This window comes from Pontibacter indicus, from assembly GCF_900156345.1.
GTDB classification, from domain to species: Bacteria; Bacteroidota; Bacteroidia; order Cytophagales; family Hymenobacteraceae; genus Pontibacter; species Pontibacter indicus.
The window spans coordinates 114,927-172,597 of sequence record NZ_FTPP01000005.1 but is presented as its reverse complement, the minus strand read 5'-3'; the positions used below and the strand labels follow the sequence as shown (position 1 = coordinate 172,597).

General features: G+C 52.3%; 46 protein-coding genes (2 of these 46 cut by a window edge). 32 read left to right on the top strand and 14 right to left on the bottom strand.

The genetic code is table 11. The annotated features are described in order from the left end of the window. Together B0B12_RS19655 and B0B12_RS19650 are read right to left on the bottom strand one after the other, a co-directional pair. Positions 1–1,450, bottom strand: partial view of a M28 family metallopeptidase gene (locus B0B12_RS19655; protein WP_076672422.1) — the 5' portion only. It extends 281 nt beyond the left edge of the window; only the first 1,450 of its 1,731 coding nucleotides appear in the window; its start codon is at positions 1,448–1,450; its stop codon lies beyond the left edge, outside the window. Between the two features lie 77 nt (positions 1,451–1,527). Beyond that, positions 1,528–2,007, bottom strand: a complete 480-nt coding sequence (locus B0B12_RS19650; protein ID WP_076672421.1) for a very short patch repair endonuclease — start codon at positions 2,005–2,007, stop codon at positions 1,528–1,530. A 278-nt stretch (positions 2,008–2,285) separates the two neighbouring features. On the opposite strand from B0B12_RS19650, the gene B0B12_RS19645 reads away from it, so the two are divergent. From B0B12_RS19645 to B0B12_RS19625, 5 genes are all read left to right on the top strand, one after another. Continuing rightward, positions 2,286–5,039, top strand: coding sequence for a 2-oxoglutarate dehydrogenase E1 component (locus tag B0B12_RS19645; protein ID WP_076672420.1), 2,754 nt, complete (start codon positions 2,286–2,288; stop codon positions 5,037–5,039). Between the two features lie 149 nt (positions 5,040–5,188). After that, complete coding sequence (gene odhB, locus B0B12_RS19640; RefSeq protein WP_076672419.1) at positions 5,189–6,775, top strand: 2-oxoglutarate dehydrogenase complex dihydrolipoyllysine-residue succinyltransferase; 1,587 nt, start codon at positions 5,189–5,191, stop codon at positions 6,773–6,775. Positions 6,776–7,026: 251 nt separating this feature from the next. Continuing rightward, a complete protein-coding gene (lpdA, locus tag B0B12_RS19635) occupies positions 7,027–8,430 on the top strand; it encodes a dihydrolipoyl dehydrogenase (RefSeq protein ID WP_076672418.1) in 1,404 nt (467 codons plus the stop codon). Positions 8,431–8,570: 140 nt separating this feature from the next. After that, complete coding sequence (locus B0B12_RS19630; protein ID WP_076672415.1) at positions 8,571–8,780, top strand: hypothetical protein; 210 nt, start codon at positions 8,571–8,573, stop codon at positions 8,778–8,780. An 85-nt stretch (positions 8,781–8,865) separates the two neighbouring features. Continuing rightward, entirely contained in the window at positions 8,866–9,645 is a 780-nt protein-coding gene (locus tag B0B12_RS19625; RefSeq protein ID WP_076672414.1) for a pentapeptide repeat-containing protein, read from the top strand. Position 9,646: 1 nt separating this feature from the next. Here the strand turns inward: B0B12_RS19625 and B0B12_RS19620 are convergent, their stop codons facing one another. Continuing rightward, the gene (locus B0B12_RS19620) at positions 9,647–10,258 is read right to left on the bottom strand and encodes a PH domain-containing protein (RefSeq protein ID WP_244554784.1); all 612 of its coding nucleotides are present in this window, start codon (positions 10,256–10,258) and stop codon (positions 9,647–9,649) included. Positions 10,259–10,522: 264 nt separating this feature from the next. On the opposite strand from B0B12_RS19620, the gene B0B12_RS19615 reads away from it, so the two are divergent. The 4 genes from B0B12_RS19615 to B0B12_RS19600 all read left to right on the top strand — a co-directional run bounded on the left by B0B12_RS19615 (position 10,523) and on the right by B0B12_RS19600 (position 15,232). Beyond that, complete coding sequence (locus B0B12_RS19615) at positions 10,523–11,242, top strand: ABC transporter ATP-binding protein (RefSeq protein ID WP_076672410.1); 720 nt, start codon at positions 10,523–10,525, stop codon at positions 11,240–11,242. A 48-nt stretch (positions 11,243–11,290) separates the two neighbouring features. After that, positions 11,291–12,535 carry an ABC transporter permease gene (locus tag B0B12_RS19610; protein ID WP_076672408.1) on the top strand — a complete coding sequence of 415 codons (1,245 nt, stop codon included), beginning with the start codon at positions 11,291–11,293 and terminating at the stop codon, positions 12,533–12,535. A 309-nt stretch (positions 12,536–12,844) separates the two neighbouring features. Next, a complete protein-coding gene (locus tag B0B12_RS19605; RefSeq protein ID WP_076672407.1) occupies positions 12,845–14,095 on the top strand; it encodes an ABC transporter permease in 1,251 nt (416 codons plus the stop codon). A gap of 39 nt (positions 14,096–14,134) precedes the next feature. Further along, positions 14,135–15,232, top strand: coding sequence for an efflux RND transporter periplasmic adaptor subunit (locus B0B12_RS19600; RefSeq protein WP_076672406.1), 1,098 nt, complete (start codon positions 14,135–14,137; stop codon positions 15,230–15,232). 81 nt (positions 15,233–15,313) lie between these two features. Here the strand turns inward: B0B12_RS19600 and B0B12_RS20155 are convergent, their stop codons facing one another. Both B0B12_RS20155 and B0B12_RS19595 read right to left on the bottom strand, forming a co-directional pair. Next, a complete protein-coding gene (locus B0B12_RS20155) occupies positions 15,314–15,517 on the bottom strand; it encodes a hypothetical protein (protein ID WP_139337847.1) in 204 nt (67 codons plus the stop codon). 397 nt (positions 15,518–15,914) lie between these two features. Further along, positions 15,915–16,505, bottom strand: a complete 591-nt coding sequence (locus B0B12_RS19595) for a membrane-associated protein (protein WP_076672405.1) — start codon at positions 16,503–16,505, stop codon at positions 15,915–15,917. A gap of 132 nt (positions 16,506–16,637) precedes the next feature. On the opposite strand from B0B12_RS19595, the gene B0B12_RS19590 reads away from it, so the two are divergent. After that, positions 16,638–17,111, top strand: coding sequence for a GNAT family N-acetyltransferase (locus tag B0B12_RS19590; protein ID WP_076672403.1), 474 nt, complete (start codon positions 16,638–16,640; stop codon positions 17,109–17,111). Positions 17,112–17,138: 27 nt separating this feature from the next. Here the strand turns inward: B0B12_RS19590 and B0B12_RS19585 are convergent, their stop codons facing one another. Further along, the gene (locus B0B12_RS19585; RefSeq protein WP_083704325.1) at positions 17,139–17,699 is read right to left on the bottom strand and encodes a DUF4864 domain-containing protein; all 561 of its coding nucleotides are present in this window, start codon (positions 17,697–17,699) and stop codon (positions 17,139–17,141) included. Positions 17,700–17,838: 139 nt separating this feature from the next. Between B0B12_RS19585 and B0B12_RS19580 the strand changes: the two genes are divergently transcribed. The 4 genes from B0B12_RS19580 (at position 17,839) to B0B12_RS19565 (ending at position 21,487) form a co-directional block, all read left to right on the top strand. Further along, positions 17,839–18,630: a phosphatase PAP2 family protein gene (locus tag B0B12_RS19580; RefSeq protein WP_076672402.1), complete on the top strand. Its 792-nt coding sequence runs from the start codon at positions 17,839–17,841 to the stop codon at positions 18,628–18,630. A 65-nt stretch (positions 18,631–18,695) separates the two neighbouring features. Next, on the top strand, positions 18,696–19,955 hold the full coding sequence (locus tag B0B12_RS19575; RefSeq protein ID WP_076672400.1) for a zinc dependent phospholipase C family protein: 1,260 nt from the start codon (positions 18,696–18,698) through the stop codon (positions 19,953–19,955). Positions 19,956–20,437: 482 nt separating this feature from the next. Next, positions 20,438–20,902: a hypothetical protein gene (locus tag B0B12_RS19570; RefSeq protein WP_139337846.1), complete on the top strand. Its 465-nt coding sequence runs from the start codon at positions 20,438–20,440 to the stop codon at positions 20,900–20,902. A gap of 138 nt (positions 20,903–21,040) precedes the next feature. After that, positions 21,041–21,487: a hypothetical protein gene (locus tag B0B12_RS19565; protein ID WP_076672397.1), complete on the top strand. Its 447-nt coding sequence runs from the start codon at positions 21,041–21,043 to the stop codon at positions 21,485–21,487. 49 nt (positions 21,488–21,536) lie between these two features. Here B0B12_RS19565 and B0B12_RS19560 read toward each other — a convergent pair whose 3' ends face one another. The 5 genes from B0B12_RS19560 to B0B12_RS19540 form a co-directional block, all read right to left on the bottom strand. Continuing rightward, complete coding sequence (locus B0B12_RS19560; RefSeq protein ID WP_076672395.1) at positions 21,537–23,051, bottom strand: HTTM domain-containing protein; 1,515 nt, start codon at positions 23,049–23,051, stop codon at positions 21,537–21,539. Positions 23,052–23,142: 91 nt separating this feature from the next. Beyond that, positions 23,143–23,631: a hypothetical protein gene (locus tag B0B12_RS19555; protein ID WP_212564625.1), complete on the bottom strand. Its 489-nt coding sequence runs from the start codon at positions 23,629–23,631 to the stop codon at positions 23,143–23,145. 174 nt (positions 23,632–23,805) lie between these two features. Then, complete coding sequence (locus B0B12_RS19550; protein ID WP_076672394.1) at positions 23,806–25,170, bottom strand: lysophospholipid acyltransferase family protein; 1,365 nt, start codon at positions 25,168–25,170, stop codon at positions 23,806–23,808. 138 nt (positions 25,171–25,308) lie between these two features. After that, positions 25,309–25,707 (bottom strand): hypothetical protein, encoded by a 399-nt coding sequence (locus B0B12_RS19545; protein ID WP_076672393.1) that lies wholly within the window; start codon positions 25,705–25,707, stop codon positions 25,309–25,311. 262 nt (positions 25,708–25,969) lie between these two features. Further along, entirely contained in the window at positions 25,970–26,191 is a 222-nt protein-coding gene (locus B0B12_RS19540; RefSeq protein WP_076672392.1) for a hypothetical protein, read from the bottom strand. A 312-nt stretch (positions 26,192–26,503) separates the two neighbouring features. Between B0B12_RS19540 and B0B12_RS19535 the strand changes: the two genes are divergently transcribed. The 7 genes from B0B12_RS19535 (at position 26,504) to B0B12_RS19505 (ending at position 34,925) form a co-directional block, all read left to right on the top strand. Next, positions 26,504–26,977: a hypothetical protein gene (locus B0B12_RS19535; RefSeq protein WP_076672391.1), complete on the top strand. Its 474-nt coding sequence runs from the start codon at positions 26,504–26,506 to the stop codon at positions 26,975–26,977. Further along, positions 26,967–27,167: a helix-turn-helix transcriptional regulator gene (locus B0B12_RS19530; protein ID WP_076672390.1), complete on the top strand. Its 201-nt coding sequence runs from the start codon at positions 26,967–26,969 to the stop codon at positions 27,165–27,167. The genes B0B12_RS19535 and B0B12_RS19530 overlap by 11 nt, the downstream gene beginning before the upstream one ends. 132 nt (positions 27,168–27,299) lie before the next feature. Continuing rightward, positions 27,300–30,113: a carbamoyl-phosphate synthase large subunit gene (carB, locus tag B0B12_RS19525; RefSeq protein WP_076672389.1), complete on the top strand. Its 2,814-nt coding sequence runs from the start codon at positions 27,300–27,302 to the stop codon at positions 30,111–30,113. 408 nt (positions 30,114–30,521) lie between these two features. Beyond that, on the top strand, positions 30,522–30,791 hold the full coding sequence (locus B0B12_RS19520; RefSeq protein ID WP_076672388.1) for a DUF4834 family protein: 270 nt from the start codon (positions 30,522–30,524) through the stop codon (positions 30,789–30,791). A 42-nt stretch (positions 30,792–30,833) separates the two neighbouring features. Further along, on the top strand, positions 30,834–33,278 hold the full coding sequence (locus B0B12_RS19515; RefSeq protein ID WP_076672387.1) for a YfhO family protein: 2,445 nt from the start codon (positions 30,834–30,836) through the stop codon (positions 33,276–33,278). Positions 33,279–33,323: 45 nt separating this feature from the next. After that, on the top strand, positions 33,324–34,223 hold the full coding sequence (locus tag B0B12_RS19510; RefSeq protein WP_076672386.1) for a 1-aminocyclopropane-1-carboxylate deaminase/D-cysteine desulfhydrase: 900 nt from the start codon (positions 33,324–33,326) through the stop codon (positions 34,221–34,223). Positions 34,224–34,292: 69 nt separating this feature from the next. Further along, on the top strand, positions 34,293–34,925 hold the full coding sequence (locus B0B12_RS19505; protein ID WP_076672435.1) for a DUF4230 domain-containing protein: 633 nt from the start codon (positions 34,293–34,295) through the stop codon (positions 34,923–34,925). A 116-nt stretch (positions 34,926–35,041) separates the two neighbouring features. Here the strand turns inward: B0B12_RS19505 and B0B12_RS19500 are convergent, their stop codons facing one another. Together B0B12_RS19500 and B0B12_RS19495 are read right to left on the bottom strand one after the other, a co-directional pair. After that, positions 35,042–35,200, bottom strand: coding sequence for a PLD nuclease N-terminal domain-containing protein (locus tag B0B12_RS19500; RefSeq protein WP_244554786.1), 159 nt, complete (start codon positions 35,198–35,200; stop codon positions 35,042–35,044). Positions 35,201–35,438: 238 nt separating this feature from the next. Then, positions 35,439–35,918 (bottom strand): regulatory protein RecX, encoded by a 480-nt coding sequence (locus B0B12_RS19495; RefSeq protein ID WP_076672384.1) that lies wholly within the window; start codon positions 35,916–35,918, stop codon positions 35,439–35,441. Positions 35,919–36,078: 160 nt separating this feature from the next. On the opposite strand from B0B12_RS19495, the gene B0B12_RS19490 reads away from it, so the two are divergent. The 3 genes from B0B12_RS19490 to B0B12_RS19480 all read left to right on the top strand — a co-directional run bounded on the left by B0B12_RS19490 (position 36,079) and on the right by B0B12_RS19480 (position 40,132). Continuing rightward, positions 36,079–36,960: a DMT family transporter gene (locus B0B12_RS19490; RefSeq protein ID WP_076672383.1), complete on the top strand. Its 882-nt coding sequence runs from the start codon at positions 36,079–36,081 to the stop codon at positions 36,958–36,960. A gap of 74 nt (positions 36,961–37,034) precedes the next feature. Next, positions 37,035–39,656, top strand: coding sequence for a DUF5686 and carboxypeptidase regulatory-like domain-containing protein (locus B0B12_RS19485; protein WP_244554783.1), 2,622 nt, complete (start codon positions 37,035–37,037; stop codon positions 39,654–39,656). Positions 39,657–39,769: 113 nt separating this feature from the next. Beyond that, positions 39,770–40,132: a hypothetical protein gene (locus B0B12_RS19480; RefSeq protein WP_076672434.1), complete on the top strand. Its 363-nt coding sequence runs from the start codon at positions 39,770–39,772 to the stop codon at positions 40,130–40,132. Positions 40,133–40,204: 72 nt separating this feature from the next. Here the strand turns inward: B0B12_RS19480 and B0B12_RS19475 are convergent, their stop codons facing one another. Next, positions 40,205–41,155, bottom strand: a complete 951-nt coding sequence (locus B0B12_RS19475) for an EamA family transporter (protein ID WP_076672381.1) — start codon at positions 41,153–41,155, stop codon at positions 40,205–40,207. A gap of 267 nt (positions 41,156–41,422) precedes the next feature. Between B0B12_RS19475 and B0B12_RS19470 the strand changes: the two genes are divergently transcribed. From B0B12_RS19470 to B0B12_RS19435, 8 genes are all read left to right on the top strand, one after another. Further along, positions 41,423–43,873, top strand: a complete 2,451-nt coding sequence (locus B0B12_RS19470; protein WP_076672380.1) for a bifunctional UDP-N-acetylmuramoyl-tripeptide:D-alanyl-D-alanine ligase/alanine racemase — start codon at positions 41,423–41,425, stop codon at positions 43,871–43,873. Positions 43,874–44,168: 295 nt separating this feature from the next. Further along, a complete protein-coding gene (locus B0B12_RS19465; protein ID WP_076672379.1) occupies positions 44,169–44,417 on the top strand; it encodes a FeoA family protein in 249 nt (82 codons plus the stop codon). A 12-nt stretch (positions 44,418–44,429) separates the two neighbouring features. Next, positions 44,430–46,583, top strand: coding sequence for a ferrous iron transport protein B (feoB, locus tag B0B12_RS19460; protein ID WP_076672378.1), 2,154 nt, complete (start codon positions 44,430–44,432; stop codon positions 46,581–46,583). A 554-nt stretch (positions 46,584–47,137) separates the two neighbouring features. Then, positions 47,138–50,347 (top strand): SusC/RagA family TonB-linked outer membrane protein, encoded by a 3,210-nt coding sequence (locus tag B0B12_RS19455; protein ID WP_076672377.1) that lies wholly within the window; start codon positions 47,138–47,140, stop codon positions 50,345–50,347. Positions 50,348–50,358: 11 nt separating this feature from the next. After that, entirely contained in the window at positions 50,359–51,780 is a 1,422-nt protein-coding gene (locus B0B12_RS19450; RefSeq protein WP_076672376.1) for a SusD/RagB family nutrient-binding outer membrane lipoprotein, read from the top strand. Positions 51,781–52,702: 922 nt separating this feature from the next. Continuing rightward, the gene (locus B0B12_RS19445; RefSeq protein WP_076672375.1) at positions 52,703–55,915 is read left to right on the top strand and encodes a SusC/RagA family TonB-linked outer membrane protein; all 3,213 of its coding nucleotides are present in this window, start codon (positions 52,703–52,705) and stop codon (positions 55,913–55,915) included. Positions 55,916–55,926: 11 nt separating this feature from the next. After that, positions 55,927–57,366, top strand: coding sequence for a SusD/RagB family nutrient-binding outer membrane lipoprotein (locus tag B0B12_RS19440; protein ID WP_076672374.1), 1,440 nt, complete (start codon positions 55,927–55,929; stop codon positions 57,364–57,366). Between the two features lie 247 nt (positions 57,367–57,613). Next, positions 57,614–57,671, top strand: partial view of a TonB-dependent receptor gene (locus tag B0B12_RS19435; RefSeq protein WP_244554782.1) — the 5' end (the start) only. 2,264 nt of this gene lie beyond the right edge of the window; only the first 58 of its 2,322 coding nucleotides appear in the window; it begins with the start codon at positions 57,614–57,616; its stop codon lies beyond the right edge, outside the window.

The window sequence follows — 57,671 nt, the reverse complement described above, 5'->3', positions numbered from 1 at the left end:
TGGCAAACTCAAAATGATCGGAACGATAGAAGGAGCCTTTCTCAGGAGATGCCTCCGGCACGATCCGGCGGTTCTGCGTGCGGGCCTCTTCTGCCAGTATGTCCTCCAGGTCAGAGTTGCCATACCCGATTACAATCACATCCTCAGTCGGGTGATAAGGGTTGAGCACATCCATGTTGATGTTCGCCAGCGTTTTGGTGAGTGGGTATAGCGGATTGGAAGCGTAGTATTTAGAGCCCAGCAAGCCTTTCTCTTCAGCAGTTACAGCCAGAAACAAAATAGAGCGCTTCGGCTTCTCGGGTAGCTGGGTAAAGGCTTTTGCCAGTTCGATGAGCCCGGCCGTGCCGCTGGCATTGTCCATGGCGCCGTTGTAGATCTGGTCGCCCTGCAGTTTATCATCCTTGCCCAGGTGGTCCCAATGGGCCGTGTACACCACGTACTCGTTCTTTAACTGCGGGTCGGTGCCTTCCAGCTTGGCAATTATATTCCGCGATTCCACCTCCCGCAGCTGGTTTTTGATCTTGAAGTTTGCCTTCGCATTCAGTGGCACAGGCTTGAAGCCCTTTTGGGCAGCAGCGTCCTTTAGCTTTGCGAAGTCATTGCCGGAGGCTGTAAACAGTTCGCGGGCTTTGTCTTCCGTTATCCAGGATTCCACTGCCAGACGGTCCATGTTCTTGCCTGGGTTGCTAATGTCAAAGTTCTCGCGGCTCCAACTTCCGGATATTACTTCGTAAGGGTAGCCTGCCGGGTCCGTTTCGTGGATGATAATGGCCGCCGCAGCGCCCTTCTCAGCGGCAATCTCATACTTATAGGTCCAACGTCCATAGTAAGTCATGGCCTTGCCGCCGAATATGGTGCTATCTAACTGGGCCGGGTTGTTCGGGCTAGGTATAGGCGGATCGTTGATGAGCATCACGATCGTTTTGCCTTTCACGTCCACTCCTTTATAGTCGTCCCAGCCATACTCGGGTGCCACGATGCCATAGCCCACAAATACCAGGTCGGAATTGTTCACGTTCACATCCTGCACAAAGCGACGCGATACGGCCACGTAATCATCCGGAAAGGAAAGGTTGATGGTTTTGCCACCTGCTGAAAAGTTAGCCTGTGGTTGTGCCGTGAAACCGAACATCGGTACCTTCTGCACAAAGGTGCCGTCCGGGTTGCCAGGCTGTAAGCCCAGCTTCTTAAACTCGCGGGTTAGGTAGTTCACGGTAGAATCTTCGCCGGCTGTGCCGGGGGCGCGGCCTCCAAATTCGTCGGAGGCGAGCACCTGGATGTGCTGCAGCAGGTCGTTGGCATTGATGCTCTGTTGGGCAGCCAGTAGGCCGGTTGTGTCGCTGGCCACTGCGGTGTGGTCCTCTTCGCTGTCTGCTACCTCCCGGGCGTTCTCGTTACAGCCGTAGGCCAGCAGGCTCAGCAGAGCCAGACCGATCATATCTTTTTTCATAGGGGTATGTGGGTATGTTAAAGTACTGAAGATAATACTTTTATTCATACCGATGGTTACGGCCTACCGGATTTTGATCAGGCGGCTATTTCCCAGCTGGCAGGAACGCCCTGGTGCAGTGTTTTAATAAGAACGAGGCAGGATGTGGGGTTCTGGTAGAGCTGGCACTCCCATATCACGACCCGTTGCCAGCCCGCTTCCCGGTACAGTACCTTGTTGTGCTCGTCACGCAATTGGTTTTTGGTAAACTTTTCCTCCCAGAATCGTAGGTTGGACTTGGGCAATGCCGGTTGGCAGTAAGGACAGCGGTGCCAGAAACAGCCATGCACAAATATAGCCAGTCGCCGGGAAGGGAAACAGATGTCGGGCTTGCCGGGCGCTTTGCGCCAGTGCACCCGGTAGCCGCGCAAACCGTTATGCCAGAGCGTGCGCCGGAGCAGGAGTTCAGGTTGCGTGTCACGGCTTTTGTTGCCGCGCATATACCTGCTGACCTTCTCACGGGCAGTGAGCGGGGCAGGCTTCGCTTTGTATTTTCTGGCTTTCTTTCTGGCTGTCAATTCAAGAGGAGGGGCTATATACAGGTTGAAACAAACTCCTGCTTATGAAAGTGCCGGATAGTGGCAGGATTCAATTTCAAGAGTTTGCTAAAGCTTCAAATAAAATCAAATCGGGTAGTCTGGGTGAGAGCCCCGCTACGATCCAACACTATATATAAATAATATATGTAGTGGTATTGTGTTGATAAAGAGGAATATTTGCTTATGCGAATGTATAAAGTTTGATTTGTGATAAATACTCTTAACTTTGCCTTTACACAAAGCCGTAAACATTAGTTATGGATAAATATACCTATATCGCAAATGCGCACGGAGCCTACATCGATGAGCTGTACAAAGCTTATCAGCAGGATCCGGAGTCAGTGGACTTTGGATGGCGCAAATTCTTCGAGGGTTTCGATTTTTCAACAGCCTACAACGAAAATGGCCACGAGGTGGAAGGCGCTCCAGCAGCTGCCCCGGCCAAAGCTGCCTCTGCTGGCGAATCAGACAAGGAGGTAGCTGTTCGCAACTTTATATACGGTTACCGCAGCCGCGGCCACCTGCGCTCCAAAACCAACCCGGTGCGCGAGCGCAAAGACCGCAAAGCCCTGCTCGACCTGAAAGACTTCGGCCTTTCAGAAGCTGACCTGGACACGGTGTTCCAGGTAGGCGAAGTGATCGGCATTGGCCCTGCCAAGCTGCGCGACATCGTGGCGGCAGTACAGAAAATTTACGAGGGGCCGATCGGTTACGAGTACATGTACATCCGCAACCCGGAAGTGCTGAACTGGCTGCAGAACAAGATCGAGAAGGAGTCTCTTACCTTTAACCCAGGTATAGAGTACAAGAAGCGCATTCTTTCCAAGCTGAACGAAGCGGTTGTATTCGAGAACTTCCTGCACACAAAATTCCTCGGTCAGAAGCGTTTCTCGCTGGAAGGTGGCGAAACCACTATACCTGCCCTGGATGCCATCATCGACAAGGCCTCTGATCTGGGCGCCAAAGAAGTGGTGATTGGTATGGCACACCGCGGTCGTCTGAACGTGCTAGCCAACATCATGGGCAAGACCTATGAGCAGATCTTCTCTGAATTTGAGGGCACGGCCACACCGGACCTGACCATGGGGGATGGTGACGTGAAATACCACATGGGCTTCTCTTCTGAAGTAGATACGCCATCCGGCAACAAAGTGAATCTGAAGCTGGCACCAAACCCATCGCACCTGGAGGCGGTGAACCCGGTAGTAGAAGGCTTCGTGCGCGCCAAGATCGACTGCATGTATGAACGCGATCCAAAGCAGATCGTGCCTATCTTGATACATGGGGACGCTGCACTGGCTGGTCAGGGCATTGTGTACGAGGTGACGCAAATGGCCAAGCTGAAAGGCTACCAGACAGGCGGTACCATCCACTTTGTGATCAACAACCAGGTAGGCTTTACGACCGACTTCGAAGATGCCCGTTCTTCTATCTACTGCACAGATGTGGCGAAAATCATCGACGCGCCAGTGCTGCACGTGAACGGCGATGATCCGGAGGCAGTAGTGTTTGCGGTGCGCCTAGCGACAGAGTACCGTCAGAAGTTCGGCAACGACATCTTCATCGACATGGTGTGCTACCGTCGTCATGGGCATAACGAGGCCGACGAGCCGAAATTCACGCAGCCACAGCTTTACAACATCATCTCCAAGCATCCGAACCCGCGCGAGGTATACAACAAAGAACTGATCAGCCGCGGCGATATCAATGCGGAACTGGCGCAGTCCATGGACAAGGAGTTCCGCCAGATGCTGCAGGACCGCCTGGATATGGTGAAGCAGAAACCTTTGCCTTACAACTACCAGACGCTAGAGAAGGAATGGCAGTCGCTGCGTCGCTCTAAGCCGGAAGACTTTAACCAGTCACCTGAAACAGGTATAGCGCCTGAAGTAGTAGAGCGCGTAGGCAAGGCACTCTCAACGGTGCCACAAGGCTTCAAACCACTGAAGCAAATCGAGAAGCTCCTGAAAGAGCGCAAAGAGATGTTCTTTGAGAGCCGTCAATTGAACTGGGCTGCTGCCGAGTTGCTGGCCTATGGTTCATTGCTGGCAGAAGGCAAGATTGTGCGCCTGAGCGGACAGGATGTGCAGCGCGGTACGTTCTCGCACCGTCATGCCGTACTCCGCGACGCCAACACAAGCGCTCCTTATAACAGCCTGAACTACATTCAGGACGAGCAGCGCCATCTGGAAATCTACAATTCCTTGCTGTCAGAGTATGGCGTGCTGGGCTTCGAGTTCGGCTACGCGATGGCTAACCCGAATGCACTCGTTATCTGGGAAGCGCAGTTTGGTGACTTCGCCAACGGTGCCCAGGTAATGATCGACCAGTTTGTGGCCGCCACCGAGTCGAAGTGGCAGCGCATGAACGGTGTGGTGATGTTGTTGCCGCACGGTTACGAAGGACAGGGACCGGAGCACTCCAATGCCCGTCCGGAGCGCTTCCTGCAACTGGCCGCTGAGTACAACATGTTTGTGACCAACATCACAACGCCAGCCAACTTCTTCCACTTCCTGCGCCGTCAGCTAGCCCTGCCGTTCCGCAAGCCGGCCATCAACATGGCGCCGAAGTCTTTGCTGCGTCACCCGAACGTGGTGTCTCCTGTAGAGGAGTTCACGAAGGGAGGCTTCAGAGAAGTGATCGGAGACAACTACGCTTCTGCGAAATCAGTGAAGAAAGTGTTGCTGTGTACTGGCAAGGTATACTTCGACTTGCTGGAAGAGCAGCAGAAGAGCAAGCGCAAAGATGTGGCCATCATCCGCATGGAGCAGCTGGCGCCGTTCCCGAAAGTGCAGTTGGAAGCCGAGCTGAGCAAGTACAAGAACGCCAAGGCATACTGGGTACAGGAAGAGCCGGAAAACATGGGCGGCTGGATGTATGTGCTGCGTACGATGCGCAACAGCGTGGAAGACGTAATAGCCCGTAAGCCAAGTGCTTCGCCTGCAACAGGCTATAACAAAATACATGGTAAAGAACAGGCGGAACTGATTGAACGCGCCTTTGCTATTTAATTAGTAATGAAATAATGACGAGTGAATAATGAGTAATCAATAGTGAGTAATGAGTAGACATGCAGTAATTATTCATTTATCATTACTAATTAGTCATTCGGCATTATTCACTCGTAATTCAAAACTGTAATTCATAATCGATAGAACATATGAGCTTAGAAGTTAAAGTGCCTGCCGTAGGTGAGTCAATCACTGAGGTAACCATAGCCCAATGGCTAAAGAAAGATGGCGACCGGGTAGAGATGGATGAGGTGATTGCGGAGCTGGAATCTGACAAAGCCACATTCGAACTGCCCGCAGAAGCCGCAGGCATTTTACGCATCGTTGCGCAGGAAGGCGATACCATTGAGGTGGGCGCCACGATCTGCCGCATCGAGCAGAACGGCGAGGCCGGTGGCGCTCCTGCTGCCCCTGCCGCTAAACAAGAAGCCGCTGCCCCAACTGCGGCTGCTGCTCCGGCTGCACAGGAGTCTGCTCCTGCCGCTGCACAGGGATCCGGTGAAACAAAAGAAATGCGCGTGCCAACCGTGGGCGAGTCTATCACAGAGGTGACGATTGCCAGCTGGTTGAAAAACGACGGCGACCACGTGGAAATGGACGAGGTGATTGCTGAACTGGAGTCGGACAAAGCGACGTTTGAGTTGCCAGCCGAGGCCGCAGGTACGCTTCAGATCGTAGCCCAGCAAGGTGACACGGTAGAGATCGGCGGTCTGCTTTGCCGCATCGTACAGGGTGCTGGTGCAGGCGCTGCCAAACCGGCCGCTCAGCCAAGAGCTCCTGCTGCACAAGCCGCTCAGCCAGCTGCAGCCGCTCCGTCCGGCGCGCAGACTTATGCTTCCGGCACACCATCGCCAGCTGCCGGAAAGATCCTTTCTGAGAAAGGCATCAACGCTGCCGACGTGCAGGGCACAGGCCGTGACGGTCGCATTACGAAAGAAGACGCGATGGGCGCTCAAAAGGCAGCTCCGAAGCCAGCCGCAGCAGCTCCGGCTGCCAAGCAGGAAACTGCCGCCGCTGCCCCAGCCGCTACTGGTGAGCGCAACCAGCGCCGTGAAAAAATGAGCTCACTGCGTAAGACAGTTGCCCGCCGCCTGGTACAGGTGAAGAATGAAACGGCCATGCTTACTACCTTCAATGAGGTGGACATGAAGCCAATCATGGACATCCGCGCCAAGTACAAAGACAAGTTCAAGGAGAAGCACGAGGTAGGCCTAGGTTTCATGTCTTTCTTCACGAAAGCTTGTACCGTAGCCCTGCAGGAATGGCCAGCCGTGAACGCCATGATCGACGGCAACGACATTGTGTTCAATGACTTCTGCGACGTGTCGATTGCCGTTTCCTCACCGAAAGGCCTGGTAGTGCCGATTATCCGCAACGCCGAGAGCCTGACGCTGGATGGTATCGAGAAAGAAGTGATCCGCCTGGCGAAAAAAGCCCGTGACGGGAAACTTTCAATCGAGGAGATGTCGGGCGGCACCTTCACCATCACCAACGGTGGCGTGTTCGGTTCGATGATGTCTACACCGATCATCAATGCTCCACAGTCGGCCATCCTGGGTATGCACAACATCGTGCAGCGCCCGGTTGCCGTGAACGGACAGGTTGAGATCCGTCCGATGATGTACCTGGCCCTTTCCTACGACCACCGCATCATCGACGGCCGTGAGTCGGTTAGCTTCCTGGTTCGCGTGAAAGAACTGTTGGAGGATCCGATGAGACTGCTGTTAGGCGTATAATTTATTGAGATTAGGAAGGAGGGGTAAGCGAAAGAGTTTGCTCCTCCTTTTTATTGCGATTATAGGAGAAAGTGTCCCCTTGAGGGGACTATAGGGGTGTTTACCTGCAAAGTGTAAAACATCCCCCTACTCCCTTCAAAGTGGGACCTCCCTGCTGCTGATTCCCCTCCTTGGAGGGGCAGGGGTGGGTAAACATTAGCAGAGAAATCAAAACAAAAACGAGGGCATTGCTCTCCTAAAAATACAGACAGATGAAATACGATGTAACCGTAATCGGTTCTGGTCCTGGCGGCTACGTAGCGGCTATACGCTGTGCACAGCTGGGTCTGAAAACCGCTATTATAGAAAAGTACAACGTGCTGGGTGGTACCTGCCTGAACGTGGGCTGTATACCTTCCAAAGCTTTGCTCGATTCCTCGGAGCATTACCACAACGCAGCGCATACCTTTAAGGAGCACGGCATCGAGCTGAACGACCTGCAGGTGAACATCGAGCAGATGATCAACCGCAAGGCGGGTGTGGTGAAGTCAAATAACGACGGCATCGCCTTCCTGATGAAGAAAAACAAGATCGACACCTACTATGGTCTGGGCTCGTTTGTGAACAAGAACACGATCAAGATTACTGGTACAGACGGTCAGGAGCAGCAGATCGAGACAGATAAGACCATCATCGCGACGGGCTCTAAACCTGTTGCGTTGCCTTTCCTGCCGATCGATAAAAAGCGCATCATCACGTCTACTGAGGCTTTGGAGCTGAAGGAGGTACCAAAGAAAATGATCGTGATCGGTGGCGGTGTAATTGGTCTGGAACTGGGCTCTGTGTACGCCCGCCTGGGTACCAAAGTGCAGGTGGTGGAGTACATGGATGCCATCATCCCGACGATGGACCGCGCGCTGGGCAAAGAGCTGCAGCGCGTGCTCAAGAAAACACTGGGCTTCGAGTTCTTCTTCAACCACAAAGTAACAGGCGCTACGAACGAGGGCGAAATCGTGAAAGTAACGGCCGAGAACCCGAAAGGTGAGACGGTAACCTTTGATGGCGACTACGTGCTCGTATCAGTGGGCCGCAAGCCGTATACCGAGGGTCTTGGTCTGGAGAACGCGGGTGTGCAGATGGGCGAGCGCGGTATGATTGCCGTGAACGACCACCTGGAAACCAACGTGCCAGGCATCTACGCCATTGGTGACGTGGTGCGTGGCGCCATGCTGGCCCATAAGGCCGAAGAAGAAGGCGTGTTCGTGGCAGAGACCATTGTTGGTCAGAAGCCGCACATCAACTACAATCTGATCCCGGGTGTGGTGTATACCTGGCCGGAAGTGGCAGGCGTGGGCTATACCGAAGAGCAGTTGAAAGAGCAGGGCCGTGCTTACAAGACTGGTTCGTTCCCGTTCAAAGCATCAGGCCGTGCCAAAGCGTCAATGGATACGGATGGTTTTGTGAAGGTGCTGGCTGACAAGGAAACAGACGAGATTCTGGGCATGCACATGATTGGTCCGCGTATAGCCGACCTGATTGCAGAGGCAGTAGTGGCGATGGAATTCCGGGCTTCGGCAGAGGATATCTCCCGCATGAGCCACGCGCACCCAACGTATACAGAAGCCATCAAAGAAGCTTGCCTGGCAGCAACAGAGAACCGCGCTCTGCATATTTAATCGAAATTGATTTATAATTCTGAAACAGCATCACCCCAAAAAGGGTGATGCTGTTTTGTTTTATCACTATATAGAGATGATAACTCTTTTGTGATGTTTTGCGTTGTATTATAACATGAAGCACTAAGCCAGGTATAGCCATGAACGAGCCACAGACATCCATCGACAAAGCACTGAAAATCATGATAGGGCTCGGCATTCTGTTGCCATTTCTGATCGCCAGCTATACCTGCCAGGTCATCAGCTCCGGGTTGCTGGAGAAGTTCCTGCTGTTCGGCCCCGTTTTCATTTTAGCCTTCCTCATTTATTGGATCGTAGTGCGTACCATTGTGCAGTTCCTGGAAGAATAAAATATCATAGCCAGGCAACCTTTCCCACACTTGCTTCATCTAGGGGTATAAGCTGATATTCCATTCAAACCTTATACCTCAAACCATGAAAAAAACATTCCTATTCCTATTGCTGCTGGCCGTTCCCTTCCTGACCTGGGCGCAAACGCGCGTGAACGCCTCTGAAATCATCGCTAAAATAAATCGTGGCGAGGCTGTGACCTACAAAAATGCTGAGATTGTGGGCGTGCTGGACCTAACGCGCCTGGACAACATGCAACTGGAGAAAAAGGCAGATAACAAGAACAGTACGAATGAGTATATCAGCACCGTGAAAGCTCCCCTGACCTTTGTCAACTGCACGTTCAAGGACGATGTATTGGCTTATTTCAACCCGGACAACCAGGACGTCAAGCTCTTTAACCGGAAAAACGAAGTGTATAACACCAATTTCGACAAGGCGGTGCGCTTCGAAAACTGCGTGTTTGAAGGCTACAGTGCTTTCAAATACTCTAAGTTCAGAGATGAGGTGTCGTTTGCAGGCAGCAGTTTTCAGCACGAAGCGCTGTTCAAGTATAGCAAGTTCTCCAAGTCGGCCAACTTCACCAATGCCCGATTCACCGAAGAAGCCAACTTTAAATATGTAACCTTCCCTGCGGAGGCAAACTTCGAAAACGCCACTTTCAGGAGAGAAGCCAACTTCAAGTACGCCAAGTTTAGCAGAGACGCAGACTTCAGGGCGGCCAATTTCAACGGGCTGGCCAACTTCAAGTATACCAAAGTAGCCAACAACATGCACCTGCAGAAAGCCATGTTCAGAGGCGATGAAGACTTTAAGTACACCCAAGTAAGCAACCGGATGATCTTCAGCCGGACTGAGAACTGATTTACTTACTGCCCAACAGAGAAGTCAATCTTAAAAGCGTATCACTTGTTAAGATAGCAGGTATAGGCGCTAGCCCCAGCCATTGTCTGCGTACCTGGTTCACCAACCACAGGTCAGGCTCGGCTATACCTGTACGCTTCATGGCCAATGATACGGCGATGGCAGTTTTCAATAGATTTGCCTTCACTCGGATGGTGTACTGGCTATACCTGGCTGGGTGCAGATGCACATATCTTCCTTCCACAACGCCCCAACGCAGCACCCACCCGCTCCCGTCAGACAGTGTGATCAAGCCATAGCCCGCTCCGCCAGTTGTCAGGTATAGCCGGTAGGGTTCCGGCTGCAGGCACTGGTACTTCTGCAGGTATAGGATGGTCTCCTCGGCTATTTGATGGATCGACAAATCACCCAGGTATAAGTCCAGCTGTGAACTGCCGATGGTCTTGAGTTGGGCAACCAGAAAGTCATCTGAAGCGTTTGCCTGCGCCTGAATGAACTCCCGGATGTAGCCCAGGTGGTGCTTGAGCGGATGGAAAAGGACAGGCTGTGGAAGATCCGGGTAGCGCATGGCCTTTCTACGAAGCGCGGGTATGGCAAGTGAATTATTTCGCATCGGTCAGGCAACCTTTAGCCCCGCTTTCTCATCTTTATCTTGAACTTCGGAAAATAGGCAGGTATTTAGTTTCGTTTTAACTTAAATAAGGGTTTGCGTGCTGAAAATGACTTTGTCGTGAGCTAAGTGATTGATAGACAAATATTGCCCGTCGATCGAAACAAAACTCCTGCAGGTATAGAATGCAGGAAATTTAGCGCCATTGTTAGCACCTTGTACAGCAAATACCTGTAAATTATTTGCCATCATTTTTGTCGGCCGCCTATGATACAGCTGGAAAATATACACAAATACTACGCGGTGGGGCACAACAAACTGCACGTGCTCAAAGGCATCGACATGCTCATAGAGGAAGGCGAGCTGGTCTCGATCATGGGCTCCTCCGGCTCCGGCAAGTCCACTTTGCTTAACATTCTCGGCATTCTCGACGACTACGACAGTGGCAGCTATACATTAGCCGGCACACCTATCCGAAATCTGTCGGCGGCGAAGGCGGCCTATTATCGCAATAAGTTTCTGGGCTTTGTGTTCCAGTCTTTCAACCTGCTCTCTTTCAAAAACGCGATGGAGAATGTGGCCCTGCCACTCTACTACCAGAACGTGGGCCGCAAGCAGCGCAACAAACTAGCCCTCGAATACCTCGACAGGGTGGGGCTGAAGGACTGGGCTGAACACTCTCCCAACGAAATGTCGGGCGGGCAGAAGCAGCGGGTGGCCATCGCTAGGGCCTTGATCTCCCAACCTAAGCTGATCCTGGCCGACGAACCGACCGGCGCCCTCGACACGCAGACTTCCTATGATGTGATGGATATTTTCAAGGATGTGAACAGCAAGGGGATGACCGTGGTGATTGTGACGCACGAAAACGACATCGCTGCCCAAACCCACCGCGTCATCCGGCTGAAGGACGGCCTGATCGTGAATAGCGACCAGCACGCCGAAGAGGCCGTGCTGGCAGCAGAAGCAGTGGCTGCGAAAAGCTAAGTCTGAACTGAAGAAAACACCAATCAACAATTAACAACCAGCAATCCAATGTTCGACCTCGACAAATGGCAGGAGATACTCGGGACGATGCAGAAAAACAAGCTGCGCACGTTCCTGACCGCCTTTGGCGTGTTCTGGGGCATCTTTATGCTCGTGCTGTTGCTGGGTGCGGGCAAAGGGCTGGAGAACGGGGTATACAACCGCTTTGGCGCTGGGGCTAAGAACAGCATCTACGTCTGGACCGGTAAGACGGCACTGGCCCACAAAGGCATGTCGCCGGGGCGCGAGATAAAGCTGACCAACCAGGACCTCACGTCGGTGCACCGCGATGTGGACAATGTGCAGATCCTGTCGCCCCGCAACCGGGTGCTGGGCGAGTATACCATTAATTACAAAAACCAGAACGGCTCTTACCAGGTGTTTGGCGCCGAACCAGGCTTCCTGAAAATCAACGGCGAGATCCCGTACATGGGCCGTTTGCTCAACGAAATCGACGAGCGCGAAAAGCGCAAAGTCGTCGTGATCGGCGATCAGGCGAGCAAGGTGTTGTTCGGGGACGCTAACCCGGTGGGCGAGTACGTCAACATTCGTGGCATCCACTTTAAGGTGGTGGGTACTTTCAAGGTGAAGGGAAATAACAGCAGTCGCCGCGAAGAGCGGGCCTATATCCCTTTCTCGACCTTGCAATCGGCCTTTAACCAGCCGAACCAGGTGCAGATGATGGCCTTGGTGGCAGAGCCCGGCGTGAGTGCCAAAGACATGGAGAGCCGGCTAAGAAATCTGCTAGCCGAGCGCCACAAGTTCTCGACAGAAGACAAGATGGCCATTGGGGTGGAAAACACTGAAGCGGAGTTTCTGAAAGTAATGGGCCTTTTTAACGGCATCAGGATATTTGTGTGGATTGTAGGTATAGGCACCCTGATTGCGGGCATTGTGGGCGTGAGCAACATCATGCTGATCATTGTGAAGGAGCGCACCCGCGAGATCGGCGTGCGCAAAGCCCTGGGAGCCACTCCCTTCTCCATCGTGAGCCTGATCCTGCAGGAGTCTGTCGTGATCACGGCCTTTTCGGGTTACCTGGGTTTGCTGGCAGGCACCGGTGTACTGGCAGGTATAGAATACCTGATGGAGTCGTCGGGTGCGGAGGCGCCCTTCTTCGCCAGCCCTGAAGTAGACCCGGGCGTGGCACTGGCAGCTACTTTGGTGCTGGTGATTTCCGGAGCCCTGGCTGGTTTGATGCCCGCCTTGAAGGCAGCACGGATAAAACCTATCGAAGCGCTGAGGGCAGATTAGGTTTAGTGATTGAGTGAATGAGTGGTTGAGTGATTTTTAGTTTTTGATTTAACAAGTGATTTGGCAGAGATAAAACAGCTGAATTTGGCAGTTATTTTAAATGAACTTTGAGCCCGATAGTTATTTACCTCTGTTACTCAATCAGCATTTACTCAATAAGTTAATAACCGAAAATCAAGCAAACGAATACTGACAGAAGACTTAATAATTCAATCAATAAGAACTAAACAATCACTCATTCGCTCAACCACTCAATCAAAAATTAGAAAACTCACTCATTCACTAAATCACTCAATCCTAACTCCACCTATGATCGACATTGATAAATGGACCGAGATTTATAACACCGTAAAGAAGCACAAGCTGCGTACGGCGCTGACGGCTTTTGGGGTGTTCTGGGGCATTTTCATGTTGGTGCTCTTGCTGGGTGCAGGCAAAGGGTTGGAGAAAGGAATTACGTCGGAGTTTAACGTGGCCAAGAATGCCGTGTTTGTGTGGACGCAGCGCACGAGCGTGCCCTACATGGGCCTGAAGGCAGGCCGTACGATCCAGATGACGAATGACGACATTGATGCTATTCGCGCCTTTGTGCCGGAAGTGGCCGTGATCGCACCGAGCAACCAGCTGCGGGGCAGCTTCTCGGTAGTGTACGGCACCAAGAGCTCAGCTTTTACTGTGAACGGCGAAACACCTGAGGTGCTGTTCGTCAAGCCGACTAACCTGACAAGCGGCCGCTTTATCAACCAGAAAGATATTGACGAGCGCCGCAAGGTGGCCGTGGTGGGCCCGCGTACGCTGGAGCTGCTGTTTGAAAATGAGGCCAACCCAATCGGCAAGTACATCAGCATCAAAGGCATTTACTTTCAGGTGGTGGGCACTTTCAAGCCCATTGGCAAGGATGAGGAAGTAGTGCAGGACGCCCAGACCATTTACATACCGAACACGACACTACAGCAGGCTTTTAACCAGCCCAATCAGGTGAACTTCTTCGCCATGACGCCTAAGCCAGGTATAGCCGCAGCGGTAGTGGAGGAAAAAGTTAAGGCCCTGTTGATGAAGCGGCACAAAGTAGCCCCAGCCGACCTGAAAGCCTTCGGATCGGCCAACGTGGAGAAGGAATTTCAGGATGTGCAGGGTCTATTTGCAGGTATAGCGGGCTTTAGCTGGCTGGTGAGCATCGGCACCATCGTGGCCGGTATCATCGGGGTGGGCAACATCATGCTGATCGTGGTGAAGGAGCGCACCAAGGAGATAGGTATACGAAAGGCGCTCGGCGCAACACCACTCTCGATCGTGAGCCTGATCATACAGGAATCCATCGTGATCACAGGCTTTGCCGGTTACATCGGTTTGCTGGCAGGCACAGGGCTTATCGCAGCCATCGAAGGCTTTATGGTAGAGAACAACGTGCAGGCGGGCTTCTTTGGTCCGCCGGAGGTGAACGCGGCCGTAGCTGTCACGGCGACGGTGCTGCTGGTAGTGGCCGGCGCTCTGGCGGGGCTTATACCTGCTACCAAGGCAGCTCGCGTCAATCCGGTAGTTGCCCTGCAAGAAGAATAATAAGCATCAAATCAACAGGATTATAATTGAACAACCACTATGAAAAAGGTTTTTATCGGACTGTTCGTCCTCGTCATGCTGGCCCTGTCGGTCTGGCTGGGTAGGTACTTCTACAACAAGGCCAACACCGACCCGATCGTTTATAAAACAGAAGAGCCCTTTACCACCGACATCGTGAAGAAGACCGTGGCCACCGGTTCTATTGTGCCGCGGAAGGAGGTAGAGGTGAAATCGCAGGTATCGGGCATTGTGGAGGAGCTGTACGTAGAGGCAGGTCAGATCGTGAAGCAGGGGCAGCTGCTGGCCAAGATCAAGATTGTGCCCAACATTGTGAACGTGAACAACGCCCAGAACACGCTGGAGACGGCTCGCATCAACTTCGACGAGGCCAAACGCGAACTGGCCCGCTACCAGCAGCTCTACGATCAAAAAGTGATTGCCGAGCAGGAGTTCAGAAAGTACAAAGCCGATTTTGACCTGAAGCGCGAAGCCCTGCAATCGGCAGAGAATAACCTGCAGCTCGTGCGCGAAGGTGCCTCCAAACGCAGCGGACAGGCTTCTAACCTGGTGTATTCTACCATCGACGGCATGCTGCTGGATGTGCCGGTGAAAGTGGGCACTTCCATTATCGAACGCAACAACTTCAACGAGGGCACTTCCATCGCCACCGTGGCCGACATGCGCAGCCTGATCTTCGAGGGTAAAATTGACGAATCGGAGGTAGGTAAGCTGAAAGAGGGCATGGACCTGCTGCTGACCATCGGCGCTATTGAAGGCCGCGTGTTCAATGCTGAACTTGAATACATCGCTCCGAAAGGTATATTGGAAGAAGGCTCGATCAAGTTTCCGATCCGCGCCAGGGTAAAACTCGACGAGAAAGACTTTATCCGGGCAGGCTACAGCGCCAACGCCGACATCGTGCTTGACAAGCGTGAGAAAGTAATGGCAGTGAAAGAGAGTCTGCTCAAGTTCGAAAAGGACAAGTCGTATGTGGAGGTAGAAACGGCTCCGCAGGTTTTTGAGAAGCGCGAGGTGAAAACCGGTTTGTCTGACGGCATCAACATTGAGGTCGTGTCAGGTTTGAAAACTTCGGAGAAGGTGAAGGTGCCGGATACGAGTGCTTCGCAGAGTATTTGATTGTTTGTATAAGGTGAGAGAAAAGAGCGGGCATTGCCCGCTCTTTTTGTAGCTAGCCAGGTGGTTGATCTGGTATTCACACTAAAGGTATAGCGAAGCTTCATAGCGCGATCGTCCACGCTCGTGTCTACTATGGTGGGACCTCCGGCCCAGGTATAGGTATAGGTATAGGTATGGGTATGGGTATGGGTATGGGTATGGGTATAGCAACTGTTGCATAGAATGCCTTGCCAGGCGGGCTGCTGTTTCGCCTGTGCGGCGGGCACCTTCTTTTTGTCTTGACACAAAAAGAAGGCAAAAAAGTCAAGACCCTCCAAACTCGCTGACCGCTCAAACAGTGGAGTGTCGTAAAGTGCACATGGCACCGCTTTCTGCTTCGTAGCTCAAGGGGCAAGGATGTCTTTCGATGCGTGCCAGGGGTAAGTTTGGAATTTACAGTGCTCGTTTGCTTCAGCGCTTATACCTTGGAATGGCAGGAGCAGAAAGTCCTCCCTGGGGGTAGGGCCCCTCGACAAAGAAGGGGGCAGGGGGATGTTAATCGCGCACCAAAATCCTGTTAATCCTGGGGGTAGGGGCCCTCTTTAAAATCCTGAAAATCCTGATTCAGACAAACATAGACAGACTTAAAGCTCCCTCTCCCGGTCTTAAAAAAGAGCCTCTTCCTCCAGACCACACTTACACTTCAATTAAACAACCACTGCAGCACAAGGTGCGAAGGCAGGTAAATACAAATCGGGAAAAACAGCAGTGAAAGTGCAAAGTATAATCCTTTGGGAATAACCGTTTGTGGCTCGTTGCCGAAGCCGTATACCCAATTCACGTTTTCTTTGGGGTTGGTGAGAAAATAGCTGAGTGGCAGCACCACCCAGGCCAGCGCCGTTTGGTACCAGAATGCGCGGGTATCGTAGCCCCATTCTAGCAGCAGCCAGATTACAATAGCGGGCAAAAAGACGTGAAACAGCGACAGACCTCGTAAAAACAAGCTCTTGTCCCGGTGAAACATGTAGTCACTCAGGCCCAGGAGCTGTCTGCCGGTGAGCAGTCGTCCGAAATAGTCTACGTTCCAGACAAGCTCCAGGGCCAGCACCCCAACGGCCATCATGCTCAGCAGCAGGTGGTTTTCTGTCCAGAGCACGATACCGACCGAGAACAGCGCCACATCCGAAAACCAAAGGAAATTACCCGGCCCGTACTGCTTCCAATATACCGGCACCAGCACCAGCAAAAACAAGGTATAGAATACTGGCAACCAAAGCGGAATGGTCTGGGACATAGTCACGCGTCGTCTCGAATTAAGGTGTTATACCTGGAAAGACCGTAGAAAGATAGGTATAGCGGACCACAGTTTGAAACTGGCAACGACATCACATATCTTTGTAGCCTGAATTTAGAATACTATACACCATTGGCTACTACCGAAGCTACCGTACAAATACTCGATTTCGAACCACAGCATGCCAGCGCGTTCAGAACCCTGAACGAAGAATGGATCACGCGCTATTTTGTGATGGAGGAGGCCGATCACAAATCACTGGGCAACCCGCAAAGCTACATCATCGACAAAGGCGGGCATATCCTGATGGCCAGCTACCAGGGCGAGATCGTTGGGGCCTGTGCATTGATCAACGAGGGCGACGGAGTGTATGAACTCGCTAAAATGGCGGTGACTCCCAAAGCACAAGGCCTGAAAATTGGGAAGTTATTGGGCGAAGCGGCTATCCGGAAAGCCCGGGAAACCGGAGCCCGTCTGGTATACCTTGTATCGAACCGCAGGCTGGAGACAGCATTGAACCTATACCGTCGCCTGGGTTTTGTGGAGGTGCCCATGCCGCCTAGCATCTACGAGCGTGCCGATATTAAAATGGAATTGCCTTTGTAAGTCAGGTATGGGTATAGGGGTAAAGTACTAAATCAGGCTCGACTGGCGGTTTACATCCTGGCGGGCAACGCCCACTGTCATCCAACAGCCTTTGTACATGCCTTTTCGCTGCTTGGCCAGTATGAATAAGTATGGCACTTGCTCTCCGTTCGAGCCCTTGATCACTACCAGCTGGTAGGCTGTATTGTCCGTGATCACCATCTGCCCGGTTTTGTAAGAAACGAAGTTGAGCATGGGGCTATAGGCAGGGTCGCGCACCATCATCCGGAAGTGGTTTAGCGGGCCCAGACTAACCCGGCTGGTAGGCGACGAGAAATTGAAAACCGTAATGATGCCACTGTCCGTCATGTCGTTTCGCTGAAGGGCGTGTAGCTGTATTTTGATGACCTGGCGGGGAGAAAGTGCCGTGGAGGGCCTCAGAAACCGGGCTTTTGAGTTCATAACCGTCTTGGCCTCGTCTGAGGTATAGCGCATGTGGTCGTCCGCACTCATCTCGGGCATAGCCGGAAACTGCACCCACAGCAACACCAGCAACGCGACCCCTACAACGAGCAGGAGTTTGTCGTATATATTTTCAAACCCTCTCATGTTCAATATGTACTTTATATAAGGCTAATAAGTTGTTAATAAATCATTTTGCCATGTGAGCGGTCCTTTTTCGTGGGTAAATGAACTTTCTTGTTCACCGAACTGAGAGTATTGCGTATAAAAATTGTATTTTTCTTTTATGCTTCACTTTCTGACACGTTTCTTCCAATCGATAGGCCGCTGGCTGGCCAGACAGCCGCTGGCGCAGCGCTTTTACCAGCGGTTTCCGGGGCTTTCCCGCTTCCTCCTGCGCCGCTTCGACACGACCACATTTATTGGCTTGCCACTGACTATTCTCCTGCTGGTCGTCGGGATCAATGCGGCGCTGCTCTCGCAACTCACCGAGGATGTGATCGAATCGGAAGGCGTGGTGCATGTGGACAAAGCCTTCACTCAGTTTCTTTACAGTATGCGGAGCGAGTGGCTGAGCCAGACCTTTTATGCCCTCACGCAGTTGGGCACCCGCGAAGCTACCTTTGCTGTCGGCGGCCTGGCTACGATTGTGTTTTTATACAAACGGCGTTACACAGCGGTGCTGGCCTTTTGGCTGACCATGGCAGGCGTTGGGCTTTCAGTGCAGTATGGCAAAAAGTTCATCAGTCGTGACCGGCCTACGGAGGTAGCCTTTTACCCGGAGCATAACTTTTCGTTTCCGAGCGGGCATGCCACCACCAGCATGGGACTTTGGGGTATACTGGCTTATTTCGGCTACCGTCACTTGCACCAGAAGCGCCTTCGCAATGCCGTGCTGGCAGGAGCTGCCGCACTGATTTTACTCATCGGGTTCAGCCGGATCTACCTGGGAGTACACTTTCTGTCGGATGTGCTGGCGGGTTTTCTGCTGGGCGCCATGTGGGTGCTGCTCGGCATCAGCATTGTAGAAGTGATGAGCTACCTCAGGGCCCGGAAGAAGCTGCAGACCTCTCCCTGAGATATAGGGTATACGCTATCTATTGCCGCGAATTTGCGTACAATACCCGACGCATACCTACAATCATGAACTACCGCACCCTTTCAAGGTCAGGCTTCCTGGCCCTATTCCTATACCTGCTTTTAACAGCGAGTGACGTGCGCGCCTATGGGGTGCTCACGCACCAGACCATTATCGATGCCGCCTGGAAAGACTCGATGGAGCCCCTGCTGCGCAAGCGTTTCCCCAAAGCCACAGAAGAGGACCTGAAAAAAGCCCAGGCACACGCCTATGGCGGCTCCATTGTGCAGGACATGGGCTATTTTCCGTTTGGCAACACATTTTTCACCGATCTGACGCACTATGTCCGGAGCGGCGACTTTGTAGAGAACCTCCTCAGATCGGCCACTACGATAGAGGAGTACGGTTTTGCGCTTGGGGCCCTGTCGCACTACAACGCCGATATACACGGCCATCCGCTTGGTACCAACAAGGCAGTCGCGCTGGTATACCCCAAGGTTGGGGCAGCGTTTGGGAAAGAGGTAACCTATGCCGAGGATGCTGCTTCGCATATCAAAACAGAGTTCGGATTCGACGTGCTGCAGGTGGCACGGGGCAACTACGCACCGGAGGCCTATCAGTCCTTCATCGGGTTTGAGGTATCGAAGGAGCTATTGGAACGTGCTTTTCTGGAGACCTACGGGCTCGAACTGAACGATGTGTTTATGAACGTGCCGTTGGCCATCGGCACCTACCGCTATACCATCCGCAGCTTCATGCCCGACCTGACCAAGGCCGCCTGGCAGGCCAAGAAAAGTGACATTCAGGAAGCGAGCCCAGGTATAACCCGTCGCAAATTCCAGTACCACATGAGCCGCGCTGAGTTTAACCAAGCCTACGGAACTGATTACGACAGACCTAACCTATTGGCGCGCTTCTCTTCTTGGATCATCAAAGTGCTCCCCAAGCTAGGGCCCTTCCAGACGCTCGCTTTCAAGCCGCCAACTCCTGAGGCTGAAAAGCTGTTCTACCACAGTTTCAACACCACTGTCGAGAACTACAAAATGCTCATCAAGCAGCTCAGGCAACAGGACCAGCTAAAGCTCGCCAACATGCAGCTCGACACAGGCGGGCCCTCCAAACCCGGCGACTACAAACTGACAGACGAGACCTATGCCGAGCTGCTGCACAAACTCGCCAAATCTGATTTCAAGCAAACGAGCTCTGCGCTGCGGCACGACATCCTGCAGTTCTACCAGTCCCGCAATGCGATGAAAGAAGTAGAGCAGGAAGATCGTGCGAAGCTAAAGGAAGACCTGAAAAAGCTGCAGGCTTTCCAGCTATAAAACCAGACCCGGCGCTATGCCTGAAAGTCATCCAGGTATAGCAAGTACAAGTTGTGGATATACCTTCGCGCCCTTTAAGGGGAGAACTTCCTTAAGTTATCTAGACTTGCCCTCAAGAGAAGAATTTGGCCATTGCAATGCGCTCTTCTACGATTCGATGGCCGTCAACTCAATCGTTTTTTGGCGCTTCGGACAGTGTGAAAATCTGACTTAGGGCGAAAACGCTTCCATAACCCAGATCTCTCCAAGCCGTCGAAATGAATGTTTAGCCATCGAATATACTTAGTGGATGGCATTGGTTATGGGCCTGCTAAAACTTATATAACTATAGCGTGCCGAACTTGTGCACACGCGGGAATGTGAGGGCAAGTTGAAACCCTAAGCCCGAAAACGCGATACATATAACTCTGACACTCTGCCTAAAGCGTCCGGCTATGGACGTAAGACAGGGCGTACGTGTGTTTAATTAAAACAAATTAACTATGGAAAACAGAACGAATAAGAATTCGCAGTCGAATCAGAATCCATCAGCTCAGAGCAGCTCACAAAACAATACATCTAATATGGGCTCCAGCCAATCCTCATCTTCAAGCATGAACAGCGGAAGCCAGTCATCTTTCAACCAGCCGTCTTCTGGCAAAAACATATCCGGAAGCAGCCAGTCATCAGCTTCGGGCAAGTCGAATTGGAAGGACACGTTCAAGAAAGAAAACCTGAACAACCTGACAGGCAAGCTGCAGGAGTTTGGCAACAGCACCATGAACAAGGTGAATGGCCTGAGCACTACTCAGAAAGTAGTAGGTGGTTCGCTGCTGGCACTGGGCGCAGGCTGGGTAGCGATGAACACGATGAACAAAAACAAATCGGCCAATATGGGCTCCAGAACCGCGAGCTCACAGGACAAGCTGAACAGAAACCTGAATAAGAACAAGGGAAGCAACCGCTAGTTGCCCCAACGATAAAGCTACATGGCAAAAAGCCGGGTCAACAGCCCGGCTTTTTGTTTCGTACCGCTATAGCAGACAACTGTGTGCTGCGTATAGCAACACGACCGACCTCAATAACTCTATGAAGAAGCTAACACTATGGAAATAAGCAAAGCACTGGTAAGCGGACTGGCAGGAGCCGTCGCCTTAACGATCACACATGAAACCCTGCGCAGGCTTGTGCCTGAGGCGCCCCGTATGGATGTGCTGGGGATGCGGGCCATCTCAAAAATTATGAAGAAAGCGGGAGCACAGCCTCCTGCCGATGGGGAGTTACGGACCTGGGCCATGGTAGGCGATGTGGTTTCGAACTCACTCTACTACAGCCTGGCTGGCACTGGTAAAGATGCCTGGCTGCGCGGCGGCCTGCTGGGAGCCGGAGCAGGTGCAGGTGCTGTATTATTGCCCGGCCCGCTGGGCCTTGGTACTGACCCCAGTAACCGCACCAACAGCACTCGCGCCATGACGGTGGGGATATACCTCTTGGGTGGCCTGGTTGCAGCCGCGGTGGGGAGTGCGCTCGCCTGCAAAGACGGGGAGTGCTGATACTCCACACGAAGAAGGTATAAAGTGGTGCTCTGCAGTTGTGTTCAGTTTACTCCGGTAAATTGGCGCAGGTGCAGAGCACTTCTCTTTGCGGGGTGACGGGCTGGTAATCGGGTTGCGTATACTCTTTCATGTAGACCACCTGCAGTTCCTGGATGGGGTTTTGGGGATGCGCTTCATTCCAGCGGCGCACCAGGTAATTGCAGTAATAGGGCCTCAGAAATGCATAGTTCACAAACAGATAGTTCTCGGAGTACTTCCGCCAGCGGTCATTCTTAAACAGGCTTACGACAGAGGCCGGCTTGGCATAATCCGCTTCTTGCCCTTCGCGGTTCAGGTCGATCAGTTGGCCATTGGCTGCGTGGCCTTCCAGCACATACCAGCCGTCATCCTTAAACACAGCCGGAGCGAACATACCCCAGCGCTGGTCTACGCGCAGCAAATTGCCAAACCAGGTGGTGGAGTCCGTCATGGCGGGCACCCGCGTAGTGGCCCCCGCCAGGTTCCACCAGATGCAGTAGATCAGCACGAATGTCACAAATCCCTCTCTGACGTACAGCAGCTGCCTTCTGGAAAGCAAGGGCTTTTGCAGGCTAATTTGCAGCTGCAACTGAGCCGGGCTTTTAAACCCTCTGAAGATGCGCTGGAACTGCCCCGTAAGCGGCCGCCTGAAAGAGGAGAGGAACTTACGCTCGGCCCAGTTCATGGCCTGTGACGGTAGCAAGCCTGAAATGGAGGCGATGTTGATGAGGTAGAACAGTCCTACAAACAGGGTCAGGCTGATGCTGATGTGGAACACAAACAGCACACCAATGACAACGAGCCGCCAGACATGATTATAGAACGGGATCAGTAGCAGGAAAGGGAGCAGCAGTTCGGTATACCAGGCGCTGAGCGTCAGGAATTTCAACAGCTCCGGGTATGGGTAGATGAGCTTGCCGACCGGCATCAGGATCTGGTCGAGGCTAAGGGCGTAGTAGAGTGCTGTACCATCGGTGTGCCACTCCGGCGAGCTTTTGAGCAGCGCGGTGCAGAAATACACCAGGAAAATCTGTAGGATGTAGGCTACCGTGGCCGCACTGAAATAGGTCGTTTGTTGTAGCGGAGGGGCTTCGGATTTTACGGCGTCGTAGCTGTAGAATTTACCCCATGGCAGAAACATGCCCCAAAAGAGCAGCATACGGAGCAGGTCGTCACCGCCTTGCGCTATAAACGTGTTCCGGTTTTGGAGCGAGACGAGCAGGACCCAACTGACGATGGTGGCGGTGCGGGTCTTGTAGCCCAGCAGCAGACATACCGCAAACACAGCCGCCACCAGGAAGAGCAGGGCCTGTACCTGCCAGAGTCCGCTCAGGGTATGGAAAGAAAAATGGTAAGGGTTCCAGCCAAACTGGTGCAATACGTGCAGTGGCAACACACCCATGTTGGAGTAGTGCGCCTCCAGGTCGGTTGCCCGAATGGCCAGGTCCGTCAGGATGATGCCGGCTACCCAGATCCGCATGATGGCCAGTGCACGAAGGTCAACTGTAAAAACCCGGCGGAGGTATCGTTGCAGTTGATGCATGGTGTGTCAGGTATAAGGTTGAATAAAACAAAAAGGCAAAGACCGGGAGGTGCTTGCCTTTTTGCTTGTGTAATAAGAAGTACAGATCCCGCTATCTTGGCGTTGTACCCATAGTGGTGGTACCCGTAGTGGAGCCAGTAGTTGTGCCACCGGTAGTGGTTGTACCTGTAGTGGTGCCAGTTGTAGTTCCAGTCGTTGTTCCCGTAGTAGTACCGGTTGTAGTGCCAGTCGTTGTTCCGGTCGTGGTGCCGGTGGTCGTACCTGTTGTTGTACCAGTAGTCGTGCCGGTGGTGGTACCTGTAGTAGTGCCCGTTGTAGTTCCTGTCGTTGTACCGGTAGTCGTGCCGGTAGTTGTTCCAGTGGTCGTACCTGTTGTGGTACCGGTAGTTGTTCCAGTTGTAGTACCAGTTGTAGTACCAGTTGTTGTACCAGTCGTCGTAGTACCGGTAGTGGAACCAGTCGTTGTGCCCATATCGGTATCTGTTGCATCAGTGCCGGTAGTTGTGGTATCTGCACAACCGGTCATAACCGTAGCTGCTACAAACGATAGCGCGAGCATGTTTACAAATGTCTTTTTCATAGTTCTTGTTGTTTGTAATACTGTAAAAATTAGATTTCAGTATCCTGTTTACGGAACTAGTGCTATTTGGATAACTTTTTAAAGGAAATAGATTGGATAAATCCTGCTTCTATACAACATACAGGCTTTTCGTGATAGGCCTACAGGTATAGACAATGGTAGCCGGATGCGCGTTTAGCCGAGGCTCTGGCTGTCGGTTTGCTGGTGGAGGTATTCTTTTCTGGCGCCTTCCAGCTCGCTTATCAATTCCTGTCGTTGCCGTTTAAGGCTTGCCGCCACCGGGCTATTGTTCATAAAAAGGCGCAGCAACAGCCAGTGCTCCCGCACGCGCAGCAGTATGTTCCAGTAGCGGTGCGCAAAAAAGCCCGACAGTGGCAGGCTGATCAGGTATAGCAGCAGGTATAGCGTGTCGGGCCAGAAGTGCCAAAAGACACTTGCCTGCAGCGCATACAGGATTGGGAATGAGAAAATACCCACCGACAGCATGATCGGCGCTCTGAACTCCTGCTCTTCTGTGAGCGCATCGGCCACTTTAGAAGGTATAATATAAGCGAGGTAGTTGTTGAAGAGCCCGTACAGGTATAGCGGCAGGGTGAGCGTCAGCAGCAGGGTGCGGACAAGCGTCTGGCGCAGCAGCACGTTATTTTCCTCCACGGTGGGCAGGCGTTTCAGATCCAGCTCCTCCAGCTGCCCCACGTACGACCGCATCTTGTCCCGGAACTGCTCTACGCGCAGCGGCTGCGTTTCCAGGAAGTGGGCCAGTCCTTTCATAATCGCCCTGGTCAGTAGAAAGTCGCGCACATGGCGCGGGGCTTCTAGGGGTGTCTGGGCCGCCAGTGTCTCTTTGTATACCTGTTCAATCTGCCGCACAAGCACGTCTTCATCATCAGTAGGCGTTACCACAATCAACTTTTCGAGCTGCTGCCGGATGCGGTCTGTCAGTTCGTTCACGGTGCCTTTCTCGTCCTGCTGGTACTGCGCCAGGTAGGGGGCGACTGCAATGGGTTTTCCCACGTTCACAAACACGTCGCTTCGGAAGCGCGTCGGGTCGGAGTAGTTGAGTCCCACCGGCAGTATCTGCAGGTTCGCCACCTCAGGCAGGCTGGCGGCGGCACCGAGCGCCATCCGGGCTGTGCCTGTCTTGAGCTTTCGCAGGCGCCTTTCGTTAAAGCTGGTACCCTCCGGAAAAATGAGCAGCGTTTTGTGATTAGTCAGTGCCTGGTAAATGGCTTTGAAGGTGGCTTCGTTGTCGAGCGGCACGCCCGGCCTGTCCTGACTGCGGTGAATCGGGATCAGGTTCATGTGTGGGAGTAGCCAGTTGTGCAGCGGCGAACTGAAGACGGTGCTTTTCGCGATGAAGTATACCTGCTGCGGGAGGAGGGAGGCAATCACGATCGGGTCCATAAAGGTGTTGGGGTGGTTGGCCACCACCAGCAGCGGACCGCGCGCGGGCATCAGATGGCGGTTGCGCACCACAAACCTCCGGAAAAACACCCAAAGGCCTGTGCGTAGGATCAGCTTTAAAACAAGGTATAGCATGCGCGCTTTTCAGGTATAAGTCTAAGCCTTGCCAAGGTATAGGAGGCCTACGTTTAGCCTGACAATATAAGCAATATCTTTTACCCCCGGATGTCGGAAAATGGTGGAAATGTAAAGCCTGAAGCAAGGTATAGCGACTTATTCCTCAGAGATGAGCCACTCGTAAGCGGAGGTGAGGTCTTCGAACTCGCGGGTTTCGAAAGGAAGGGGGGAGGAGCTGTTGGCGAACACTTGCTGAAACTGGCGGCTGGCAGTCGGGTCGAAGGGCTTTAGGGAGGCGGAGCGCTTGAAGGGGAGTTGGCCGAAAGCCTGCGCGAAAATGTCGCGGGTCCAGGCGAGGTCATCAGGGTCGAGGGGGGAGAGCAGGCGGCTGTCGGTAATGGCGTAGGGCGCTTCCAGTTCGCGGGCAAGCCTGATCAGTTTGATGAGCGCCTGCCTGTACTGCAAGCTGCTGCATTTGCCATACCACTGACTCAGCAGGACGTGGCTGGCTACATGGTACTCTACGAGCAAATAATCAGTCTGGAAGTAAACCATATGCAATGGCGTTAAACCGGTGAATTCCAGCCTAATGATACTGAATAATTATGGTCGTGTCAATCTTTTTGGGAATAAAAGATGCGCTTTCGATGTAGGGGTAATACCGGTTTTTGCACTCGTTTTCGGGTTTTTGCCGCTATGGCAGTTAAGTATAGGGATATTCAGATTTCCGTTGTCAATAAATGACGCTGGAAACAAAAAAAGCCGCAGATAACAGCACGGGGTGCTGCTGTCTGCGGCTTCTGTGAGCGGTGATATTTTATTTTGTTCTCAGGTTGTTGGCGTTGCTGCCGTCCAGTTTACGGGTGTCCTCCTCGTTTTTGGCCGCCACGTTGCCGCCTTCTTCTACGCCTTCGGGCTCAGGGTCTAAAATATCATGATCTTCTTTCTTCACGCCCTCCAGCGGCTCTGGATTTTCGTCCGGCAGGCGCTCGCTCTCGTCTGAGTTGGTAATGATATCGTCTTCGCGTGGTGTTTCCATGATTCTGTTGGTTAGTTTATACCTTAATGTACGTAGCGCGGCGCGAAGGTTTGTGTGTGCGTTGTGTTAGCGCGGAATCTTCCCCATAATTACTGACGGCTTGCCTCAAAACGTTTTATTCCGGAGGCAACAGGTTTGCGGTGCAGGTATAGGCGGAAGCGAACTGGGTTAGTGCCAGAATCTCTTCTCAGGAATCTTATTAAAATAGCCTGTCAAAAAAAATAAACCTTCAGATTAGTAAAAAAATATTTCCTTTATGTAAAATATATTTTACTTTTAGTAATCTTTATCGTACATCAAAAGAAAAGTCATATGAAAGAACTGTTACCACAAGTAAAACTGCTGCCTAACCGGTTTAAGCGGTACGGACTCTGGGTGCTTATAGCAGGTATGCCCGCCCTCACGCTCCTTACTTTCGCCTTGATCAGTATAGGGCTTATACCCAGGAGTGATGCTTTCTTTGACGAATGGTCTCACCCGATCGTCTACTACCCGATCATCATCGGATTGGCGCTGCTCAATTTTTCGGAGGAGAAAGAAGAGGATGAGATGGTGCAGCACCTGCGCTACCAGGCGTTTATGACCGGCGTGCTATACCTGATCGTCGGGATTCTGATGCTTCCTTTGTTCACGAACGCGGTCAAGCTGCTGGAGGGAAGTACGCTGGGTATGCCAGACATAGGCGGTATGCTGGGTGCGTTAGCTTTGCTGCTTTTCTATACCTATGCTTCCTTTAAGTATAAACTTCACCAAATGCGAAAAGCACTCGAGACTGATGCGGAATAACATTAAGGTAGAGCGGGCCAGAAAAGACATGACCCAGGAGCAGCTGGCCGAGGCCCTGGGCGTGAGCCGCCAGACGATCAACGCCATCGAGAAGAACAAATACCTGCCCTCCACGCTGCTGGCCCTAAAAATGTCGGATTTGTTTGGCGTTACAGTCAATGACTTATTCATACTGGAAGAAGGCGACTGAGCATACCTGCTGCCCTTGCTTTCGAAATAATGCAAAAACGCTATGTGAAAAAAGTGGGCCCGGCATGCATTTTCTGTTTGTGAGCCCCAGATTTTCGCGCTAACTTTGGGCAATTTATACCTACCACAGCACATGCCTAAAGACACCAGTATTAAATCCGTTCTGATTATTGGTTCTGGCCCCATCGTTATCGGCCAGGCCTGCGAGTTTGATTATTCCGGCTCCCAAGCGGCACGCTCCCTTCGTGAAGAAGGCATCGAAGTGACGCTCATCAATTCAAACCCCGCCACTATCATGACCGATAGTGTAACAGCGGATAATGTGTACCTCAAGCCGCTTGAGAAGAAGTACATCATTGAAATCCTGGAGAAACATAAGATTGACGCCGTGCTGCCGACCATGGGCGGACAGACAGCCCTGAACCTGGCCATCGAGTGCGACAAGGCCGGCATCTGGGAGAAGTATGGCGTGCGCATCATCGGTGTGGACATCAAAGCCATCGAAACCACCGAAGATCGTGAGAAGTTCCGCCTCAAAATGCTCGAGCTCGGGGTAAATGTCTGCAAGGGAGAAACCGCTACCTCTTTCCTGGAAGGTAAAGAGATAGCGCAGGAAATCGGTTTTCCACTCGTGATTCGCCCTTCGTTTACCCTTGGTGGTACGGGGGGCGGTTTTGTTAATACCCCTGAGGAGTTCGACGCTGCCCTGACCCGCGGCCTGCATGCCTCGCCGGTGCACGAAGTACTGGTAGAGCAAAGCATCATGGGCTGGAAAGAGTACGAGCTGGAGCTCCTGCGCGACAACCTCGGCAACGTGATCATCATCTGCTCGATCGAGAACTTCGACCCGATGGGCGTGCATACCGGCGACTCCATTACGGTAGCGCCTGCCATGACCCTGCCCGACACCACCTACCAGCACATGCGCGATCTGGCCATCAAAATGATGAACGGCATCGGGCAGTTTGCCGGCGGCTGTAACGTGCAGTTCTCTGTGAACCCGGAGGACGACACCATCATTGCCATCGAGATCAACCCACGCGTATCCCGCTCTTCGGCCCTGGCCTCTAAAGCCACCGGTTACCCGATCGCTAAGATCGCGGCCAAGCTGGCCATCGGCTACAACCTCGATGAACTGAAGAACGCCATCACCAAAACAACATCAGCTTACTTTGAGCCGGCGCTGGACTACGTGATCGTGAAGATCCCGCGCTGGAACTTCGATAAATTCAAAGGAGCCAACCGTACGCTGGGTCTGCAGATGAAGTCTGTGGGTGAGGTGATGGGCATTGGCCGCACCTTTCAGGAGGCGCTGCAGAAAGCCTGCCAGAGCCTCGAGATAAAGCGCAACGGCCTGGGTGCCGACGGCAAGGAGATGACCGACTACAACGAGCTGGTTCACAACCTGAAAAACCCGAGCTGGAACCGCCTGTTTTGCATCAAAGATGCCATGCGCATCGGTATCCCGACCAGCACCATCCAGAAGCTGACCAAGATCGACCCGTGGTTCCTGTCCCAGATTGAGGAGCTCGACATGCTGGAGAAGGAGATGGAGAAGTATACCTTGGCTACGCTGCCAGCCGAGTTGCTGCGCGAAGCCAAAGTGAAAGGCTACGCTGACCGCCAGATCGCGCACATCCTGCGCTGCCTCGAGAGCGAAGTGCACGCCGTGCGCATGGAGCTGGGTATACAGCGTGTGTACAAAATGGTGGATACCTGCGCCGCTGAGTTCGAAGCCCAGACACCATATTTCTACAGCACCTTCGACGGCGAGAACGAAAGCGTGGTAAGCGACAGAAAGAAGATCGTGGTGCTGGGCTCTGGGCCGAACCGTATCGGTCAAGGCATCGAGTTCGACTACAGCTGCGTGCACGGCGTGCTGGCGGCCAAGGAGTGCGGCTACGAGACTATCATGATCAACTGTAACCCGGAGACGGTATCGACAGACTTCGATATCTCGGATAAGCTGTACTTTGAGCCGGTGTTCTGGGAGCACATCTACGACATCATTCTGCACGAAAAGCCGGAAGGCGTAATCGTGCAGCTGGGCGGCCAGACTGCCCTGAAGCTGGCTGAGAAACTCGACCGCTACGGCATCAAGGTGATTGGCACGAGCTACAAAGCGCTTGACCTGGCCGAGGACCGTGGCTCCTTCTCTTCATTGCTGCGCGACCTGGGAATTCCGTACCCTCCGTTCGGCGTGATCGAGTCAGCTGAAGAGGCGCTGGAGCTGTGCAAAGAGCTGAAGTTCCCGCTGCTGGTGCGCCCTAGCTACGTACTCGGTGGCCAGAGCATGAAGATCGTGATCAACGAGAAGGAGCTTGAAGCCCACGTCATCGACCTGCTCAAAGACCATCCGGGCAATAAGGTGCTGCTCGACCACTTCCTCGACCACGCCATTGAGGCGGAGGCCGATGCGATCTGCGACGGGGAGGACGTGTATATCTGCGGCATCATGGAGCACATCGAGCCGGCCGGTATCCACTCCGGTGACTCCTACGCGGTGCTGCCTCCGTTCGACTTGTCTGAAAACGTGATCCGTCAGATCGAGGAGCATACCAAAAAGATCGCCCTGGCCATGAACACGGTGGGTGTAATCAACATCCAGTTTGCGATCAAGAACGAGGTGGTGTACATCATTGAGGCCAACCCGCGAGCTTCGCGTACCTTCCCGTTCATTGCCAAGGCCTACCGCGAACCGTACATCAACTACGCGACCAAGATCATGCTGGGCGAGAAGAAGATCAAAGACTTCACCTTCAACCCGCACAAAGAAGGATATGCAATCAAGGTGCCGGTGTTCTCGCACAGCAAGTTCCCGGAAGTGAACAAGGAGCTCGGCCCGGAAATGAAGTCGACAGGTGAGGCCATCTACTTCATCGACGACCTGAAAGACGACTACTTTGTGAAAGTATACTCCGAGCGCAACCTATACCTGAGCGTGTAGCAACGCAAACAATTTTCAAAAGCCCTCTTCTGAAAAGGAGAGGGCTTTTTTGTTTTTTGGGTGGTATGCTATTCTAATTGCCCTCGCTCGCGTCCCGCGAGCGAGGGCAAGGTAGATGACTGTATTCAACAGGTATACCTTTGCTACAAAGCTTATACTTGCGAATTCTCAATGGCACAAATTCCCCTCTTGAGAGGGGGCAGGTGTGTGTCAATCGTTAAGGTTAAGGCCATATTTTAAGATTCAGTCAATTACCCCATTTCCCGAACTTATCCAAAATTCGTATCTTTGCACATGCCCCGCCGAAATGGCAGGAGAACTTTTTGGCAGGAGAATTGTATCAGAATAGGTACTTTCTTTGTTACTAGTAAGCAGCGACATGCGCTGCCTATACCTTAATTGACCTTCATGAAATTCATACTCATAACCATACTCGTTATCCTTTTCCTCAGATTAGCCGCTCCTTTTCTTTTCCGTTGGTTGCTGGCTTTTTTTGTGAAGAAGAGTCTGCGAAACGGTACTTTCTTTTACTCCAACATGCACCAGCCGCAGCCTGAGCCGCGTGCCAGCAACAATGGCCGTCAGCAGGGAGGCGTTAAAATCGACTACATACCGGAGCAACCGGACCGGAAGGATTTCAATGGCGGCCAGTACGTCGATTATGAAGAAATAAAATAAAAAGCCTATCTTTCAGCCCTATTCTGAGGTTTCCTGAAAGATATGACAGCTTCTATTGACTTTAAGCGCGATGTGCTCCCGCACATCATCGCGATCCTGATTTTCCTTGCCCTTACCGCCGTATACTTTGCTCCTGTCCTGTTCGAGGACAAGGCGATGGCGCAGCACGACATTCTGCAGTTCAAGGGCGGCGCCAAGGAGATACAAGACTACCGCGAGGCTACCGGCGAAGAGACGCTCTGGACAAACTCCATGTTCAGCGGCATGCCCTCATACCTGATCAACACTCGCTATTACGGCGACCTTTCGGGCTACATCCACAGCATCCTGACCTTCAACATGCCGGCCATGGCGGGCAATATCTTCATTACGCTGCTCTGTGCCTACTTTTTGCTGGTCACGCTGCGGCTCAATACCTGGTTGTCGGTCATCGGCGCTATCGCCATTGCCTTCACTTCTTACAACTTCATCATCCTGGAGGCGGGACATAATACCAAATCGCTTACCATTGCCTACATTCCGCTGGTGATGGCCGGCATGTTCTACGCCCTCCGGCGAAATCTTTGGATCGGGGCTGCCATTTTTGCATTGGGCCTCACGCTCAACCTGCATTTCAACCACCTCCAGATGACCTATTACATGCTCCTGATGGTGCTGGTTTGGATGGTTGTGGAGCTGATTTATGCAATTAAAGAGGGCAGAATAGCCGACCTGATCAAGCGCGGACTGGTGCTGGGTATAGCGGCCATTCTGGCAGTGGGCGTAAACTTCGGCAGACTTTATACCGTGGCTGAGTATAGCCAGCACAGCATCCGGGGCAAGTCGGAGTTGAGCGTGGCCAACAGCGGCGACAAAACCTCCAGCGGCCTCGACCGCGACTATGCCTTTAGCTGGAGCTATGGCGTAGGCGAAACCATCACGCTGCTTATACCTGACTTCTACGGTGGTAGCAGCAGCAACTCCCGACTAGACAAAGACTCGCAGAGCTACCAGGCTTTATTGGGGCTCGGTATGCCGGCGGTGCAGGCCGAGCAGGCCCTGAAGCAAGGCCTGCCAACCTACTGGGGGCCGCAGCCGATGACGAGCGGACCGGTCTATGTGGGTGCCATCGTGGTGTTCCTGTTCGTGCTGGGCTGTTTTATCGTGCATAAACCCACCCGTATTTGGCTGATCGGTGCCACCATCCTGTCGATTGTGCTGGCCTGGGGCAAGAACTTCGAGGCATTCAATTACTTCATGTTCGACTACTTCCCGGGCTACAACAAGTTCAGGGCGGTATCGTCAGCTCTGATCATCGCCCAGATCACAATGCCGCTGCTTGGCATACTGGCGCTTTACAAAGTAATCCGTGACCGCGACCTGATCAAAGACCTCGATAAAAAACTGCTGATTTCCGGAGGTATAACCGCTGGCGTCTGTTTGCTAGTGTGGTTGTTTGCCGGTTCAGCCAGTTTCGTAGGTGCCGTAGATCCGCAGTTGCAGCAGTCTTACTTCCCGCTCGATGCCATCCGCGCCGACCGCGAAAGCATGATGCGCTCCGATGCAATGCGCTCGTTTGTCTTCATCGCATTGGCGGTTGGTCTGATTTACTTTTATCTTAAAGGCAAACTGTCGACTACCATGACCATGGCAGGTATAGGTTTGCTGATTCTTGTGGACCTGTGGGGCGTGAACAAGCGCTACCTGAACGACGGCGATTTTGAGAAGCGTGTGGTAGAGAACCATTTCCAGCCAACGCAGGCCGACCAGTTGATTCTGCAGGACAAGGACCTGAGTTACCGCGTGCTATACCTGCCAAATCCATTTAACGATGCTCGTACCTCGTACTTCCACAAATCGGTGGGCGGCTACCATGGTGCCAAACTGCGTCGCTATCAGGATATCATTGACCGCCACATTACTCAAAATAACCTCGAGGTGCTGCGTATGCTCAACACCCGCTATGTGATTACGGGCGATCAGCAGCAGCCGGTGCAGCGCGTACCGGGCGCACTGGGCAATGCCTGGTTTGTGAGCGAGGTGAAAACGGTGAACAATCCGGATGAAGAAATTGAAGCCCTGAACGGCCTGAACGCCAGTACCACCGCTGTAGTGGACGAGTCGAAGTTCAAGACAGCAGCAACCAGTTACAATGCCGAGGGCTCTACCATTGAGCTGACGGACTACAAGCCAAACGCCCTGACCTATGCTGTGAATGCAGCGCAAAATGGACTGGTGGTGTTCTCGGAGGTATACTACGCCGATGGCTGGCAGGCCTACCTGGACGGCAAACCGGTGGATCACATCCGGGTAAACTACATCCTGCGCGCCATGGAAGTACCGGCCGGCAAGCATACCATCGAGTTCAAGTTCGAACCGGAATCGTACTCCATTGGCAATACTGTGTCTTGGATCTCGTCTATTCTGCTGCTGGTGGTAATCGGAGGGGCCATCTTTTACGGATTGCGCCGCAAGCCTGAGGAAGTAGAGAAAGAAGTGATCGTATAAGTGAAGGCCCCGGTTTGAGAGATCGGGGCCTTTGTTTTAGAGCGTATGGAAACACCGCTGCAACAGCTACACAGCAAGTTATGGGAAGACCGAGGTATAGCGCTTTGGGTGAAGCGCGAGGATTTGCTGCACCCCACCATTTCAGGCAATAAGTGGCGCAAACTCAAGTATAACCTGCAGGAGGCAAAGCGGCTGCAGCATGATACGTTGCTGACTTTTGGCGGAGCTTACTCCAACCACATTGCGGCGGTAGCGGCGGCAGGGCAGGAGTTCAGCTTCAAAACCATCGGCATCATCCGGGGAGAGGAGCACCTGCCGCTCAACCCTACCCTCCGCTTTGCCACGTCGGCAGGTATGGCGCTGCACTACATCTCCCGGGAAGCCTACCGGCAAAAGTCTGAACCCGTATACCTGGCGCAACTGGCTGAGCAGTTCCGAAATCCCTATATCATACCGGAAGGCGGCACGAATGCGCTGGCCGTGAAAGGCTGCACGGAGATTGTGACGGACATCCCGATCGACTACGATTACATCTGCTGCGCGAGCGGCACGGGTGGTACTTTGGCCGGGATCATTGCTGGGCTTGAAGGAAATAAACAGGTGCTGGGCTTTCCGGCTTTGAAGGGAGGCGAATTTCTGAAAGAGGAGATAGAGCAGCTCATCCACAGGTATAACGGCGGACGCTACGACAACTGGCATTTGATTACGGATTACCACTTCGGCGGCTATGCCAAAATAAAGCCGGAGTTACTGGACTTCATACGCTCTTTTCAGCAGGAACACCAGTTGCCATTGGAGCCTGTTTACACCGGCAAGATGTTTTACGGTCTGGTTGATCTCATCCGGAGTGGCTATTTTCCGAAAGGCAGTCGCATTGTGGCGGTGCATACCGGCGGGCTGCAGGGCAATGCCGGTTTTCAGGAGCGGCTGGGTATAGCGCTGTAGCGTATTTGAACTTTAGCACCATAATTGCTGTGTAGACAAATGTAAGCTACAACCGACATGTATTTTCTCATGCCCCTCATCCGATCCCTTTTCCGTCTGCTGCCCTTCATCCTGCTATTCTTAGTGGGTTGGTACGTCTGGCGTCACGTAAACGATTCCTTTTTCGGTGCAGATGACAAGCAGCCGGAAGTGATCGTGAACCACAACACCATCCTGACCACTGTGGAAGAACTGGGGCGTATGGAACTGGTGCGGTTTAACTTTAAGGATGTGGTGGAATACGAAAAAGAAGTGTCGCGTTGGATACCCAACTCCAAGGTGATGCTGATTGTGACAGGCGAGGCCGTGGGCTGCGTGGACTTCACGAAACTGACCGAGCAGGACATCCACTTTCAGGGCGACTCGCTGGTGCAGATCAGCTTACCGGAGCCGGAGGTCTGCTACTACAAGATCGACCACAACAAGTCTAAGGTTTTTTCAAAAGAGAACACCTACTTCCAGGATGCCGACCTGGTACAGGAAAGCTACCGCTATGCCGAGGCCAATGTGAAAGAGGCTGCCATCAACTCCGGCATACTCCAGCAGACGAAGGTGAACGCCGAAAAAGTGCTCAAGCCAATGCTGGAGGAAATTACCGGTCGCAAAGTGGTGCTGGTGCCGCAGCATCGTATCCAAAATCCGGAAATGCCGAAGAAACGATAGTTGGAATAAGAGGTATGGTTGCAGAAAGGCTGAAATGTAGCTTTACCGTCCCGCAGGTATAAGACATCCGGCGGGCTGAGACACAGCACCCAATTTTGTTGTGATTGAGTCGTCTACTACCGGGTGAGTGCGCTAGTTTTTTGCTTTCTGCCTATCAGCAGATACAGGATGGCTCCTAAAACGGGTAGGAAAACAATTACCAAAACCCAGATCAGCTTGTTGATGCTGTCTTCAAATTCGCTTGTCAGCAGATCGACTAAGGCCCATAGCCACAAGAGGGCAGGTATACCCAGGAAAAATAGGATAAGTATCAATTCTGCTCCTCCAAGACCTCCAATGAATAGCAGGTGCTCATGATCATGCTAAGTTTATTTTCGTGTGATATTTCGCTTTAAAAAGTGTGCTGCAACCCAAGTCTCCATGGTATACCTGTGTGGTCAGACCATTAAAACATAAAATTACAGTTTACTACTGTAGCGGTTTCTTGTTATTGCAGGATAGTGAGGCAGGAATTTATTCCAATTTTTTCAACGCTTCCTGCACCAAATCGCTTTCGTAGCCTTTGCTCAGGAGGTAATAGCTGAGTTTCTGGCGGCGGGCAAAGGGGTTCTTTTCTTTTTCGGTGGCGTTCTTTTTCTCAAGGAGTTGCTGCAGATTCTCCTCATACACATCGTAGTCGATCTCCTTCAGGCCCTGTTTAATGCAGTAGTCCGAGATGCCTTTGGCTTTGAGGCCCTGCACGATCTTGCGGCGGCCCCATTTCTTGAGTCCGTATTTGCCGCGCACGTACGCCTGCGCGTAGCGTTCTTCATCCAGCATTTTCTCCTGCCCCAGCCGCACAATGATCTCCTCCACATCATCCGGCTCCAGACCATAGGTATAGAGCTTGGTGCGTACTTCCTGCTGCGTGCGCTCCTGGTAGGCGCAGTAAGCGGCCGCCTTGATCAGGGCCTCTTTCGGGGTATAGGTCTTCTGTTTCTTCTTCTGTTCCAAATCGTTCGTTTTGCTCCTGTTTAAAACAAGTGCAGGCGCTTAAGAGTTGCGGGTTTTCAACATTCAGCAAGCAACAAACAACAATTTACCAATCCAACAATTTAAACACACAACTAATCTGAATTCGACGCACCTTTGTGGCTGCAAAACTAATACAGGTATGTTCTCAAAAGGAGTCAGGTACATGCTGCTGTCCACACTGTTTTTCGCGCTCATGAATGTGTGCGTGAAGCTGGTGCCGCATATACCTGCCATGGAGGTGATTTTATTTCGCTCGGCTATATCGCTGGTGATCAGCTATGTCGCGCTCAGACGGCAGCAGGTGAGTGTGTGGGGCAACAACCGGGGGCTGCTGATCATGCGCGGCCTGACGGGCTCCACGGCACTCGTGCTCTTTTTCAATACCCTGCAGAACCTGCCACTGGCCACAGCCGCCACCATCCAGTACCTTTCGCCGATCTTCACGACTATTTTGGGTGTGTTCCTGGTAAAGGAGAAGGTAAAACCCTGGCAATGGGTGTTTTTTGCCATTTCCTTTGCGGGCATCATCGTCATCGAGGGGCTCGACGCCACAGCCAATTCACTTTACGTTTGGATGGGCGTAGGCAGCGCCCTCTTCTCGGGACTTGCCTACAGTTCTATCCGGCGCCTCAACACCCGGGAGCACCCGCTCGTCATCGTCTTTTACTTTCCGCTGGTAGCGCTCCCGATCGCGGGCATCTACTCTGCCTTTAACTGGGTGCAGCCCGAGGGGTGGGACTGGGCTATTCTGCTGCTGGTGGGCCTGTTCACGCAGTTGGGACAGTACTACATGACCATGTCGTACCAGGCCGAGGAGATTTCCAAAGTGGCCAACCTCAACTACATCGGCATTATCTACGCGCTTGCGCTGGGCTTTATTCTGTTCGATGAGCACTTTGAGCTGGCCACTTATGTGGGTATGGGCCTGGTGCTGGTGGGTGTGGTGCTGAACGTGCGCTACAAAAACAAACTGACCAAACGTGAGGCCAGGGACCGCGAAGCCGCACTGCCGAAGGTATAGCGAGATGGTTGGGCAAGCTTAAATTCCAAAAAAGCTAAACACGTTGGGCGGGTTTTGTCGTTAGTTCATAAATTGTGAAACTCAACATTTACCATAAGAGCCTGTTGCACATGCGCCCTGCTTTGCTGCTTTTCCTGCTATACCTGTTGCCGGCCATAACCCTGGCGGGCACCTTGCGCGGGCGCATCACCGACGAAAACAACCAGGGCCTGCCCTTTGCCAGCATTTACATCAAAGAAACCGCCAGCGGCACCGCCTCCAACGACCAGGGCAATTTCCAGCTGCAACTGCCGGCCGGCACCTATACCTTAGAGTTCAAGTATGTAGGCTACCGGGCCCGTGTTGAGACTGTGACGATCGGGGAAGGGACGCAGGAACTCAACGTGCAGCTGCTGCCGGAGGTGCTCAACCTAAAAGAAGTGGTGGTAAAAGCGGCCGACGAAGACCCGGCCTACGCCATCATGCGCAATGCCATCCGGCTGCGCAAGTACCACCGCGACGAAGTAAATGCCTGGAGCGCCCGCGTGTACATGAAAGGCGTGGCCCGCATGGATAAGGTGCCGGGCAAGGTACTGGGGGTGCGCGTGGTGGATGTGGACACAGGCATCGTATACCTGTCGGAATCAGTGTCGGAGCTGCATTTCAAAAAGCCGAACAAGGTGAGCGAGCGGGTGATCTCCTCCAAAGTGAGCGGCAAGAAACAGGGCTTCAGCTTCAACCAGGCCTCTGAGATGAACATCAGCTTCTATGATAACCTGCTCAGGGTGGAAGGGCTGAGTGAGCGGGGCTTCGTGTCGCCGCTGGCTAACAATGCCCTCTTTTTCTACCGCTACGAGTACCAGGGCACCTTCGAGGAAAACGGCCGCACCATCAACAAGATCAAAGTCATACCCAGGCGGAAGAACGACCCGGTCTTTCAGGGCAGTATCTATATCGTGGATGGCTCGTGGCGCCTGCACAGCACCGACCTCACGCTCACCAAAAACGCAGGTATAGACTTTGTCGACTTTATCCGGGTGCGGCAGGTATACGCGCCGGTGCAGGACCAGGTATGGATGCCGGTGTCGCAGCGCTTCACCTTTGAGGCGTCGGGGCTGGGCTTTAAGGGCGGGGGCTATGCCATGGGGGTATACTCCAGGTATAAGGTGCAGCCCGCCTACAGCCGTCCGCCTACGGTGGTGGAGCCGGAACCCGAAGTGGTGGAAAGCGCGGCGGCCGTAGAAGTGAAGCCCACCCGACGACAGCGCGCTCGTGTAATTGAACCTGTAGCCGCCACACCCGAAGAGCACCCCGCCATCCACGACGAGAAGCTTTTCAGCCGCGAGGTACTGGTCGTAGAGAAAGAGGCCAACACCCGCGACTCGGCTTACTGGGCTGAGATACGTCCTGTGCCGCTGACGCAGGAGGAGGTTTTGGACTACGAGCGCAAAGATAGCCTGGAGGAAATCCGCGAGTCGCGGGTATACAAGGACTCCGTGGACCGGATCCGGAACAAGCCGACCTTTGGCAGCTTTTTTGCGCGCGGCTATACCTACAACAACACTTATGAGCGCCGCCATTTCCGCATAGACCCGCTGCTGAGTCTGACGGGCGGGCCGAGCGTGCTGCAATTCAATACGGTGGAGGGCACTGTGCTGAATGTGGGCATGGAGTACCGGCAGGATTTCGAGGACCGCCGGCGCTACGAGATAGAGCCGACCATCCGCTACGGCCTCGCCAACGAGAAGCTCAATGCCAAACTGCGCTTGAACTATACCTACGACCCCATCAAGCGGAGCAATATTTCGGTGGAGGGCGGCCGTTTTGTGGACCAGATCAATTCCACCAACCCCATCTCGCCCTTTGCCAACACGGTCTATACCTTGCTGCTGGAGCGCAACTACCTCAAGCTCTACCAGCGCGACTATGGCCGCATCAACTATCGCTCGGAGGTCCTCAATGGCGTCACGATCCTCACCTCGCTGGACTACAGCCACCGCATGCCGCTGGAGAATTCCACCGACTATACCTTCCGGGAAAGCAGCAGCGGCGGTTTTACTTCCAATGTGCCCGAAAACGCCGAACTGACCGATGCTTCTTTTGATCCGCACCAGGCCCTGACGGCTAACATTACGGTGGCTTTCCGGCCGGGCATGAACTACATCTCGCGGCCCGACCGCAAGATCAACATCGGCTCGCGCTGGCCTACTTTTTCGTTGGGTTACCGGGGCGGCATCAAGGCGCTGGGTGGCGACGTGAAGTACACGACTCTGGCGCTGCGCATCTCCGACGACTTCAGTCTGGGTTTGCTGGGTAGCAGTGAGTACAGCTTTACGGCGGGTACTTTTTGGGGCAAAGAGAACATGCGCCTGATGGACTACCGCCATTTCAACGGCAACCGCACTGTTTTCGCGGGTGTGTACACCGGCTTCCAGCTCCTCGACTACTACAGATATAGCACCAGCAGCCGCTACCTGGAAGGGCACTTCGAGCATCACTTCAATGGCTTCTTGTTCAACAAAATCCCGCTCTTTCGCAAGCTCAAATGGCAGGAGGTAGTGAGCCTGCACTACCTCAACACGCGCGAGTCGGAGAACTACCTGGAGCTGGGGCTGGGGATAGAGCACATCTTCAAAGTGCTGCGCGTCGATTTCTTCACCTCGTTCCAGGAGCGGCAAAAGGTACATACCGGGCTTCGGTTCGGATTTGGATTTTAGCAAGGTATGGCGGCTGCCACCGAGTGCTCCGAAAGGCATCAATAGCTGTTTTACAACCTAATAGCAAAGATGGACGTTAGAAAATGGAGTTGATTAACCATTTAAAAACGACCATGAAAAATCTGAAAGATATATTTATAACCGGATTGGCGCTGGCCATGGTGGCGGTGCTGGGCACCAGCTGCGGCGAAAGACCTCAGTCCGATCCGGTAGACGACACCAGCACGGCCGAAGCCATCACGAACAAAAGTGAGTCCACCCAAAACCTGACCAGACCGCGCCCGGCCCCCATCGGCGACACGGCTGAAACAGGTGAGCAAGCCGACCGCTTTGGCAACCTGCCCTCTAACGTAGATACGGTGGCCCGCCAGAGGGTAGAGCTCGACAAGCAAAGACAACTGCAGGAAAACCCCAACCAGCGACCTAAAATCACGACCCAGCCGAACCGCGGAGCGGACGGAAGCCGGGAGCAGTAACAGGCATTCTAAACAAAGCGGCCATACCTGAAAACAATCAGGTATGGCCGCTTTGTTTTGGGCAGGTATAGCTCACTTGCCTACCGCCGTGGTACCAACTGGCGGGATCACCAGCCCGGCGCCAGTCTTCTTACGACCTTTCAGGTTGATGTTGTAGATGATCACTGAGATAAAAATGAGCACATAGGCCGCCACTTTTACTACTGTCGTCTCCTCGTTGAAATACACAAATGCCACCACAAAGTTGAGGATCGGGTTGATGTACATCAGGATGCCGATGGTGCCGGAAGTGAGCTCTTTCAAGGCGTAAAGGTTGAGGAATAGTGGCAGCACCGTAAACACAGCGCTCAGTATACCTGTCATCAAAAAGAAATGCCCGTCCAGCGCCACCTCCGAGCTGCCCTTGAGCTGGCTGTAAAACGGGGCGATGAACACAAAAGCGAGCAATAGTTGCAGCGTGAGCAGCACGATCTTGTCGTATACCTTGAGCAGGCGCTGCGTGATGAGGTAAAAGGCGTAGCTCAGCGCAATCAGCAGACTAAAGAGCAGGCTCGTCAGCTCCCCTGTCCCGATCAACACACAGCTTAGCGCGCTCAGCCCAATGGCCACCCACTGGTTCATCCGCAACTCTTCCTTGAGCAGGGCGAATCCGAGCATAGCCGTCAGGATGGGGCAGAGCAGGTACGAGAAAGAGCCCGTCTGGATGTTGATGTGGTTGATGACATAGATGAACGTGAGCCAGTTGATGGTGAGCAGCGTGCCGCCCAAGAAAGTGAAGAGCAGAAAGCGGCGTGCCTCCCGCGGCTTGGAAGCTTTGACCTGGGCGATGGTTTGCACCATGTTTTTGCGCCGGAAGACCAGCGTGATGAGCAGGAGCAGGGTAACAGACAAGGCCACCCGGAAGAACAAGATCTGTCCGCTCGGGTAGTCTGCCAGCGCCTTGAGCGGGAAGGGAATAAAGCCCCAGATCATGAAGGCTGCTATACCTGCCGCGTAGTATGGTTTGGTGTTCGTTGTTTCCATTTCAAAATATATCTCGACCAGTACAAGGTATAGTGGCCCGCACCAGCCATACAGTAAGTGAAGAGGTATGGCTGCTTCCTTTTCCTCCGAAAAAATCTTCCTTCAGAAGGAATAAAAGAGCGCAAATGTATCGTTTTGATTTTGAAAAAGCTGCTATATAGTTTCCGAAATCTGTGTTTTAACATTAACTGCCGGTTCGCTTAATTCCTGGCTGCCACTCACAACCCTCCGACTGAACCCTTATCTTTGAGTTTTAAACCGAATTGTATGCTCAGCTTTCACCAGCTTCAGGCCATTGCAGGCGGCACCGTGGTGCAGCAACTGCAGGACAGCCCCGTGGTTCACCTGCTCACCGACAGCCGCAAACTTTCGCAGCCGGCGGGCACGCTGTTTTTTGCCATCCGGGGGCGCCATAACGACGGCCACGTATACCTGGAGCAGCTTTACCGGCTGGGCGTTCGGCAATTTGTGGTAGAGGCAGCGGCCGACGTAGCGCAGCTATACCCGGAGGCGAACATTCTGCAGGTGCGCAGCAGCCTGGAGGCCCTGCAGGCAGTGGCGGCCTGGCACCGGGCGCAGTTCCGTATACCTGTGCTGGGCATCACGGGGAGCAATGGCAAAACCATCGTGAAAGAGTGGCTGGCGCAACTGTTGAGTCCGGAAGAACTGGTCGTAAAGAGCCCGCGCAGCTACAATTCCCAGATCGGGGTGCCGCTTTCGGTGTGGCAGTTGGAGGCGAACCATACCTTCGGCATTTTTGAGGCAGGTATATCACAGCCTAGCGAGATGCAGAAGCTGCAGCAGATCATACAGCCCACGTTCGGACTGCTCACCAACATCGGCATCGCCCACGACGAAGGCTTTGCCAACCGGCGGCAAAAGGTAGCGGAGAAGTTGCAGCTGTTCAGCAAGGTAGAGCTGCTCTTTTATTGCCTCGATCATGAGTTCATACACGAAGCAGTACAGGCCAGCGCTATACCTGCCTTCACTTGGTCACGCAAGCAAGAGGCAGATGTAGAGATTCGCAACAGCAGCATCTCCGGCCACAAAACGATCGTGGGCTATACCTTCCGGGGCGAGCAGCATAGCTTGGCCATACCTTTTACAGACGAGGCCTCCGTGGAGAATACGCTGCACTGCCTGGCGGTGCTGTTGCAGCGCGGCACTGACCTGACGGCTATCCAAGACCGTATGGACCGACTGCAGCCCGTGGCCATGCGCCTCGAAATGAAAGAGGCCATCAACGGCTGCTACCTCATCGACGACACTTATAACAACGATCTGGCCGGACTTTCCATCGCCTTGGACCTGCTGGCCAGTCAGCCGAAGCGGGGACGGCGCACGCTGATTCTGTCCGATCTGCTGGAGTCAGGTATGCCGGAGGAGAAACTCTACAGCGAAGTAGCTGCCCTCACCAAAGTCCACCAGGTGGAGCGCCTGATTGGAATCGGACCCACCATACAGGCGCACGGGGCGAAATTTGGCGGCGATACGACCTTTTATGCCAGTACTGCCGAGTTTCTGCAGCAGTTTAGGCCGGATGCTTTCCGCAACGAGGTGATATTGGTAAAGGGCGCACGGGTGTTCGGGTTCGAAAAGATCGTGCAGGCCTTTCAGCAGAAGGTGCATGGCACGGTGCTGGAGGTGAACCTGGATGCGCTGGTGCACAACCTCAACTTTTACCGCTCCAAGCTCGCCTCAGATACCAAGCTGATGGTGATGGTAAAAGCCTTTGCCTACGGCAGCGGCAGCTTCGAGGTAGCCAACCTGCTGCAGTTTCACCGGGTCGATTACCTGGCCGTGGCTTACGTAGACGAGGGGGTGAGCCTGCGCGAGCACGGTATCACGCTGCCGATCATGGTCATGAATCCCTCGCCGGACAGCCTGGCCAAACTGCACCAGTACAGCCTGGAGCCTGAGATCTATTCCCTGGAGCTGCTCCGCGATTTTCTGGTCACTGCCCAATCTGATATCAGCTACAAAATTCACCTGAAGCTCGACACGGGTATGCACCGCCTCGGTTTTACAGAAGAGGACTTTGACGAACTGTTCAACTTGCTGAAACAGCATCCGCAGGTGCGGGTGGTGAGCGCATTCAGTCACCTGGCCGGAGCCGACGAAGCCCTACACGACGATTTTTCGCGCATGCAGCTACAGAACTTCCGGGTGCTGGCTGCCGAAGTGGAAAAGCGCCTGGGCTATACCTTGCTCAAGCATGTGCTCAACTCGGCGGGCATCGTGCGTTTTCCTGAGCATCAGCTGGATATGGTGCGCTTAGGTATAGGCCTGTATGGCGTGGAGTCGACCGGTTCGGAACAAGAGGCCCTACAACCGGTGAGTACGCTCAAAACAACCATTTCGCAGATCAAGCACATCCGGCAGGGCGAAACCGTGGGCTACAGTCGCAAAGGTATAGCCGACACCGACAAGACCATCGCCACCATCGCCATCGGCTACGCCGACGGCTACGACCGCCGCTTCAGCAACGGCGCAGGGCATGTGCTCGTCAACGGCCACCGCGCCCCGATCATCGGCAACGTGTGCATGGACATGTGCATGGTCGACGTGACCGGTATACCTGCCAAAACAGGCGACGAAGTGACCGTGTTCGGACCGCAGCTCACGCTGGTTGAGCTGGCCCAGCGCATCGGCACCATCCCCTACGAACTCCTCACTAACGTCAGCACCCGCGTCAAGCGCATCTTCTTTTCGGAGTGATTTTTCTGATTTGGAGATCTGGGTTATTTGAGCATTTTCGCAATATTTCAGATTTCTCCCAAGGGTCGAAATGACACAAAGATCCTTCAGTTGACGACAAGGGTTTGCGACCTGCCCAATCGTGCACCGGCAACAATTAACAATCAGCAATCAACAATTCAACCATCAACAAATCAACTCAGCAGCACATTGACGCATTAACCAATTAGCACATTGGCACTTTCTTTTGCAATACCGGGGAACAGCTTGTATCTTGCGGTTGTTTATAAACAGTCTAAATAAAAGGAGAGAAAACGTGCGTAACAGGACACAGAAATCACAGCAACAGAAGAGTGTGCGCGATCTGAAGATCGGAGAGAGCGGTGAGATTTCGAGCCTTAACGACCCGGAAATGGCGCTTAAGCTACTGGAAATGGGCTGTATACCTGGTGCCGAGGTGAAGCTGAACAGCAAAGCCCCCTTCGGAGACCCTGTTACCATCATCGTGAACGACTATACCCTCTCCCTGCGATTAGACGAAGCTGAAACCATTCTGCTGAAGTAGATTTATTACCACATGGCTATTATGATAGAGGCGGAGGCGCCAGAAGCCAAAAAAGCAACTGTTCATCAGCCGGTGGCCAGAATTGCATTGATCGGCAACCCGAACTCGGGTAAAACCTCACTTTTCAACCAACTCACAGGCCTTAACCAGAAGGTGGGCAACTTCCCGGGCGTTACCGTCGACAAAAAGACCGGTCTCAGCCAACTGACGCCACAGCTCAAGGCACAGATCATCGACCTGCCCGGCAGCTACAGCCTGTACCCCAAGTCGCTCGACGAGCGGGTGATCATCGACCTGCTTTACGATCCTACCACTAACCAACGCCCTGACCTGGTGATCGTGACGGCAGACGCCTCTAACCTGAAGCGCAACCTGCTGCTGTTCACACAGCTGGCGGACCTGCGCATACCTGCCGTGTTGGCCCTCAACATGATGGACGTAGCCGAGGCCGAGGGTGTGAAGATCGACATCGATATGCTGCAGCGCGACCTGGGCGTGCCGGTGATCCCGATGAACGCCCGCAAAGGCGTAGGTATAGCGGCACTCAAAATTGTGGTGTCGCAGCAGCTGACGGCCACGGAGGCGTCTTTCTTTGAGTTGCCGGAAAGGCTCAGGCCAGTAGTGGACCAGATCAAAGGACGGTTTAAACTGAACAACGATTACCTGGCCCTGCACTATGCGCACCAGTACAAGCACCTGCGCTTCTTGTCGGAAGACGACAGGGTATGGATGGCGCAGCTGTTGGAAAAGCAAGACTTCCGGTCCAGCACAGAGCAGGCTAACGAGACCATTGCCCGCTACGTGCGCATCAACGAAGTGCTGCTGGACGTGGTGCGGGTCGAGAAAGCCAAGGAAGAAGAGAAGTTCAGCAACAAGCTTGACCAAATACTGACGCACCGGGTATACGGTTACCTGATCTTCATGGGATTGCTGTTCATGGTGTTCCAGGCGGTGTTTGCCTGGGCCAGTTACCCCATGGATTTGATCGACGAAGGTATAGCCGCGCTCAACGGCCTTATTCAGGCGAACTTCAGCGGGCCACTGATCAACCTACTCACCGAAGGCGTGATTGCCGGTCTGGGCGGGGTGCTCATCTTTATCCCTCAAATTGCCATCCTCTTTGCTTTTATCGCCATTCTGGAAGAAACCGGCTACATGGCCCGCGTGACCTTTATGATGGACAAGATCATGCGCAAGTTCGGACTGAACGGCAAAAGCGTGGTGCCGCTTATTTCGGGCGTGGCCTGCGCGGTGCCTGCTGTGATGTCAGCGCGCACGATTGAGAACTGGAAGGACCGCATGATCACCATCTTTGTGACGCCGCTCATGAGCTGCTCGGCCCGCATTCCTGTTTATACTGTACTGATTGCCCTGGTGGTGCCGGAGGTATATTACTTTGGTTTCATGAACCTGCAGGGCATCGTGCTGATGGGCCTATACCTGCTGGGTTTCGTGTCGGCCATCCTTTCGGCGCTGCTACTTAAAGTGGTACTCAAAGCACGCGAACGCAGCTACTTCATCATGGAGTTTCCGGTATACCGCATGCCGCGCTGGAAAAACGTGGGCCTCACCATTTTCGAAAAGTCCAAAACCTTCGTGTTGGAGGCAGGTAAGATCATCGTGGCGGTTTCCATCATCCTGTGGGTGCTGGCCTCTTACGGACCTGGCGATAGCTTTGAGCGGGCTGAGGAGCGCGCTGTAGCAGAAGCCGAAGTAAAAGGCTTGAACGAAACCCAGACCGATAACCTAATCTCATCTTACCAACTGGAGTCGAGCTATGCGGGTCAGTTTGGCCATGCCATCGAGCCGGCGATCCGTCCGCTGGGTTACGACTGGAAGATAGGTATAGCGCTGCTCACTTCCTTTGCCGCCCGCGAGGTGTTTGTGGGTACCATTTCCACCATCTACAGTATAGGCGAAGAGGAAAATGTGACTACAATCAAAGACAAGCTGATGTCGGAGAAGGATGCCGACGGCAACCCGTTCTTTACACCAGCGCGGTCCTTCTCGCTCCTGATCTTCTACGCCTTTGCCATGCAGTGCATCAGTACGCTGGCCATCGTGCGCCGCGAAACCAAGAGCTGGACATGGCCACTGGCGCAGCTGGTTTATATGACGGGCTTAGCGTATGTGTCTGCCTTTGCCGTTTTCCAGTTGATGAGTTAAGCTATCAGCCTAGGTATAACGGAAGAGCCCGCTCCCCAAAGGAGCGGGCTTTTTCTTTGCAGCGTCTGGCAAAGCGCTTTTACCTGTCTATAATGAGTGACTCCAAGGTGGCAAATCAAGTAACCTCAACTAGCTAATCTTTAAGCTGGCTTTGGAAAATCCCAAAAAGAAGCGTGTTGCGCTTAGTTTTGTATTATTTAGCTCCTTATTTTTGCTTTTTAGCTAAAAAGATTAAATCTAGATTAAAATTGTTATAACAAATATTCTGCACTGCAGGTATAACATATGGCGCAGGAATAAATGCAGTGGCCGCATGCGGTGTGTTCCTGTCAGGGTATATCACAGGGAACTGATTAGCTGTAAATCATTTAATTATCTTCACTTTACGGTGGCCACTCTGGCTCCGGTACTTTTCGCTTACGTCTGAACGGCTGCCCAGCGCTGCCGGGATCCTCATCTACCTTCTTCTGAACAGACGCCATCCTGGCGCTGGGTAACTTGGCTATACTTCTATAGGCCAGCCATACTCCGGTTTTTACTAAATCCAGAAAGCGATGAAAAAACTTCTAGCAATAAGCTTCTTACTGATCTTTGCATTACAGCTACAGGTGCTGGCCCAGGGAAGGGCCATTACGGGCAATGTAACAGACGCTTCCACAAATCAGCCTTTACCAGGGGTAGCGGTACTGGTGAAGGGAACATCTGTAGGTACCGCCACAGGTGCCGACGGAAACTACTCCATAACGGTGCCGGACGGCGCCACTACCCTGGTGTTCCGGTTTATCGGTTACCAGACTACTGAACGTGCCATTGGTAATGCCACTACTGTGAACGTAGCACTCCCTGTAGCCGCAGAGCAACTGGGCGAGGTGGTGGTGACAGCACTGGGTATTGAACGAAACAAAAACGAATTGGCTTACTCAGCCCAACAGGTGAGCGGAGATCAAATTACGCGTACACGACCAGCTGACTTTGTGAACTCGCTTTCAGGTAAGGTGGCTGGTCTCGATATCCGCTCCAACAACACCATGGGCGGTTCCACAAACGTGATCATTCGCGGCAACAAGTCCATCACAGGCAACAACCAGGCGCTTTTCGTAATTGACGGGGTGCCGGTAAGTAATGCCAACACCAACACAGCCGACCAGCAGTCCGGCAGAACGGGAACTGACTTTGGTAACGCCGCAGCGGACTTGAACCCTGATAACATTGAGTCGGTGAACGTGCTGAAAGGTGCGGCCGCAACCGCGCTTTATGGCTCGCGTGCCGCAAACGGCGTTATCATGATCACAACCAAGAAAGGCGCGAAGAACAGCCTAAATATTACGATCAACAGTGGTGTTACCTGGAGCACGATGGACAGGAGCACTTATGTGGATTACCAGAAAGAGTATGGAGCAGGTTACTTCCAGGGATTCCGCACATCAGCTGACTTAGGTAGCGGGGTTGCTCCGGTAGTTCGTTTCCAGGATGATGCTTCCTACGGTCCGCGGTTCGACCCGAACCTGCAGGTATACCAGTGGGATGCCATTGACCCGTTCCACCCGAACTTTGGCAAGACCAGGCCTTGGGTGGCTGCTGCAAATGACCCTCGTGACTTTTACGAGACAGGCGTTAACTCAAACCAGAGTATCATGGTGAGTGGCGGCGGCGATAAAACTACCTTCAATGTAGGCTATACCCGAAACGACATCAAAGGCAACTTGCCAAATGCAACGCTTGATAAGGACCTGTTTAACTTTACGGGAACTTTTGAGGCGACCGAAAAGATATCGGTAAGTGCTTCGGCCAACTACTCGCGCACAGTGGGTGTCGGCAGGTATGGCACAGGTTACCAGGGCCGAAACCCCAACCAGCAGTTCCGCCAGTGGTGGCAGACCAACGTGGATATCGATGAGCAGAAAGACGCCTATTTCAGAAACCGCCAGAACATTACCTGGAACTGGAATGCGGCCAACACCGGCCCTATCTACTCTGACAACCCCTACTGGACCAGGTATGAAAACTACTCCAACGACGCCAGAGACAACTTCTACGGTTATGCATCTGCTACCTACAAGTTTACAGACTGGTTAAACTTAATGGGTAGAGTCACTTATAATACAACCACAGACATGCAGGAAGAGCGCGTGGCTATAGGAAGTGCTGACGTGAGCGAGTTTGAGCGATATGACAGAGAGTACAATGAAACCAACTACGACCTCTTCTTAAACTTCAACAGGAATATTACGGAAGACATTACCCTGAATGGTTTGATTGGGGGCAACCTACGCCGGGAACGGCTCAGAGATATCAGAGCCACTACCAACGGTGGTCTTGTAGTACCGAGGCTATACACGCTGTCAAACTCAGTTAACCCCATCACGGCCCCTATTGAAAACTTTGAGCGTGTAGGTGTGGACGGCATTTTTGCGAATGCGAACATCGGCTTTAGAGAAACCTACTTCCTGGAGCTTTCTGCCCGTCAGGATAAATCGACCACACTGCCAGAAGGAGATAACTCGTACTTTTATCCTTCCATAGCCGGAAACGTGGTGTTCTCCAACCTCTTCCAAGTGCCGTGGCTATCGGGTGGTAAGCTTCGCGTGAACTATGCTGAGGTGGGCAACAGTGCGCCGGCCTTCAGTATATTCGATGTGTACACACAGCCAACCGGATTGGGCTCCATTCCACTCTTCTCAATCCCGAATACCAAAAACAACGAGAACCTGAAGCCTGAGAGAACCAAGAGCTTTGAGGCCGGTATCGAGGCGGACTTTTTCAATAGCCTGTTTGGGTTTGACTTCACCTATTACCGCTCCAGCACAATAGACCAAATCATCAACGTGTCTACTACGGGTGCCACGGGCTACACAGCGCAGTGGGTGAATGCCGGTGAAGTGGAAAACAAAGGATTTGAGGTGGCTGCTTTTGCAACGCCAGTTCAGACAGGTGATTTCTCATGGAACATTAACATCAACTTTGCCCGAAACCGAAGTGAAGTTAAGAGCCTGTACCAGGATGTTCAGAACATCCCGCTTGCCACGTTCCAGGGAGGTGTGTCGCTTAACGCTGCCGTTGGCCATCCATTTGGTGTTATACGAGGCACTGACTTTGTGTACACAAATGGTCAGAAGACCGTGAACTCCGATGGGTACTACATCAACTCTGGCAACGCGTCTGACATTATCGGTGACCCGAACCCGGACTGGACCGGTGGTGTTAACAACACCCTCACCTTTAAAGGGGTGTCGCTCGGCTTCCTGGTCGATGTGCGACACGGGGGTGATATATTCTCGCTTGACCAGTGGTATGGCGAGGCAACCGGTCTGTATCCGAATTCTGCCGGGTTGAACGACAAGGGAAATCCTTCCCGTCTTCCGGTAGACGAGGGTGGTGGTGTACTGCTGCCCGGCGTGAAAGAAGACGGAACCCCGAACGACGTCTATGCAGAGAATACAGACGGCAACGGCAACACGCCTTTTGGGTATGCTGCGGGCGGTATAGAAGCCCCAAGGGCCATGTATGTGTTCGACGGCAGTTTCGTGAAGCTGAGAGAGGTTGCCCTTTCCTACGCTTTGCCGCAGTCGCTGATGGAAAACCTCGGCTTTATAAAAGGGGTTGACATACAGCTGATCGGACGCAACCTGTGGATCATCCACAAGAACATGGATTACTCCGATCCGGAAGAGGGCCTGAGTTCGGGCAATGCATCCAGAGGCTATCAGTCTGGCGCATACCCTGCTTTCAGGAACTACGGATTTAACGTCAGATTTAATTTCTAAACTACCAAGACATGAAGAAAGTTATCATATGTCTATTCTCGCTGGTGTTTATGGCAGCCTGCGTAGACGATCTGGACGAATATAATATAGACACGAAGCGGGCAACCGATGTCCCGCCTGCCACGCTGTTTACCAATGCCTTGCTAGGCTTGACGGACGTGTTGACCACTCCGAACGTTAACACGAACAACATCAGGTTGTATGTGCAGCATTGGGCTACAACTCAATATGTAGAGGAGCCCCGGTACAACATGACGGGTCGTTTGATTCCTCAAAACTACTGGAATGCGCTTTACCGGGACGTGCTGGCTGATTTGAAAGAAGCCAAAAGGCTGTTGAATGCCAATGAGACGATTGATCCGGTGCTCAAAAGCAACCAATTGGCTCAAATTGAGATCATGGAGGTATACACCTGGTCTGTTCTGGTAACTTCCTTTGGTGACGTACCTTACACAGAGGCGCTCGATCCGACCAATACGCAGCCGGTATACGATGACGACCAGGCGATTTTCAACGATATCCTGGAACGCCTTGATATGGCGCTTGGTATGATCAACACGGCAGAATCTGGGTTTGAAGAAGGGGATGTGCTTTACAATGGAGACATGGCACAGTGGGTGAAGTTCGGTAATTCTCTGAAGCTGCGGTTAGCCATGGTCATAGCCGATGTTGACGCAGCCAAAGCCGGAACGCTTGTAGCAGAAGCTGCGCCGAATGTGTTCACAAGCAATGCGGACAATGCCTTATTCCCATACACGGCTGCCACCCCGAACAACAACCCGATTTCTGATAACGTTAGGGGGCCGCTCTCAGCAAGGGAAGACTTTATAGCAGCCAGCACACTGGTCGACTTGATGAATTCGCTGAATGACCCCAGGAGGCCGCAGTACTTTACAGATGTCGATGGGCAATTTGTAGGTGGCAGAGTTGGCTTTGCGAACAATTATGAAGAGAACTCCACAGTAAGCGAGAAAGTGGCGGCACTTGATTTCCCTGGTGTGTTGCTGGATTATGCCGAGGTAGAGTTCTTGCTGGCAGAGGCTGTAGAAAGAGGATTCATTGCCGGGTCTGCAGCTGAGCATTACAATGCAGCGATCAGGGCATCCATCCTGTACTGGGGAGGGACAGAAACAGAGGCGGATGCTTATCTGGCTCAGCCTGCAGTTAACTACGCCAGCGCTCCCGGCGACTGGAGACAGAAGATTGGCACGCAGGCCTGGATCGCCTTCTTCAACCGCGGCTATGAGGCGTGGCTAACCTGGAGAAGACTGGATGCACCAACGCTCCTTCCTCCGGTAGACGGCCTGATCGTACCGACAAGATTGATCTATCCTGTAAACGAGCAGACGCTGAACCCGAACAACCGTGCAGCTGCAGCTTCGGCTATAGGAGGGGACGAAAGTTTCACCAAACTGTTCTGGGATGTGCGGTAGCAGCAGATCAAATGTATAGAAGATAAACTTGGTAGTAGTTTTCTGCAGAAAATGCCTCTGAACTTTGGAGGCATTTTTCTTTTATGGTCAGGTATAGCAAAACAAGCGCTATAATTATATGGTTAAACCTTTCGGCCGAAAAGATAAAATCTTGATTCTGTTTGCCTTATCTTTTAAAAATTTAATTTTTTTGCTATCGCATTGAATAAATTTATCTTTTCTTATACATGCCCGTATACAGAGGAGTTTTTGCAGCTGTAATCAGAAACCGCCTTTGCAGCATCCAGGAGCCAATAAAAAGCTAGCTAAAATTCACTGTCGGATTCAAAAAATGAATAATTGTTTGTGAAAGCCAAAAACATTCTTTAAAATTGGGCATCTCTCACCTTAAACAAATAATAATAATGAAAAGATCTCTACTACCCCAAGAGTTACTTTTGCCCCAATGCCGCTTACCAATTTCTGACAAATTAGCGGCCTTCTAAGTATTTACCAATTAACATAGCTCCAATCTAAGCTATCCAACTGTTGTTTTTCAGGCTCTTTAGTCTGCTTAAGGCACAGCTGTATACTTATTCTGGTAAATAATTAATATAAACCAGCTTTCTCGGCATCCGATACAGTAACCTGTTGACGATAATTTCCTATTCAGGGTCGCGTGTCTGTCCCTAGCTTTGCTGATTCCGGCATCCTAGATCAGTACAGACAGCACCTGTTGCAGGAAGCTTGTATATCCGCTTTGCGGATCGTTGTCAGATGCCAGTAGCGAAGGATTTCGAAAGAAGAAGGAGGTGATCAACAGACAGAGCGAGCCTTTGCTCATACCGAGAACTAAACAAACAGATTGACGCTGTTATTCAGCGCAGCTATAAAATAACACCTTAACTATTTTGATTTTATTCTCACCTAAACAAACAGCACAATGAAAAAAATTCTAATGCTATGCCTGCTGCTTGTGTCGGCCTTGATTCAAGAGGCCATGGCTCAAGTCAGGGCAATCACCGGTACGGTGACAGACGCTACTACCAAACAGCCTCTGCCAGGGGTTACAGTCTTGGTGAAAGGCACGTCGGCGGGTACTGCCACGGGGGCAGACGGTACTTATACTATTAACGTACCCGAAGGCAGCAACACCCTGGTTTTTCGCTTCATAGGTTATCAGACCATCGAGCGACCAATCGGCACCAACACAAGCATGGACGTGGCCATGGGAACTGATACCCGCCAGCTGGGTGAGGTTGTGGTGACCGCCCTCGGTATCGAGCGTAACAGAAACGAGCTGGCTTACTCAGCTCAGGAAGTTAGCGGCGACCTGATCACACGTGCCAGAAACGAAAACGTAGTAAACTCCCTGTCAGGTAAAGTGGCTGGTCTCGACATCAGAACCAACAACACCATGGGCGGTTCTACTAACGTGATCATTCGTGGTTATTCTTCTCTTACAGGTAACAACCAGGCGTTGTTCGTAATTGACGGTGTGCCGGTAAGTAACGCTAACAACAACGGCTCTAACCAGGCTACTGGCCGTGGTGGTGCTGACTTTGGTAACGCTGCTGCTGACTTGAACCCAGATAACATCGAGTCGGTGAACGTACTGAAAGGTGCGGCAGCGACTGCGCTTTACGGTTCTCGTGCAGCAAACGGTGTAATCATGATCACAACCAAAAAAGGTGCTAAAAACAGCCTGAACGTAGCTGTAAACAGCGGTGTGACATGGAGCAACATCGATAAAAGCACGTATGTGAAGTACCAGAAAGAGTACGGCGGTGGCTATTTCCAAGGCTTCCGTGCATCACGTGATCTGGGCAGCGGTGTAGCACCAGTAGTTCGTTACCAGGATGACGCCTCTTATGGTCCTAAATTCGATCCGAACCTGCAGGTATACCAGTGGGATGCCATTGACCCGCTTCACCCGAACTATGGCAAGACCAGACCTTGGGTAGCTGCTGAAAACGACCCAACTGCTTTCTACCGCACAGGCCTTAACTCCAACCAGAGTGTTGTAGTAAGCGGCGGTGGCGACAAGACTACCTTCAACCTTGGTTACACTCGTAACGACATCAAAGGTAACCTGCCTAACTCCAGCATCGACAAAGACATGTTCAACTTCAACGCTTCTTACGAGGCCACTGAAAGATTGACAGTCTCTGCATCTGGTAACTATACCCGCACAGTAGGTGTAGGTAGATACGGTACAGGTTATAGCGGTAACAACCCGAACCAGCAGTTCCGTCAGTGGTGGCAGACCAACGTGGACCTGGAGGAGCAGAAAGATGCTTACTTCAGAAACCGCCAGAACATTACCTGGAACTGGAACAGCTCTAACACAGGCCCTATTTACTCTGACAACCCATACTGGACGCAGTACGAAAACTACTCAAACGACACCAGAGATAACATTTACGGCTATGCAACTGTAAACTACAAGATTACCGATTGGCTGAGCGCATTGGGTAGAGCCTCTTTCAACACTACAGCCGACATGCAGGAAGAGCGTGTAGCAGTTGGTAGTGCAGGTTTGAGCAGCTATTCAAGATACAACAGAGACTTTAACGAAACCAACTTCGACCTGATGTTGAATTTCAAAAAAGACTTCTCTGAAGACCTAAGCTTTACAGGTTTGTTGGGTGGTAACATCCGCAGAGACCGTGCTGAATCTATCTTCACAGCAACAAACGGTGGTCTGGTTGTTCCAAGACTGTACTCTATCTCCAACTCAGTTAGCCCTGTAAACCCTCCAACTGAAACTTTAACACGCAGAGGTGTTGACGGTATTTTCGCCAACGTAAACCTTGGTTTCAGAGACACTTACTTCATGGAACTTTCTGCTCGTGAAGATAAGTCTACTACACTTCCTGAAGGCGACAACGCTTACTTCTACCCAGCTGCTGGTGTGAACGTACTGTTCTCTAACCTGCTGGAGACTTCTTGGTTATCACACGGTAAAGTGAGAGTTAACTACGCAGAGGTAGGTAACGATGCGCCGCCGTTGAGTATCTACGACGTGTATACCAAGCCTACTGGTTTTGGATCCACTCCGATCTTCTCGCTTCCAAGCACTAAGAACAACGCTAACCTGAAGCCAGAAAGAAAGAAGAGTATGGAAGCAGGTATAGAGGCTGAGTTCTTCAACAACCTGTTCGGTTTCGACCTGACAGTGTACAAGGAAAACCAGGTTGACCAGATCATGCCAGTTAGCCAGACGGCTGCTTCCGGCTACACAAGCCGTTACGTAAACGCCGGTGAAGTAGAAAACAAAGGTTTTGAGGTAGCTGCTTTCGTTACGCCTATCCAAACTGGAGATTTCACCTGGACTATGAACTTCAACTTCGCCCGTAACAGAAACAAGGTGCTGAGCCTGTACGAAGACGTGCAGAACCTGTCACTTGCTGCTTTCCAGGGTGGTGTATCGCTTAACGCTGCCATTGGCCAGCCTTATGGTGTTATCCGAGGCACTGACTTTGTGTACACAAATGGTCAGAAAACAGTTGGAGAAAACGGATACTACCTGACCTCTGACAGATCAGACATGATCATTGGCAATCCAAACCCAGACTGGACTGGTGGTTTCAACAACACCTTAACATTCAAAGGTCTGTCACTGGGCTTCCTGATCGATGTTCGTAAAGGTGGAGACGTGTTCTCGCTTGACCAGTGGTATGGCGAAGCAACCGGTCTTTATGCTCACACAGCAGGTCTGAACGACAAGGGCAACCCTTCTCGTCTGCCAGTTGACGAAGGTGGTGGTGTGCTGCTGCCAGGAGTTAAAGAAGACGGTACTCCGAACGACATCTACGGTGAGAACCAGGACGGTGACGGCATGACGCCTTATGGCTACGCTGCCAACAACTACGAAGGTGCTCCACTCGCCATGTATGTGTTTGACGGTAGCTTCGTGAAGCTGAGAGAAGTTGCTCTTTCTTATGCCCTGCCACAGTCACTTGTTGGGAACCTTGGATTTGTGAAAGGTGTTGACCTGCAGCTGATCGGCCGTAACCTTTGGATCATCCACAAAAACATGGAGTACTCTGACCCTGAAGAAGGTTTGAGCTCAGGCAATGCTGGCCGTGGTTACCAGTCTGGCGCTTACCCAGCGGTTAAGACTTATGGCTTCAACGTTAAATTAAATTTCTAAAATTTCAGAAAATGAAGAAACTTATCATATGCTTATTCTCGCTGGTGTTTTTGGCATCATGCGTAGATGATCTGGACGAGTATAACATTGACCAGAAGCAAGCGACAGTAGTTCCGGCTGTTACCCTGTTCACGGGTGCAACCAAGAACCTGACAGACGTGTTGACGACACCCAACGTTAACACGAACAACTACCGTTTTTATGTGCAGCACTGGACATCCACACAGTACCTGGATGAGCCACGCTATAACATGACATCACGTACAATTCCGCAGGGTATGTGGACAACCCTGTACCGTGATGTGCTGGCGGACCTGGTTGAAGCGAAGAGAATCATCAACGAGGATCAGACGCTTGCAGAAGCTGTTAAACAAAACCAACTGGCTCAGGTAGAGATCATGGAGGTGTATACCTGGTCTGTATTAGTTAACACGTTTGGTGATGTTCCTTACACAGAGGCACTTAACTCTCAGAATGCACTGCCTAAATACGATGATGCGCAGGCTATTTACAACGACATCCTGTCTCGTCTTGAAACTGCTGTAGATCAGATTAATACTTCTTCTGCCGGATTTACCGGTAATGGTGACATCCTTTACGGTGGTAACATGCAGCGTTGGCTTAAGTTTGGCAACTCTTTGAAGCTGAAGTTAGGTATGGTAGTAGCAGATGTTGACAATGCAAGAGCGAAAGCACTGGCAGAGTCAGCAACGGCAGCAGATGCAGGTGGCGTTATTTCAAGCAATGCTGAGAATGCATCCTTCGAATACCTGTCTGCTCCACCAAACAACAACCCAATCTCTTCAAACGTGAAGGGCCCACTTTCAACCAGAGAGGACTATGTTGCCGCCAACACTTTGGTTGACGCCATGAACCAGCGTAACGACCCAAGAAGAGAGTTCTACTTCTCGCAGGTAGGCGGTCAGTTCAAAGGTGGTAAGTATGGTTTCCCTAACACCTTTACTGATTTCTCGACTGTGAGCGCTAAGGTTGCTGATCCTACTTTCGAAGCTCTTCTGCTGGACTATGCTGAAGTAGAATTTTTGCTGGCTGAGGCTGTAGAAAGAGGTTATAATGTAGGTGGCACTGCAATGGAGCACTACAACAAAGGTGTTACGGCCTCTATTACTTATTGGGGTGGTACTGAGGATCAGGCTAAATTATACTTGGCACAGCCAAGCGTGAACTACCTGACTGCTCCTGGCGACTGGAAACAGAAAATTGGTACGCAGGAGTGGATCGCGATGTACAACCGCGGCTACGATGCATGGGTAACCTGGAGAAGACTGGATGCGCCAACGCTCCTTCCTCCGGTAGACGGCCTGATCGTACCGACAAGATTGATCTATCCTGTAAACGAGCAGACGCTTAACCCGTCAAACTATACTTCTGCTTCGTCAGCAATTGGTGGTGATCAGAGCTCAACCAAGCTGTTCTGGGACATTAGATAATAAAGATTTTTGATTTGAATTTTAAGAAAACTAGGTAGTAGTCTTCTTCATTGGCAAAGGTCTCCGGATTCCGGAGACCTTTTCTTTTCGCAGGAATTTACAGCAGTCAGTGTATCGCTCTGATATGCAGAAAAGCTTTCGGAACAGGTAGTAATTTAATGTCCAAACTTTGTATATTTAAAAAAAGTATTTGTATAATATTTCGCTCCCTATGCCCCGGAAATCAGTCGCAATTATCCTCTTGCTGATGGCTTTTACTTTAGATGCCTGGGCCCAGTCAGCGGCTCCCAGGCAGTACAAACTGA

Excerpts from the sequence above, each read along its gene's own strand:
- B0B12_RS19570 (WP_139337846.1), top strand. The coding sequence starts at position 20,438 with ATGGAAAACAGAACGAATAAGAATTCGCAGTCGAATCAGAATCCATCA.
- B0B12_RS19610 (WP_076672408.1), top strand. The coding sequence starts at position 11,291 with ATGTTCGACCTCGACAAATGGCAGGAGATACTCGGGACGATGCAGAAA.
- B0B12_RS19550 (WP_076672394.1), bottom strand. The coding sequence starts at position 25,170 with ATGCTATACCTTGTTTTAAAGCTGATCCTACGCACAGGCCTTTGGGTG.
- B0B12_RS19475 (WP_076672381.1), bottom strand. The coding sequence starts at position 41,155 with ATGGAAACAACGAACACCAAACCATACTACGCGGCAGGTATAGCAGCC.
- B0B12_RS19510 (WP_076672386.1), top strand. The coding sequence starts at position 33,324 with ATGGAAACACCGCTGCAACAGCTACACAGCAAGTTATGGGAAGACCGA.
- B0B12_RS19470 (WP_076672380.1), top strand. The coding sequence starts at position 41,423 with ATGCTCAGCTTTCACCAGCTTCAGGCCATTGCAGGCGGCACCGTGGTG.
- B0B12_RS19490 (WP_076672383.1), top strand. The coding sequence starts at position 36,079 with ATGTTCTCAAAAGGAGTCAGGTACATGCTGCTGTCCACACTGTTTTTC.
- odhB (WP_076672419.1), top strand. The coding sequence starts at position 5,189 with ATGAGCTTAGAAGTTAAAGTGCCTGCCGTAGGTGAGTCAATCACTGAG.
- B0B12_RS19620 (WP_244554784.1), bottom strand. The coding sequence starts at position 10,258 with ATGCGAAATAATTCACTTGCCATACCCGCGCTTCGTAGAAAGGCCATG.
- B0B12_RS19455 (WP_076672377.1), top strand. The coding sequence starts at position 47,138 with ATGAAAAAACTTCTAGCAATAAGCTTCTTACTGATCTTTGCATTACAG.
- B0B12_RS19540 (WP_076672392.1), bottom strand. The coding sequence starts at position 26,191 with ATGGAAACACCACGCGAAGACGATATCATTACCAACTCAGACGAGAGC.
- carB (WP_076672389.1), top strand. The coding sequence starts at position 27,300 with ATGCCTAAAGACACCAGTATTAAATCCGTTCTGATTATTGGTTCTGGC.
- B0B12_RS19600 (WP_076672406.1), top strand. The coding sequence starts at position 14,135 with ATGAAAAAGGTTTTTATCGGACTGTTCGTCCTCGTCATGCTGGCCCTG.
- B0B12_RS19575 (WP_076672400.1), top strand. The coding sequence starts at position 18,696 with ATGAACTACCGCACCCTTTCAAGGTCAGGCTTCCTGGCCCTATTCCTA.
- B0B12_RS19480 (WP_076672434.1), top strand. The coding sequence starts at position 39,770 with ATGAAAAATCTGAAAGATATATTTATAACCGGATTGGCGCTGGCCATG.
- B0B12_RS19520 (WP_076672388.1), top strand. The coding sequence starts at position 30,522 with ATGAAATTCATACTCATAACCATACTCGTTATCCTTTTCCTCAGATTA.
- B0B12_RS19515 (WP_076672387.1), top strand. The coding sequence starts at position 30,834 with ATGACAGCTTCTATTGACTTTAAGCGCGATGTGCTCCCGCACATCATC.
- B0B12_RS19605 (WP_076672407.1), top strand. The coding sequence starts at position 12,845 with ATGATCGACATTGATAAATGGACCGAGATTTATAACACCGTAAAGAAG.
- B0B12_RS19625 (WP_076672414.1), top strand. The coding sequence starts at position 8,866 with ATGAAAAAAACATTCCTATTCCTATTGCTGCTGGCCGTTCCCTTCCTG.
- B0B12_RS19630 (WP_076672415.1), top strand. The coding sequence starts at position 8,571 with ATGAACGAGCCACAGACATCCATCGACAAAGCACTGAAAATCATGATA.
- feoB (WP_076672378.1), top strand. The coding sequence starts at position 44,430 with ATGGCTATTATGATAGAGGCGGAGGCGCCAGAAGCCAAAAAAGCAACT.
- B0B12_RS19645 (WP_076672420.1), top strand. The coding sequence starts at position 2,286 with ATGGATAAATATACCTATATCGCAAATGCGCACGGAGCCTACATCGAT.
- B0B12_RS19535 (WP_076672391.1), top strand. The coding sequence starts at position 26,504 with ATGAAAGAACTGTTACCACAAGTAAAACTGCTGCCTAACCGGTTTAAG.
- B0B12_RS19445 (WP_076672375.1), top strand. The coding sequence starts at position 52,703 with ATGAAAAAAATTCTAATGCTATGCCTGCTGCTTGTGTCGGCCTTGATT.
- B0B12_RS19450 (WP_076672376.1), top strand. The coding sequence starts at position 50,359 with ATGAAGAAAGTTATCATATGTCTATTCTCGCTGGTGTTTATGGCAGCC.
- B0B12_RS19615 (WP_076672410.1), top strand. The coding sequence starts at position 10,523 with ATGATACAGCTGGAAAATATACACAAATACTACGCGGTGGGGCACAAC.
- B0B12_RS19505 (WP_076672435.1), top strand. The coding sequence starts at position 34,293 with ATGCCCCTCATCCGATCCCTTTTCCGTCTGCTGCCCTTCATCCTGCTA.
- B0B12_RS19565 (WP_076672397.1), top strand. The coding sequence starts at position 21,041 with ATGGAAATAAGCAAAGCACTGGTAAGCGGACTGGCAGGAGCCGTCGCC.
- B0B12_RS19585 (WP_083704325.1), bottom strand. The coding sequence starts at position 17,699 with ATGAGAGGGTTTGAAAATATATACGACAAACTCCTGCTCGTTGTAGGG.
- B0B12_RS19560 (WP_076672395.1), bottom strand. The coding sequence starts at position 23,051 with ATGCATCAACTGCAACGATACCTCCGCCGGGTTTTTACAGTTGACCTT.
- lpdA (WP_076672418.1), top strand. The coding sequence starts at position 7,027 with ATGAAATACGATGTAACCGTAATCGGTTCTGGTCCTGGCGGCTACGTA.
- B0B12_RS19530 (WP_076672390.1), top strand. The coding sequence starts at position 26,967 with ATGCGGAATAACATTAAGGTAGAGCGGGCCAGAAAAGACATGACCCAG.
- B0B12_RS19595 (WP_076672405.1), bottom strand. The coding sequence starts at position 16,505 with ATGTCCCAGACCATTCCGCTTTGGTTGCCAGTATTCTATACCTTGTTT.
- B0B12_RS19545 (WP_076672393.1), bottom strand. The coding sequence starts at position 25,707 with ATGGTTTACTTCCAGACTGATTATTTGCTCGTAGAGTACCATGTAGCC.
- B0B12_RS19555 (WP_212564625.1), bottom strand. The coding sequence starts at position 23,631 with ATGAAAAAGACATTTGTAAACATGCTCGCGCTATCGTTTGTAGCAGCT.
- B0B12_RS19580 (WP_076672402.1), top strand. The coding sequence starts at position 17,839 with ATGCTTCACTTTCTGACACGTTTCTTCCAATCGATAGGCCGCTGGCTG.
- B0B12_RS19440 (WP_076672374.1), top strand. The coding sequence starts at position 55,927 with ATGAAGAAACTTATCATATGCTTATTCTCGCTGGTGTTTTTGGCATCA.